Annotated in this window: 71 protein-coding genes and 7 tRNA genes (1 of these 78 only partly in view); 15 read left to right on the top strand and 63 right to left on the bottom strand. The window is 61.3% G+C overall.

Features of this window, described 5'->3' with window-relative positions; genetic code table 11:
- From lspA to QZ332_RS03940, 8 genes are all read left to right on the top strand, one after another.
- Positions 1 to 462, top strand: partial view of a signal peptidase II gene (gene lspA / locus QZ332_RS03975; protein ID WP_295762550.1) — the 3' portion only. The gene continues 48 nt to the left of window position 1, outside the view; the window shows 462 of its 510 coding nt (coding positions 49-510); the start codon falls outside the window, past its left edge; it ends in the stop codon at positions 460 to 462.
- Complete coding sequence (locus tag QZ332_RS03970; RefSeq protein WP_295762548.1) at positions 428 to 1345, top strand: RluA family pseudouridine synthase; 918 nt, start codon at positions 428 to 430, stop codon at positions 1343 to 1345. The genes lspA and QZ332_RS03970 overlap by 35 nt, the downstream gene beginning before the upstream one ends.
- 131 nt (positions 1346 to 1476) lie before the next feature.
- Positions 1477 to 1553 (top strand) — tRNA-Val (locus QZ332_RS03965).
- Positions 1554 to 1599: 46 nt separating this feature from the next.
- Positions 1600 to 1676 (top strand) — tRNA-Asp (locus QZ332_RS03960).
- 23 nt (positions 1677 to 1699) lie between these two features.
- A tRNA-Phe gene (locus QZ332_RS03955) sits at positions 1700 to 1775 on the top strand.
- 3 nt (positions 1776 to 1778) lie between these two features.
- Positions 1779 to 1854, top strand: a tRNA-Gly gene (locus QZ332_RS03950).
- A gap of 286 nt (positions 1855 to 2140) precedes the next feature.
- Positions 2141 to 2215: transfer RNA gene (locus tag QZ332_RS03945), tRNA-Cys, on the top strand.
- A gap of 65 nt (positions 2216 to 2280) precedes the next feature.
- The gene (locus QZ332_RS03940; protein WP_295762547.1) at positions 2281 to 3009 is read left to right on the top strand and encodes an AraC family transcriptional regulator; all 729 of its coding nucleotides are present in this window, start codon (positions 2281 to 2283) and stop codon (positions 3007 to 3009) included.
- Here QZ332_RS03940 and QZ332_RS03935 read toward each other — a convergent pair.
- Together QZ332_RS03935 and QZ332_RS03930 are read right to left on the bottom strand one after the other, a co-directional pair.
- Positions 3002 to 3397: a cupin domain-containing protein gene (locus QZ332_RS03935; protein WP_295762545.1), complete on the bottom strand. Its 396-nt coding sequence runs from the start codon at positions 3395 to 3397 to the stop codon at positions 3002 to 3004. The genes QZ332_RS03940 and QZ332_RS03935 overlap by 8 nt on opposite strands.
- Before the next feature lie 241 nt (positions 3398 to 3638).
- Positions 3639 to 4247, bottom strand: a complete 609-nt coding sequence (locus QZ332_RS03930) for an acetyltransferase (RefSeq protein WP_295762543.1) — start codon at positions 4245 to 4247, stop codon at positions 3639 to 3641.
- 191 nt (positions 4248 to 4438) lie between these two features.
- Between QZ332_RS03930 and QZ332_RS03925 the strand changes: the two genes are divergently transcribed.
- A complete protein-coding gene (locus QZ332_RS03925) occupies positions 4439 to 4789 on the top strand; it encodes a helix-turn-helix domain-containing protein (RefSeq protein WP_295762541.1) in 351 nt (116 codons plus the stop codon).
- 439 nt (positions 4790 to 5228) lie between these two features.
- Here QZ332_RS03925 and QZ332_RS03920 read toward each other — a convergent pair whose 3' ends face one another.
- The 21 genes from QZ332_RS03920 to QZ332_RS03820 form a co-directional block, all read right to left on the bottom strand.
- Entirely contained in the window at positions 5229 to 5450 is a 222-nt protein-coding gene (locus tag QZ332_RS03920; RefSeq protein WP_367116647.1) for a type II toxin-antitoxin system MqsA family antitoxin, read from the bottom strand.
- Between the two features lie 9 nt (positions 5451 to 5459).
- On the bottom strand, positions 5460 to 5771 hold the full coding sequence (locus tag QZ332_RS03915) for a DUF4258 domain-containing protein (protein WP_295762537.1): 312 nt from the start codon (positions 5769 to 5771) through the stop codon (positions 5460 to 5462).
- A 104-nt stretch (positions 5772 to 5875) separates the two neighbouring features.
- A complete protein-coding gene (gene xerC / locus QZ332_RS03910; protein WP_295762536.1) occupies positions 5876 to 7030 on the bottom strand; it encodes a tyrosine recombinase XerC in 1155 nt (384 codons plus the stop codon).
- A gap of 71 nt (positions 7031 to 7101) precedes the next feature.
- The gene (locus QZ332_RS03905; protein ID WP_295762533.1) at positions 7102 to 8058 is read right to left on the bottom strand and encodes a hypothetical protein; all 957 of its coding nucleotides are present in this window, start codon (positions 8056 to 8058) and stop codon (positions 7102 to 7104) included.
- A gap of 39 nt (positions 8059 to 8097) precedes the next feature.
- Positions 8098 to 8262, bottom strand: coding sequence for a helix-turn-helix domain-containing protein (locus QZ332_RS03900; RefSeq protein ID WP_295762573.1), 165 nt, complete (start codon positions 8260 to 8262; stop codon positions 8098 to 8100).
- A gap of 285 nt (positions 8263 to 8547) precedes the next feature.
- A complete protein-coding gene (locus QZ332_RS03895) occupies positions 8548 to 9351 on the bottom strand; it encodes a hypothetical protein (protein ID WP_295762531.1) in 804 nt (267 codons plus the stop codon).
- A gap of 303 nt (positions 9352 to 9654) precedes the next feature.
- A complete protein-coding gene (locus QZ332_RS03890) occupies positions 9655 to 10158 on the bottom strand; it encodes a hypothetical protein (protein ID WP_295762529.1) in 504 nt (167 codons plus the stop codon).
- Positions 10159 to 10479: 321 nt separating this feature from the next.
- Positions 10480 to 10710: a hypothetical protein gene (locus QZ332_RS03885; RefSeq protein WP_295762527.1), complete on the bottom strand. Its 231-nt coding sequence runs from the start codon at positions 10708 to 10710 to the stop codon at positions 10480 to 10482.
- 8 nt (positions 10711 to 10718) lie between these two features.
- A complete protein-coding gene (locus QZ332_RS03880) occupies positions 10719 to 10964 on the bottom strand; it encodes a hypothetical protein (RefSeq protein WP_295762525.1) in 246 nt (81 codons plus the stop codon).
- A 150-nt stretch (positions 10965 to 11114) separates the two neighbouring features.
- Positions 11115 to 13154: an S-layer homology domain-containing protein gene (locus QZ332_RS03875; protein ID WP_295762523.1), complete on the bottom strand. Its 2040-nt coding sequence runs from the start codon at positions 13152 to 13154 to the stop codon at positions 11115 to 11117.
- A gap of 988 nt (positions 13155 to 14142) precedes the next feature.
- Complete coding sequence (locus QZ332_RS03870; protein WP_295762521.1) at positions 14143 to 14718, bottom strand: recombinase family protein; 576 nt, start codon at positions 14716 to 14718, stop codon at positions 14143 to 14145.
- 298 nt (positions 14719 to 15016) lie between these two features.
- Positions 15017 to 15433, bottom strand: a complete 417-nt coding sequence (locus QZ332_RS03865) for a hypothetical protein (protein ID WP_295762519.1) — start codon at positions 15431 to 15433, stop codon at positions 15017 to 15019.
- Positions 15434 to 15673: 240 nt separating this feature from the next.
- Positions 15674 to 16387 carry a V-type ATP synthase subunit D gene (locus QZ332_RS03860; protein ID WP_295762517.1) on the bottom strand — a complete coding sequence of 238 codons (714 nt, stop codon included), beginning with the start codon at positions 16385 to 16387 and terminating at the stop codon, positions 15674 to 15676.
- A 13-nt stretch (positions 16388 to 16400) separates the two neighbouring features.
- Complete coding sequence (locus QZ332_RS03855) at positions 16401 to 17786, bottom strand: V-type ATP synthase subunit B (RefSeq protein ID WP_295762515.1); 1386 nt, start codon at positions 17784 to 17786, stop codon at positions 16401 to 16403.
- On the bottom strand, positions 17786 to 19558 hold the full coding sequence (locus tag QZ332_RS03850; RefSeq protein WP_295762513.1) for a V-type ATP synthase subunit A: 1773 nt from the start codon (positions 19556 to 19558) through the stop codon (positions 17786 to 17788). The genes QZ332_RS03855 and QZ332_RS03850 overlap by 1 nt, the downstream gene beginning before the upstream one ends.
- A 173-nt stretch (positions 19559 to 19731) precedes the next feature.
- Positions 19732 to 20049 carry a V-type ATP synthase subunit F gene (locus QZ332_RS03845; RefSeq protein ID WP_295762511.1) on the bottom strand — a complete coding sequence of 106 codons (318 nt, stop codon included), beginning with the start codon at positions 20047 to 20049 and terminating at the stop codon, positions 19732 to 19734.
- Positions 20050 to 20066: 17 nt separating this feature from the next.
- The gene (locus tag QZ332_RS03840; protein WP_295762509.1) at positions 20067 to 21071 is read right to left on the bottom strand and encodes a V-type ATPase subunit; all 1005 of its coding nucleotides are present in this window, start codon (positions 21069 to 21071) and stop codon (positions 20067 to 20069) included.
- Between the two features lie 15 nt (positions 21072 to 21086).
- Positions 21087 to 21671, bottom strand: a complete 585-nt coding sequence (locus tag QZ332_RS03835; RefSeq protein WP_295762507.1) for a V-type ATP synthase subunit E — start codon at positions 21669 to 21671, stop codon at positions 21087 to 21089.
- Between the two features lie 27 nt (positions 21672 to 21698).
- Positions 21699 to 22223 (bottom strand): V-type ATP synthase subunit K, encoded by a 525-nt coding sequence (locus QZ332_RS03830; RefSeq protein ID WP_295762505.1) that lies wholly within the window; start codon positions 22221 to 22223, stop codon positions 21699 to 21701.
- 23 nt (positions 22224 to 22246) lie between these two features.
- Positions 22247 to 24154 (bottom strand): V-type ATP synthase subunit I, encoded by a 1908-nt coding sequence (locus QZ332_RS03825; RefSeq protein WP_295762503.1) that lies wholly within the window; start codon positions 24152 to 24154, stop codon positions 22247 to 22249.
- A 16-nt stretch (positions 24155 to 24170) separates the two neighbouring features.
- Positions 24171 to 24485: a hypothetical protein gene (locus QZ332_RS03820; RefSeq protein ID WP_295762501.1), complete on the bottom strand. Its 315-nt coding sequence runs from the start codon at positions 24483 to 24485 to the stop codon at positions 24171 to 24173.
- A gap of 282 nt (positions 24486 to 24767) precedes the next feature.
- On the opposite strand from QZ332_RS03820, the gene QZ332_RS03815 reads away from it, so the two are divergent.
- Positions 24768 to 26258, top strand: coding sequence for an S-layer homology domain-containing protein (locus tag QZ332_RS03815; protein WP_295762499.1), 1491 nt, complete (start codon positions 24768 to 24770; stop codon positions 26256 to 26258).
- Positions 26259 to 26403: 145 nt separating this feature from the next.
- Here QZ332_RS03815 and QZ332_RS03810 read toward each other — a convergent pair whose 3' ends face one another.
- The 40 genes from QZ332_RS03810 to rpsJ all read right to left on the bottom strand — a co-directional run bounded on the left by QZ332_RS03810 (position 26404) and on the right by rpsJ (position 47801).
- Positions 26404 to 27228 carry a DUF3658 domain-containing protein gene (locus tag QZ332_RS03810; RefSeq protein WP_295762497.1) on the bottom strand — a complete coding sequence of 275 codons (825 nt, stop codon included), beginning with the start codon at positions 27226 to 27228 and terminating at the stop codon, positions 26404 to 26406.
- Between the two features lie 23 nt (positions 27229 to 27251).
- Positions 27252 to 27947: an LrgB family protein gene (locus tag QZ332_RS03805; RefSeq protein ID WP_295762495.1), complete on the bottom strand. Its 696-nt coding sequence runs from the start codon at positions 27945 to 27947 to the stop codon at positions 27252 to 27254.
- Positions 27940 to 28299 carry a CidA/LrgA family protein gene (locus QZ332_RS03800; protein WP_295762493.1) on the bottom strand — a complete coding sequence of 120 codons (360 nt, stop codon included), beginning with the start codon at positions 28297 to 28299 and terminating at the stop codon, positions 27940 to 27942. The genes QZ332_RS03805 and QZ332_RS03800 overlap by 8 nt, the downstream gene beginning before the upstream one ends.
- A gap of 268 nt (positions 28300 to 28567) precedes the next feature.
- Positions 28568 to 29185 carry a GDSL-type esterase/lipase family protein gene (locus QZ332_RS03795; RefSeq protein WP_295762491.1) on the bottom strand — a complete coding sequence of 206 codons (618 nt, stop codon included), beginning with the start codon at positions 29183 to 29185 and terminating at the stop codon, positions 28568 to 28570.
- 186 nt (positions 29186 to 29371) lie between these two features.
- Entirely contained in the window at positions 29372 to 29833 is a 462-nt protein-coding gene (locus QZ332_RS03790) for a low molecular weight protein-tyrosine-phosphatase (protein ID WP_295762489.1), read from the bottom strand.
- Positions 29834 to 30226: 393 nt separating this feature from the next.
- Positions 30227 to 30319 (bottom strand) — tRNA-Ser (locus QZ332_RS03785).
- Between the two features lie 25 nt (positions 30320 to 30344).
- Positions 30345 to 30432: transfer RNA gene (locus QZ332_RS03780), tRNA-Ser, on the bottom strand.
- 147 nt (positions 30433 to 30579) lie between these two features.
- Positions 30580 to 31290, bottom strand: coding sequence for a polysaccharide deacetylase family protein (locus QZ332_RS03775; protein ID WP_295762487.1), 711 nt, complete (start codon positions 31288 to 31290; stop codon positions 30580 to 30582).
- A 151-nt stretch (positions 31291 to 31441) separates the two neighbouring features.
- Complete coding sequence (rplQ, locus tag QZ332_RS03770) at positions 31442 to 31777, bottom strand: 50S ribosomal protein L17 (RefSeq protein ID WP_295762485.1); 336 nt, start codon at positions 31775 to 31777, stop codon at positions 31442 to 31444.
- A 74-nt stretch (positions 31778 to 31851) separates the two neighbouring features.
- Entirely contained in the window at positions 31852 to 32802 is a 951-nt protein-coding gene (locus QZ332_RS03765) for a DNA-directed RNA polymerase subunit alpha (RefSeq protein WP_295762483.1), read from the bottom strand.
- Positions 32803 to 32882: 80 nt separating this feature from the next.
- Complete coding sequence (rpsD, locus tag QZ332_RS03760; RefSeq protein ID WP_295762480.1) at positions 32883 to 33485, bottom strand: 30S ribosomal protein S4; 603 nt, start codon at positions 33483 to 33485, stop codon at positions 32883 to 32885.
- A gap of 24 nt (positions 33486 to 33509) precedes the next feature.
- Positions 33510 to 33914 carry a 30S ribosomal protein S11 gene (rpsK, locus tag QZ332_RS03755; protein WP_295753017.1) on the bottom strand — a complete coding sequence of 135 codons (405 nt, stop codon included), beginning with the start codon at positions 33912 to 33914 and terminating at the stop codon, positions 33510 to 33512.
- 15 nt (positions 33915 to 33929) lie between these two features.
- Positions 33930 to 34295 carry a 30S ribosomal protein S13 gene (gene rpsM, locus QZ332_RS03750; protein WP_295762478.1) on the bottom strand — a complete coding sequence of 122 codons (366 nt, stop codon included), beginning with the start codon at positions 34293 to 34295 and terminating at the stop codon, positions 33930 to 33932.
- A gap of 28 nt (positions 34296 to 34323) precedes the next feature.
- Entirely contained in the window at positions 34324 to 34437 is a 114-nt protein-coding gene (gene rpmJ / locus QZ332_RS03745) for a 50S ribosomal protein L36 (protein WP_014116882.1), read from the bottom strand.
- 30 nt (positions 34438 to 34467) lie between these two features.
- Positions 34468 to 34686, bottom strand: coding sequence for a translation initiation factor IF-1 (infA, locus tag QZ332_RS03740; protein ID WP_295734746.1), 219 nt, complete (start codon positions 34684 to 34686; stop codon positions 34468 to 34470).
- A 3-nt stretch (positions 34687 to 34689) separates the two neighbouring features.
- Complete coding sequence (locus QZ332_RS03735) at positions 34690 to 34974, bottom strand: KOW domain-containing RNA-binding protein (RefSeq protein WP_295762476.1); 285 nt, start codon at positions 34972 to 34974, stop codon at positions 34690 to 34692.
- 20 nt (positions 34975 to 34994) lie between these two features.
- Positions 34995 to 35747, bottom strand: coding sequence for a type I methionyl aminopeptidase (gene map, locus QZ332_RS03730; protein ID WP_295762474.1), 753 nt, complete (start codon positions 35745 to 35747; stop codon positions 34995 to 34997).
- Between the two features lie 4 nt (positions 35748 to 35751).
- On the bottom strand, positions 35752 to 36384 hold the full coding sequence (locus QZ332_RS03725; protein WP_295762472.1) for an adenylate kinase: 633 nt from the start codon (positions 36382 to 36384) through the stop codon (positions 35752 to 35754).
- Between the two features lie 72 nt (positions 36385 to 36456).
- Positions 36457 to 37833: a preprotein translocase subunit SecY gene (gene secY / locus QZ332_RS03720; RefSeq protein ID WP_295762470.1), complete on the bottom strand. Its 1377-nt coding sequence runs from the start codon at positions 37831 to 37833 to the stop codon at positions 36457 to 36459.
- A gap of 1 nt (position 37834) precedes the next feature.
- On the bottom strand, positions 37835 to 38275 hold the full coding sequence (gene rplO / locus QZ332_RS03715) for a 50S ribosomal protein L15 (protein WP_295762468.1): 441 nt from the start codon (positions 38273 to 38275) through the stop codon (positions 37835 to 37837).
- A gap of 14 nt (positions 38276 to 38289) precedes the next feature.
- Positions 38290 to 38472: a 50S ribosomal protein L30 gene (gene rpmD / locus QZ332_RS03710; protein WP_204790843.1), complete on the bottom strand. Its 183-nt coding sequence runs from the start codon at positions 38470 to 38472 to the stop codon at positions 38290 to 38292.
- 13 nt (positions 38473 to 38485) lie between these two features.
- Entirely contained in the window at positions 38486 to 38986 is a 501-nt protein-coding gene (gene rpsE, locus QZ332_RS03705; protein WP_295762466.1) for a 30S ribosomal protein S5, read from the bottom strand.
- A gap of 18 nt (positions 38987 to 39004) precedes the next feature.
- Positions 39005 to 39364 carry a 50S ribosomal protein L18 gene (gene rplR, locus QZ332_RS03700; protein WP_295762464.1) on the bottom strand — a complete coding sequence of 120 codons (360 nt, stop codon included), beginning with the start codon at positions 39362 to 39364 and terminating at the stop codon, positions 39005 to 39007.
- Positions 39365 to 39378: 14 nt separating this feature from the next.
- On the bottom strand, positions 39379 to 39924 hold the full coding sequence (rplF, locus tag QZ332_RS03695) for a 50S ribosomal protein L6 (RefSeq protein WP_295762463.1): 546 nt from the start codon (positions 39922 to 39924) through the stop codon (positions 39379 to 39381).
- A gap of 15 nt (positions 39925 to 39939) precedes the next feature.
- Entirely contained in the window at positions 39940 to 40338 is a 399-nt protein-coding gene (rpsH, locus tag QZ332_RS03690; RefSeq protein ID WP_295753040.1) for a 30S ribosomal protein S8, read from the bottom strand.
- 378 nt (positions 40339 to 40716) lie between these two features.
- Positions 40717 to 40902, bottom strand: a complete 186-nt coding sequence (locus QZ332_RS03685) for a type Z 30S ribosomal protein S14 (RefSeq protein ID WP_295753042.1) — start codon at positions 40900 to 40902, stop codon at positions 40717 to 40719.
- Positions 40903 to 40916: 14 nt separating this feature from the next.
- Positions 40917 to 41471 (bottom strand): 50S ribosomal protein L5, encoded by a 555-nt coding sequence (gene rplE / locus QZ332_RS03680; protein WP_295762461.1) that lies wholly within the window; start codon positions 41469 to 41471, stop codon positions 40917 to 40919.
- Between the two features lie 17 nt (positions 41472 to 41488).
- Complete coding sequence (gene rplX, locus QZ332_RS03675) at positions 41489 to 41842, bottom strand: 50S ribosomal protein L24 (RefSeq protein ID WP_295762459.1); 354 nt, start codon at positions 41840 to 41842, stop codon at positions 41489 to 41491.
- A gap of 13 nt (positions 41843 to 41855) precedes the next feature.
- The gene (rplN, locus tag QZ332_RS03670) at positions 41856 to 42224 is read right to left on the bottom strand and encodes a 50S ribosomal protein L14 (RefSeq protein WP_295762458.1); all 369 of its coding nucleotides are present in this window, start codon (positions 42222 to 42224) and stop codon (positions 41856 to 41858) included.
- Between the two features lie 15 nt (positions 42225 to 42239).
- Positions 42240 to 42503 (bottom strand): 30S ribosomal protein S17, encoded by a 264-nt coding sequence (gene rpsQ / locus QZ332_RS03665; RefSeq protein ID WP_295743362.1) that lies wholly within the window; start codon positions 42501 to 42503, stop codon positions 42240 to 42242.
- A 17-nt stretch (positions 42504 to 42520) separates the two neighbouring features.
- The gene (gene rpmC / locus QZ332_RS03660; protein ID WP_295753049.1) at positions 42521 to 42730 is read right to left on the bottom strand and encodes a 50S ribosomal protein L29; all 210 of its coding nucleotides are present in this window, start codon (positions 42728 to 42730) and stop codon (positions 42521 to 42523) included.
- Between the two features lies 1 nt (position 42731).
- The gene (rplP, locus tag QZ332_RS03655; RefSeq protein WP_295762455.1) at positions 42732 to 43154 is read right to left on the bottom strand and encodes a 50S ribosomal protein L16; all 423 of its coding nucleotides are present in this window, start codon (positions 43152 to 43154) and stop codon (positions 42732 to 42734) included.
- Positions 43154 to 44074 (bottom strand): 30S ribosomal protein S3, encoded by a 921-nt coding sequence (rpsC, locus tag QZ332_RS03650; RefSeq protein WP_295762453.1) that lies wholly within the window; start codon positions 44072 to 44074, stop codon positions 43154 to 43156. Before rpsC ends, rplP begins: the two co-directional genes overlap by 1 nt.
- A 21-nt stretch (positions 44075 to 44095) precedes the next feature.
- Positions 44096 to 44440: a 50S ribosomal protein L22 gene (gene rplV, locus QZ332_RS03645; protein ID WP_295734799.1), complete on the bottom strand. Its 345-nt coding sequence runs from the start codon at positions 44438 to 44440 to the stop codon at positions 44096 to 44098.
- A gap of 20 nt (positions 44441 to 44460) precedes the next feature.
- Positions 44461 to 44721: a 30S ribosomal protein S19 gene (gene rpsS / locus QZ332_RS03640; RefSeq protein WP_204790194.1), complete on the bottom strand. Its 261-nt coding sequence runs from the start codon at positions 44719 to 44721 to the stop codon at positions 44461 to 44463.
- Between the two features lie 16 nt (positions 44722 to 44737).
- Positions 44738 to 45574: a 50S ribosomal protein L2 gene (rplB, locus tag QZ332_RS03635; RefSeq protein WP_295762450.1), complete on the bottom strand. Its 837-nt coding sequence runs from the start codon at positions 45572 to 45574 to the stop codon at positions 44738 to 44740.
- 25 nt (positions 45575 to 45599) lie between these two features.
- Positions 45600 to 45896, bottom strand: a complete 297-nt coding sequence (gene rplW, locus QZ332_RS03630) for a 50S ribosomal protein L23 (protein ID WP_295762447.1) — start codon at positions 45894 to 45896, stop codon at positions 45600 to 45602.
- Positions 45896 to 46519, bottom strand: coding sequence for a 50S ribosomal protein L4 (gene rplD, locus QZ332_RS03625; RefSeq protein WP_295762444.1), 624 nt, complete (start codon positions 46517 to 46519; stop codon positions 45896 to 45898). The genes rplW and rplD overlap by 1 nt, the downstream gene beginning before the upstream one ends.
- A gap of 18 nt (positions 46520 to 46537) precedes the next feature.
- Positions 46538 to 47257, bottom strand: a complete 720-nt coding sequence (rplC, locus tag QZ332_RS03620; protein ID WP_295762442.1) for a 50S ribosomal protein L3 — start codon at positions 47255 to 47257, stop codon at positions 46538 to 46540.
- A 232-nt stretch (positions 47258 to 47489) separates the two neighbouring features.
- A complete protein-coding gene (gene rpsJ, locus QZ332_RS03615) occupies positions 47490 to 47801 on the bottom strand; it encodes a 30S ribosomal protein S10 (protein ID WP_295762439.1) in 312 nt (103 codons plus the stop codon).
- 562 nt (positions 47802 to 48363) lie between these two features.
- On the opposite strand from rpsJ, the gene rimP reads away from it, so the two are divergent.
- The 5 genes from rimP to QZ332_RS03590 all read left to right on the top strand — a co-directional run.
- Entirely contained in the window at positions 48364 to 48825 is a 462-nt protein-coding gene (gene rimP / locus QZ332_RS03610) for a ribosome maturation factor RimP (protein ID WP_295762436.1), read from the top strand.
- Positions 48826 to 49070: 245 nt separating this feature from the next.
- Complete coding sequence (nusA, locus tag QZ332_RS03605; RefSeq protein ID WP_295762432.1) at positions 49071 to 50348, top strand: transcription termination factor NusA; 1278 nt, start codon at positions 49071 to 49073, stop codon at positions 50346 to 50348.
- Positions 50349 to 50387: 39 nt separating this feature from the next.
- Positions 50388 to 50660, top strand: coding sequence for an RNase P modulator RnpM (locus tag QZ332_RS03600; protein ID WP_295762429.1), 273 nt, complete (start codon positions 50388 to 50390; stop codon positions 50658 to 50660).
- On the top strand, positions 50657 to 51415 hold the full coding sequence (locus QZ332_RS03595; RefSeq protein ID WP_295762427.1) for a 50S ribosomal protein L7: 759 nt from the start codon (positions 50657 to 50659) through the stop codon (positions 51413 to 51415). The genes QZ332_RS03600 and QZ332_RS03595 overlap by 4 nt, the downstream gene beginning before the upstream one ends.
- A gap of 142 nt (positions 51416 to 51557) precedes the next feature.
- The coding region (locus QZ332_RS03590) for a translation initiation factor IF-2 N-terminal domain-containing protein (protein WP_295762424.1) at positions 51558 to 52977 on the top strand (1420 nt) is incomplete at its 3' end.

The following is a 52977-nucleotide window of genomic DNA, read 5'->3' as shown; positions in this document are numbered from 1 at the left end:
CTGGACCAGTGGGTCAAGCGTTATATCTCCGCTACCCTCCCCCTGGGGGAGGCCCGCCCCCTCCTGCCGGGGCTCGTGGAACTGCGGACCGTCCACAACTACGGCGCGGCCTGGTCCAGCTTCTCCGGGATGCGCTGGCTGCTGGTCGCGGCCACCAGCCTCATCGTGCTGGCCATCCTGGCGGCGCTGGTCCGGCGGGTGGTCCGGCACCCCCTGGGGGTGCTGGCGGGCTGTCTGATCGTCTCCGGCGGGCTGGGGAACATCCTGGACCGGGTCCGCCTGGGCTATGTGGTGGATATGTTCAACTTCCAGTTCATGGACTACCCGGTCTTCAACGTCGCGGACATGTGCATCGTCTGCGGCTGTGTGCTGGGGCTGATCTATTACCAGTGGTTCTACGAAAAGTACGACAAGGAGGGGTCCTCCCATGGAAACGCTGACGCTCCGTCCCACGGCGGCTGACGCCGGGATCCGGGTGGACGCCTGGCTGGCCGGGCAGATCGGGGGGCTCACCCGCTCCGCCGTCCAGCGCCTGCTGGAGGAGGGCCGGGTGACGCTGGACGGGCGTCCCCCGGCGAAGAACTGCCGGCTCACCGGGGCGGAGGTCCTGACGGTCTCCCTGCCGGACCCGGAGCCCATCGACGCCCGGCCCCAAAACATCCCCCTGGACATCGTCTACGAGGACGCCGACGTCATCGTGGTGAACAAGCCCAAGGGCCTGGTGGTCCACCCCGCCCCCGGCCACCCGGACGGGACGCTGGTCAACGCCCTGCTCTACCACTGCGGCGGCTCCCTCTCCGGCGTGGGCGGGGCCCTGCGCCCCGGCATCGTCCACCGCATCGACCGGGACACCTCCGGCCTGATCGCCGCGGCTAAGAACGACTTCGCCCACCAGGCCCTGGCCGCCCAGCTCCAGGATCACACCCTGGCCCGGACCTATGAATGCATCGTCGTCGGGGCCCCCCGGGAGGACGCGGGGACCGTGGACGCGCCCATCGGGCGCCACCCGGCGGACCGCAAGAAGATGGCGGTCACCGCCAAAGGACGCCCCGCCGTCACCCATTGGGAGGTGCTGGAGCGCTTCCCGGGCGCCGCCCGCCTCCGCTGCCGCCTGGAGACCGGGCGGACCCATCAGATCCGGGTCCACATGGCCTATTTGGGCCACCCCATCCTGGGCGACACGGTCTACGGCGCGAAGAAGCCCGTCCCCGGGCTCCAGGGCCAGTGCCTCCACGCCGTGGGCCTGCGGTTCCTCCATCCCCGGACCGGGGAGGCCGTGGAGCTGGAGTGCCCCCTGCCGGAGGAGTTCCGGGCCCAGCTGGAGAAGCTGGCGAGGCGGGCCTGAGCCCGCTCCCCGGCCCGCGGGGCCCTGCCGTCCACGTTTTTAGAAAATCCGAGAAAATTTTGAAATACGTCTTGACAAAATGGGATCCCTTTCGTATAATGACTCTTGCCGTTTAACGTGAGCGACGACCCGGGAGCATAGCTCAGCTGGTTAGAGCATCTGCCTTACAAGCAGGGGGTCACTGGTTCGAGTCCAGTTGTTCCCACCAGCTCCTTCGGGTTCCCTCCCCCCAGTCCTTCCACGTTTTTGGAAACGGCCCGGTAGTTCAGTTGGTTAGAACGCTAGCCTGTCACGCTAGAGGTCGACGGTTCGAGCCCGTTCCGGGTCGCCACTTTCCTGCCCCTCGGGGCATCTGCCCAGATAGCTCAGTTGGTAGAGCAGTGGACTGAAAATCCACGTGTCGCTGGTTCGATTCCGGCTCTGGGCACCATCCGCGGGCATAGCTCATCTGGTAGAGCGCCACCTTGCCAAGGTGGAGGTAGCGAGTTCGAGCCTCGTTGCCCGCTCCAGCTCAGGAATTCCCCTTACCGCTCCGTTTCCGCTGCTTTGCGGCGAAAACTGCGCCGGACGGGGAATTCCTTCGCTTTCCTCCCGCGAACGCTGCGTTGGTCCGCGGGAGGAGAGGGACGCCCCTGCGGGGGAGACGAGGGAGCGCGCCGCCGCCTTCGCCCGCTCCTCGGAGGGGGATGTCCCGGAGGATGGTTTGGTGGGGGAGCTTTTCAAAAAACTTTGAAAAATTTTTTGAAAAAGTATGGACTTTTTCCGGGAGTTCGCATATAATAGGAATGTGGATACGGTGACATAGCCAAGTGGTAAGGCAAGGGTCTGCAAAACCCTGATTCCCCGGTTCAAATCCGGGTGTCACCTCCAGATAGGGAGACGGGCTTCACCCGTCTCCCTTTTTGTCCGCCGCGTCGTTTTTTGAGGAGGTGCGTATGATGTCCGGGGCCGGACCTGTCCGATACGTTTATGACGGCGGCGCCGGGATGGAGGCCATCGTCTGCCGGGATTCCCGGATCGCTTATCCCCTCCATACCCACGCTTCCGTCTTCACCGCCGGGCTGGTGCTGGCCGGTCCCGTCGTGCTCGTCTGCGGCGGGGCCTCCCGCGTCTGCGCGAGCGGCGAATGCTTCCAGATCCCGCCGCACCTGCCGCACAGCTTCCGCGGGGACGGTCCCTACTCCCTGCTGAGCCTGTGCGTCCCCGCGGACATGCTCCGCCTGGAGGCGGCGCAGGACGGCCTCCGGCGCTTGCTGGAGGCCGTCCCGGAGCCGGAGGCCCTGGCGGGCCTGCTGGCCTCCCTCCGCCGTCTGCCGCCTCCCGCGGCCCTCCCGCCGTCCGTCGCCGCGGCGGAGCGGCAGATCGCGCGCTCCCCGGAGCGGGGGATGCAGGTCAGAGAGATGGCCCAGGCCGCGTACATGAGCCAATACCATTTCATCCGGAGCTTCCGGCGTTCCCTCGGTCTGACGCCCCATCAGCTCCAGATCCAGCACCGCGTCCGCAAGGCCCAGCGCCTTTTGGACGGCCCCTGCGGCATCGCGGAAGCGGCCCTGGCCGCCGGCTTCTGCGACCAGAGCCACCTCACCCGGCACTTCAAGCGGCTGCTGGGGCTCACCCCCGCCGTTTACCGGGCCTCCCGCACGGTGCTGCCGCCGCTCAGATGAGCGCCGGGAAGAACTTGGCGAACAGGTACAGGCCCTCTCCGCCTGCCCGCACCTCGTGGGGCGCACCTTTGGGCATGACCGCGACGGCGCCCGGCTCATAGGGCAGCTCCGCCCCCTCGCAGACGCACACGCCTTTGCCGGCGATCACCTCGTGGGTCTCCGTCTGGGCCTCATGGATATGCTCCCCGATCGCTCTATCCGGCGCGATGCGCACCAGGTGGAAGCTGGCCTCCCCCGCCGTCTGCTCCGACGTGACGATGGCTTTCAGCTCCACGCCCTCGAAGGCGGGGTGTTTGGACCACGGGATATCCGCGAAGGGGATCTCCCCTCCGGCCAGGACCAGCCGGCCTCCCCTATCGAACCGCTCGAACGTGTTTTCCTTTTCCATCCCTCATGCTCCCGATCGTGTATTTGCAGGCGCCTGCATGAGGATATCCTACACCCTCCCGCGGGGGGCTGTATGGTACGAAATTGCGCTCTTCCTCCGGGGCCGTACCACCCCGCTCCCCGCCGAACAGGAGCTGCCCGCCGGGCAGCTCCTGTCCCGTCCTGCGCGCGCCTGTCCCGTGCCGCCCTGCCGGGGGGCTATCGCCGCGGTCCGTGCGGTCCCCGTCCGCCGCGGTCCAGGCTCACTTCACCCGGCGGGCCGGGACCCCCACATAGGTGCCGGGGACCTCGATGTCCTTCACGACCACGGCCCCCGCGCCGATCATGCAGTCCCGGCATATGCGGATCCCATTCTTCACCGCCGCCCCCACGCCGATCCAGGTCCGCCTCCCGACCTTCACGGCTCCGGCCAGCTCGGCTCCCACCGATACATGTACGAGATCCTCGATCTGATCGTCATGCTCGACGGTCGCATTGGAATTGATGATGCAGTGTCTCCCGATCTGCGCGCAGGGATTGATCACGGCATTCGCCATGACGACGCTCCCCTCCCCTATCGAGGTATGGATCGCGGATATCGACGCGGAGGGATGTATGGCAGTGTACCATCCCACGCCCTCCATAGAGCCGGCGATCCGTTCGCGCGCGCCCGGATCCCCGACCGCTATGACGAAACAGCAGTCCAGGAACTTGCCATACTCCGTGTCCCGTCCCAAAACAGGCCATCCCATGAAGTCGTTTATCCTGTCGTCTCCCGTGATGAAGCCGACCAGGTGGTCCCGCGCGCTCAGGACGATGTCCGCAACGACCTTTGCATGTCCTCCTGTGCCAACGATGATGACATCCTTCATCAAGAAGGTCCCTGCAGGAAACCCCGTATCCCGCGAGACCGCACCGCCTTTCCCTCATATTCGTCCTCCTGCTGTGTCCAGTATAGCACGCAGTTTCGTCATTGGCAATATTTTTATTATATGATAGGCAATAATATGTAGCGCCGCCTCCCTCTAAACTATCACTAACGGCAATAAAAAGGAGTAGCGCTATGGCAAAAGAACGCTCTTTGTTGGCAATGGAGATGGGCGCCCGGATCGCAGAGCGGCGGAAACAGCTCGGATGGACGCAGGAGCAGGCGGCGGAAGCCTCCGGCCTTTCCTGGCAATTTTTTGCCTGCGTCGAACGCGGGATCAAAAATATACGCGCGGAAAGCCTCCTGAACCTCTCCCGCGCGATGAACGTGAGCGCCGACTACATCCTGACCGGGAAGGAATCGAAAGTAGACTACGGTCACCTGCTCAAATATTTGGAGCCGCTCAGCGAGATGCAGCTGAACTGCCTGGAGGAGATCTTGAAGAACTACCTCCTGGCCTGCGGCCACCGGCCGCCCGAACGGTGAGACGGCAAAAAGATGGTACTGCCTGGGAAGATCCCAAGCAGTACCATCTTTCACTTTCAGGCCCATCGCTGGGGGCGTTGCGTTCGCGATGCGGCTCCCCTCAGACCTCTGCCGGAGCCTCGTCCGAACCTCCGAACGCCTTCACGGCCCTAGCGTCTGCTGCCTGCCGCTCCTCGATGGCCTCCTTGAGGATCATGTCCTTCACCTTTATGGGGCCACGCTATTAGGTAGTGCTAACATATCACATTTGGTCCCATCTGTCAACGCTTTTCAGCCCTCATTCTCCCAAGTAGTCCCAGCTTTTCACCCCTAATCCCAAGCTGGAAGAGGTAAAATTCCGGTAGCCCAAACAGGCTCTTTCCCCTCTGGCCCCTAGCTTTTCCCCATACTTAAAGCCCCGCTGTCCAACTCCAGAAGCGGCAAAAATCCGGTAAACCCCTCACGCCGCCTTTTGATAGTCAATCACGGAGATCTCCTGCATGAGCCTTTTAGCCGCTGATACCAGCCTTTCCAACCGCTCGGCAACTTCATCCGTGTAAAACTTTTCCCCACATTGCTCACATTCCTCACAAGGAACGTTTTTAATGACGATAATACAATTTTTATAGTTCACCACATGCGTTGTAACAGAATCTTTCACCGTGTCGCATTTGCAGAACATACACATAAGTCAACGCTCCTTTCTGGTTTTCAAGTCGGCCTCAAACTTTTCTATGCTGGGATAATAGGCCGTAATGACATAGGCGGTAACTCCATCCACTCCTATCACGGTATGAAGAACCTTGCCCTTTGTAGTATACCCGAAAATCAAACAGCTGGGAAAGGGGTAATCATTGGGGTAGTCCTCTATAATCTCCCCTTGAAGAACGCAGGAGAGTACGTCAGCCCTTGAAATATCACGCTCCTGCATCCGTTCCAAGCAGTGAGTAGACCACTTGACAGAACGCTTTTGAAACAGCGATTGAACTTTTTGAATGTCCATCTCTACCCCCTCCAGCCTATTATTATCATATCGCATACGGGTCAAAAATTCAAGCGCAATATTTAACCCGGTAGCCTCTTCCCAAGGCTACCGGGCTTCTTTCCTCACGCCAGCAGTTTGTCAATACCCGCTAGCTTGTCAATCTCCTTCTCTTTCGTATCCTCCAACAAGTGGACGTAAATATTATAGGTTGTCTTGACATTGGCGTGTCCCAACTGCTCACTGATCGCCTTAATATCAACCCCCGCCTCAAAACATCTTGTTGCGTAGGTGTGTCGTAGTGTGTGCATTGTCGCTCCTGCAATACCGCACTTGGCAAAAATCCTATAAAGCGAGTTCTGCAAGTTCCGATTATGTACCATGTTCCCCCGTGTATTCGGAAACACAAGGCCGCTCTCGCTCCATTCCTCCCCTGACTGCTCTACCCGCTTCATCATCTCCGCTTTATGCTCCTTCAGAACCCCAACTAAACCAGAGGTAATAATCACTTTTCGTTTGCTGGACTTCGTTTTACAGAAGTCCTGAACCACCTGCGGAGCTGAATGACTGGCGTAGTCATGACAGACGATCGCTTTTTTATTTACCCGGATTGTCCGCTTCTCCAAGTCTATATCCTCCCATGTCAAAGGGATACCCTCCCCCATCCGCAAGCCGGAATATAGATACATAAGGAGCATGGGCCGATAATATTCCCCCTCTAACTGCTCAATAAACCTTTGCTGTTCCTCTTTTGACAGCACCCGCATATCCTCTGTATCATTCTTGGGGAATGTCACCCCTTTACAGGGATTCCGAACCATCATGCCAAGCTCAACCGCCTTTTCAAGAGAACCATGTATGATATTATAATTTTTCACAAAGGTTGAACAACTGCCGCCTATTCTGTCAAGGCAACGCTGGATATGATAGGTGCTCAACTCCCGCAGTACAATATCCCCAATGTAGGGCTTGATATGGATTCTAAAATTATTGCGATAGCTCGTCAGCGTAGCCGGAGCCAGCTTCGGGGCCTTATGCTTTTCAATCCAGTTTTCCATCCAATCACCCATCTTGACCGCCGCCCTGCTCTGACTGACCCCCATTCCCTTCTCCGCTTGAAGCTGGCGCAGAATCTCCGCCGCTTCTGCCTGTGTAGCCGCATAGCGATAAATGTACTCTCGCTTGCCATTGTCCTTATACAGCCCGCTAGGAAAAGTTACCAACCATTTAGAATCCTTGCGCTTTCTGATACTGCCCTCTCCGTTTGCCCGCTTTGCCATACTCAATCGCTCCTTTCTAAAAGAGTGGGGCGGATTGTAACGCCAATCCGCCCCGGTGTCAATAGATGCCCTCACTTATTCTCTGTAAAGTATTCCAGCTTATAAATGCAGTACATCCACTCTGTGGAAGAATCTCCTTTACCCCAGTTGAAGCGTACATTTGTCTGGTAGCCCTTGCATGATTCAGTCAAATACAGGAATCCATATTCCTTTAGCTTTGGCAAAAGTGTGCCACGTTTCATTCCCAGTTCCTTTTCAACTATGGTGACTTCCTCATAATTCAGCGTGTAGTATGCCTTATGGATATTGGGCGACGCAAATGCCTGATCTTTAATCGTCTGTATGACCTGATGATAAAATTGCTCTGGTTCCAGTTCCTTTGGAGCAGTTTCATAAACAGGCAAACTTCCTCGAACCTTTAGCAATACATTCAGTACTTCGACAATATCAAGAGCTTCGTCAAGACCGTTGTATTTTCCCAGGTATTCCTCTGTCATCTTAAAGATAAACTTTGAAATTCTGTTTCTTAAGGATGCTTCAGGTACATCTTTAGCAATAAAGTTATACTTTTCGGCAAGCAACATACTTGATTGCTCTGCCCTCATTTTGGGTGAAAAACTCCCATCCGAATACTGTTCACAAAACTCGATATAGCGCACTTTATCAGAATCCACATAAATCCTTGCATAAACCTTGTTATCAAGGACATCTAGGATATTTGCCATGCCGACTGTCGGTTCAAATACCCCTAGCTTACGGACTTCTTCAAGTTCATCGGCCTCACCGGCCTCCGCACGTTCATCCTCTGGAACTTCAAGAGCCAGGTTGTCTAGAACCTTAGTTACACTTGGAACAGCTTCCGTGTCAGGCGCTATGACCGCACGTTCATTCTCTGGGATTTGATTCACCAGGTCAGTGGCTGGCAGTATCATTCCTGGTACACTTTTAGCCTGTGCCATAGCTTCATTAAGGGTAATGGCCTTTCCTTCGGCGCTCTGGACCGCATTGTTATTGTCTTCTCGATTCATGTTGATATTCTCCTTTAATTAATGTAGTTTGTTCATTCATTATGCAATCTCCATCTTCTGGTCGCTCGCAGTGCTTAACCATGACAAGAATTTGTCACGGCTAACCCTGTACTGCTTTCCTACCTTGAAGCTAGGAAAATCTCGACTGTGGACCACCTCATAGGCCTTGTTGCGTGAAATACACATCACTCTCGCAACGTCCATAGGTGTCAACACGAAAGGCAGACCGTTAGTGCGCTCCATAATAGCACCTCCCTTCTATTTAATTTTGTAGGTTCACGTCGGTGTGGGATTGGGTCTTGCTGTTCCCTCTTGACAATTTTAATGTAACATACATTTTTCCAAAAACAAGAAACATTACTTTATATAATGCTTATGCGAATTTTTGAATTTATAATGTAACTCTTTTATTTTAATTATGTAACTCTATGTTCAATATTTGTATTCTTGTTTTTATAAAAAATCCGTGCCTATTGGCACGGATTAGAGTTAGTTGTCTTTCTGTTTTTCTTTCCGATATACAATAATGCCATTGACCATGGTACGCTTGTTATTAAGTAATTTAAGAGTATCTTCCAGCAACTCAATACTGCAATCATCTGCTAAACTAAATGTTAAAGTCCTTAATGCCTGTTGGACACCTTTAAGCCGTAAATCCGATTCTTGCAACGGAGCTGGCTTGTCCTTCTCTAAAAAGTAGCATAAACGGAAAAAGTGATGAGTATTCCTATCGTACCTTGCGGCCTTCTTCATGTCTTTGTGTATTTTCTCTTGAAGAGCTCTTCCTTCTTTATCATCTACCTCTTTCCCCTCTATCTTTTCGTATCCTCTCCAAGCAAACAGTTTTTTCCATTCAATTGCTGATACCGCTTCTTCCATGCTGTCCTGAGTATGCCATGTAAATATATCTTCTCCTTGAAATATCTTTTTGCTAATACCTGTTAGCTGTTCCCATTTATCCAATTCACTGGCACTACACCGTATATGGCCTGTCTCAATGGCCCTTGAATATCGTTGCCGACTTATCCCAAAGCACTCATATATTCTGTTTGCGGCATTTCTCCCCCGAATAACTTGCCACATATGGCGCATAACATAGAAATTGATTTTCTTGTTAAGTCTACATTCCCTTTTGCGCTGTTCCTCTTTCTTCTTCTCCTCTTGCTCCTGTTTCTCTCTCTCCGTTTTCTCTTTCTCCTTTTCCTCTTTCTCCTGTTTCTTTTGCTCTGCCTTTTCTTCACGGGCTTTCTTTTCTTCTTCTGTAAGTACTGATTTTCCCCATTCCCTCGCCATCTCCAAACCCTCCATCGACCTATAAAATTAAACCTAGTATAATAGATTTTCGGCAAGATGGCAACAAAATGCTTTCGCAACATTTGCAACATTCGCAACAAACAGCCAGCTTGATAAAAAATCAAACTGGCTGTTGCTGTTGGAACTTTTAGAACTTCACTCGCTCCGAAGCTCCTCCAATAACTCCCGGAGAATCATCAACAATTCCCGGAACAATCCGATAAACTCATATGCCAAATATAGCAGAACCCCAAGCCCCAAACAGCTGAACCCCAGTACAAAGTCAATAGAAAGGGCGGTCATTTAGACCGCCCCCTCTCTGGCCCCCTTGGGGTCCTCTGTGGCCTCCTCCACGCTTACCCCCTCATGGATTACCACCCGGCCCTTCTCGTCCACTCTGGCCCCGCCCACACTAATCAGGGACAGCAATGCTTTCAGCCTGTCAGCGTCCACGACCTCCAGCTTGAACCGATTGCTCACCAGCTCATAGCGATCGCCAGCCTTGCCGCCTTTGAGAACCCGAACGACAGCGAAATACTTGCTCACGCCGCTGTCCTCGTCCTCCTTGATGGGGGTATACGTAGCCAGCCCGGTCTTGCTCAACAGGCCAGTCGTGAAAGTCTCATCCATCACAACTTCCCCGGCCTCGTTCACCACCACGCCATTAATCCGCTCCCCGCTGGCAATCTTGCCTTTGATTTGCTTGTCACTGTACCAAGTGAAGTCCCGGCTCTGGTTCAGATAAACCGCCCAGCCCTCACGCCGCTTCCCCAGCTTCTCCTCGAAGATAACAGTAGCCTTGCACATTTTTAAGTCCTCCTAAATTTTGATTTTTGAAAGTCCTTAACCCTTTCAACACAATCATACTAACGCCGGGTCACATGACAAACAAGACGTGAAAGTGCAAGGAAGTGACCTATAAAAACTAGGGGTGTTGCTGGGTCTGCACATTCAGGATAAACGATTCAAGTCACATCAATGACAAATTGCTATCCCCGTACTGTTTTCATTATTGTCATTCTATTTCTGAAAATTATCTTTTCTAAAAATTCAACTAGCTTCATTTCTGCTGAAATTCTGTTTTTCTACTTCCCCACCCATTCCATTATTTTTTTCTGGAAACCCCTCTTATCCCTCCATCCATCCCCAAATTTCCTTGAAATAATCTGTAATCAGAACCCCCAAAAATACTTGGGTGTTTATCCATAAAATCCCCAAATGATTTGGGTCGTTTGTCAAATAAACTATAAATTCAACTGCTTCAAATCTCTCAACCAGCTTAAAAAGAGTATAAAAAGAAATGCTTGTGACTTTTCTGCTCAATGTATAAAAAATGAGCCAGGTCAACACCTGGCTCAAAGATTCCATTAGGCATTCTTTTTTCTTCCCTTTTTAGGTGGGTTTAAATTCCATATGTCGGCAAGTGATTTTGCCTGTTTGCTGACAAAATCTTTAACTTTTTCCCTGCTACAAATCGGGATAATGTTTCTTTGCAACGGCGTTACACACTGACCGTTAAACCCGTGCCGTATTTGAAAATAGCAAGCGTATACTCTACCAGGGTTGCCGTATTCTTCCCGCACCCAAGCCTCTATACCATGTATTTTTACCATGTTGCCTTGTCCCTCCCTTCAAAATTAAACTACCCCCTTTTGTATTGCAAGTTTATTAACTAGCATACCTGCTTTTTATCATTGAATTATAAAAACAGAGCCAGCACATCAAATAAATTGATATGCTGGCCCTGTCCTTTTTATTAAGTTTTATTTTCCCATAGCCCTATGTAGGAATGTAACGATCTGGCCTCGGGTACAAGTAGCGTTAGGGCTAAATGTTGTATTACTCGTCCCCGCTGTAATTCCCTTTTCAACTGCCCATGCTACCGCCTGCGCATATGCGGCACTGGAGGGAACATCTGTGAAGCCCGATGAAGTGATTGAAGGAACAGAATTAGAACCCATAACCATGATATACTGATTCTCATTTTTATCTTTAAGTAGTTTCAACGCAATAGGGAAATAAGAATCAGCAAATTCACTAAAGGCATTTTCAACTGACCCAGAAGAAATAACCGTACCCATCTGACTATCCGGCTCCAATAATTCCCTGCTATTTTCAACAATGTATTCATAGGCAGAAACAGAAGCGGCACCCTTCAAAGTTAATTTACTTCCCGGACTAACCGTAACTATTGTAGCAGGTCCAACCATGTTTATTGTATCATATCCAACTTCAGCTTCGGTAAGTATTTTTGTAGTAACCGTTGCTTTTTCCAAAGTTGCGGCACTGAAATCAATACTGCATGACTTCCCATCAAACGTCACGCCTGAAATCGTTTGAGGCCCATAACCACCAGCAACATTCATACTGGGACTTCCCGCCAGCTTCCACAAGTATGTAACTACCATGCTCCGGGTACAAGGTGCATTCCCATTAAACTTATTACCTATTACAAGTCCCTTATTCGCCGCCCAGATTGCCGCCTTGTAAAAATAATCACTGCTGGAAATATCACTGAACGGGTTGCGGCCCGTAGGCTCTGGCGAACCGTTTGCACGCCAGAGGAATGTTAAAATCTGCGCCACGGTGCATGTGCTATCGGGTGAAAATGTCGTTGCACTTGTACCACTCGTTATCTTTTTATCTACCGCCCATTTTACTGAGTCCGCATAGTAAGCACCAGATTTAACGTCGGTAAACCCAGAAGTTGAAGGTTTTGCAGCAGTTTCATACTCAATAATATAGCTCTCATTATTGGTGTGTATTAAGACAGAGTGTGATCTAAGCTCGCCCTTGAACTCATCGCCATTTGATGAAAGGAAAGCCATGTAAAAATCGTCTCCGATAAAATCTGCCGTAGACGGATAATATGTGTATTTATTACGCCCATCTTTAGTCAAAGAATATTGAACATTCTCAACTTCTTCATCAGAAATCGAAATATTGATATTACTTCCAGACTTTAACGTTACCAATGTAACATTTATATTACTGTATGGTTCGATATACTCTTTTGTAGGGACAATCCAGTGCTTCCGATACTGCACGGTAGTTTTCTCAACCTTCGCTAAATCAAAAGAAATCTCAAAATATCCTTCCGGGTCAACAATTGAATACCTTCCATAAGTACCAGCGGCAGGGGCAGGATTTGATTTTGCCTTATCCGTCAAAGCTGTCTGTACCTGTTTTACAGCTTCAGCGGCCTTATCATCATGAAGCCATAAACCATTTCCACCCCCAAAATAGAAGCTGTCCTTTGTCCAAGTACTGTTAAATTCTTTCCACTTCGTGTCTACGGCTGTTTCATCATCAGTTCTAATTTTCTCGGTTCTGCCATCCGCATAATGTATGTTAATTATAAGCAAATCCTCTCCGCCAGACCATTCATAGCCTCTCTCATACCATTCAAAGCTATCACATATGACAATCTGGCCTGACTTACGAGCAAGAAAAATATTTGCTTCTGTCAACGTTCCGCCAGCACTAACTTCCTCATCTACGGTCTGTACTGCTTTCCCGTTTCGTATAGTCCAAACGTTAATATTAGCTAAACCATCTGTATAGCGAACAGTGATTAACTCGGGTATACCGTTTGCGTCCATGTCCTCTAATGCCGCATATTCCACACCAGAGCCGCCAGAACTAGAGACTATTCCATGTTTACTAATTTCAGCGGTCAAGACGTCATAATATAGTTTTTTCGTTGTTGTGTCCAGTCCTGATGTGTCTGCCGCTATTGCTGGGGTAACTAACCCTAAACATAATGCCAGGGCTAACGCCAGTGAAAGTATTCGTTTTTTCATCTTCCTGTCTCCTTTTGGGCCTCTCGGCCTTCCCATTCTTAACAGGTTCCGCATGAACCGCCCTGACTGGCTGTCAGGGACAGCCCATGCTTTCCCTGCCAAGAACAACAAAAGCAATGCGACGGATTTGTGTAAACCCATCACATTGCCTGATTTTTCATCAAAGCAAACACAGCTATTTTTCCTGCCCTATTGCTAAATCTGATTCGGACAGGTATAATAATGCTGGGTGCAGAGTAACTCTGCTGTGCTGGATGCCGATTCATCCGTACAGCCTGGGGGCGAGTTCGCACCTCGCCCCCAGGTGCCTGCAATCGTTATTCTTGTATCTTCTATTCTACCGCTTCCAAGTATATCCGTCAATAGTTAGTAGAAAGAAGTTCATCAAAAGAACTTCAGAAACTTTCCATATATCCCCTTTCCTTTGGCTGGGTGGTAGTGGGTACACTTTCAGCCCTTATATCAGGCATCCCAATTTAATGGAATCCGCAGATTATAGAATGGGTCAAGTGCGAACAAATTTCCTTTGTACTCGGCCCATTCAATATATGTGTCCCTTCTAATACCTTGTATCGGCAAAACCCCCTCTGTAATGAAATTTTTACAATGTTTTACTTTTCAATAATTCTCCATGTACCCCCGAAGAAATTGCTATCTGCTTCGCTTTTTATCATATATTGTATTATTTTCCCTTGATAATGTATTACTTTTTTCTAGTTTTAAATGATTATATCCCCTTCTGCCAATATCCTTTCAAAACTCCCAGCAGATCGTTAAAGCCAATGCTTACCACTACATAAAATTTTTTCAACTTACCAAAACCACAATTTTTCACACCTACTGCATACCTCAAAAAATCTCCTCTGCTGTCCCTTTTTTTGCGAAAGCAGAGGGGGACTTTTTTGCCCTTTTTAATTATTCAGCGCAGAACCGCAATTTAATTAAATTGCTGGCGGTGTACTGTACCCCTCTCCCCTCCCCTACTGCTTCAAATATCTATTATTTGATTATCTTCCTCATACTCCCTTGCTTTCCGATACCACGTTGACCGGGAAAGTCCCAACTGCTTCGCCGCCGCTGTCGCTGACAGCTTCCCGCCTTTCACTTCCAGATAGGCACTCTCGAAAATGTCAACTGCTTTCTTGGGTCTGCCCTTCATCCTCCCCTCTGCCTTGGCGATGGCGATTCCCTCGGCCTGACGGTCAAGGATTGTGTCTCTCTCAAACTCCACCAATCCCGCAAAGATAGTCAATATCAACTTTCCTGCTGGCCCATTGGTGTCAATGGATTCTTTCTTGCTGACAAACTGCACTTTCTTTTCTTTCAGAGCATCCACAAGGTCAAGTAAGTCTCTTGTGTTCCTTGCAAATCGTGAAAAGCTCTCTACGATTACCGTATCTCCTTCACGAACAAAATCCATCATCCTTTGCAGTTCCGGGCGTTCCGTGCTTTTCCCGCTCATTTTGTCAGTATAAACTTTTTCAACATCTAACTGTCTCATAAGTTCATCCTGTCTAGCGGTGTTTTGCTCCTTTGTGCTGATACGCACATATCCTACTTTCATTTGCTTTTGCTCCTTTTCAACTAGATTTATAAATGAAACTGAACACCAAAACGTCTCGAAAGTGTTGCGCCCGAAAAGGTATACCATTCAGAGCGTCCCAAACTTCCCCTCCCCTCCCCCTCTGGAAGTGTCCCGAAAGCTCCATTTCTGTTTTTGGGGCGCCTTTTCGGTGCGTTCCATTTATATTGAAATCTTCATTTCAGAGCAATAAAGCACGTCCTAAAAAAAGTTGAAACATTTGAAACAGACGCACAAAAAAGAGGTACTGCCTAGGACTTCTCCCAGGCAGTACCTCTTTTTATTTAACATCAAGTACCAAGTCACCGCAATATGTACGGTGTTGGTCGTGGTCGGCAGGTGTTACCGCCTCCAACATTTCAGGCCGATTGTCAAATTTACTTCCCCGATGATGGGCGTATTGGCCCTTTTGTAATCCAGGGCACAACTCACGGTGCAAATATATCGTTTTGCCGTTCCTGCAAGTCGTGACGTATTGATTTGTTCCGCTCCAATACTCCCCCTTAATCCTTTGATAGTCCTTCATGCTTAACACAGTGAAAAATGTTTCTCCCTTTTCAACGTACTGCATGAGTACGATACCCGGGAAATTTTCACTTGTGTATGCCGGATTCCTCCCGGCGTTGGGAATTTCCGTCATGTACTTCAAAAGCGCCAATGTAATTATCAGTCTCGTAAATCTTAGTTCCATCTTCATTGTTAATGCCTCCCAAATTCATAGTGTGATCTAAATTTAAGGCAAAATCTTAAATTTAAATCTAATTTCCCTTCTTAACACAGCTTATTGGTAGGCACTAACACTGACACCCCATCCGTATCCAGATTTTCAACCCTGCCGACAAAAAAAGAGGTACTGCCCAGGACTTCTCCCAGGCAGTACCATCTTTCACTTTTTAGGCCTATCGTAGAAGCGGTACTCTTACGGTACGGCTCCCCTTTAAACCTCTGTCGGAGCTTCGCCTGAATCCCCGAAAGCCCTTACGGCCCTAGCGTCTGCCGCCTGCCGTTCCTCAATGGCTTCCTTCAAAATCATATCCTTCACCTTCATCAAGCGGATGGTGGTCGCGCGGTCGTTCTCATCCAGCTTCATGTTGATATACCGGATCGCCTCCTGGGTATCGGGGATCATGACATACTCCAGGGCGTTGACGCGCCGCCGGGTCTTCTCGATCTCCTCCGCCATCAGCTGGGCGGACTTCTCGATCTCCGCCAGCTTCAGCATCTTGCGGAACACCTTCCCCAGGGCGTCCACCGCCGTGTCCAGCTCGCCGGACGTGGCCGCGAAGCCGTAGGGATAGATGTCGGAATCCGACCGGGTCTGGGTCTGGAAGTCGTACACCGGCACGTTGACGGACATGATGTTCTGGAAGGTCATGGTCAGCTCCACGCTCTGCTTGGGGTAGACCAGGGCCTGCTCCAGGGCCTCGGAGCTCATCAGCGCGGAGGCCACGGTGAAGGAGGCGTGGACCGTCATCAGCTCCTCCTCCACCTCCGCCCGGAGGGCCCGGACCTCCCGGACCGTCTCCAGGAACTGCTTCATCAGCTCATCCCGCTTGTCTTTCAGCAGCTTGTGGCCCCGCTGAGCGGTGCGCAGCTTGCCCTTGAGGCGGGTGAGCTCCATCCGGGTGGGGCTTACCGTGATATTCGCCATGGCTCACCCCTCCTTACTGCTCGTCTTTCTTCGGCCAGTATCTCTCGATCAGCTCCGGTTTGATCCGTTTCAGCTCCGCCTTGGGCAGGATGCTCAGCAGCTCCCAGCCCAGATCCAGCGTCTCCTGGATGGAGCGGTTCTCCTCATAGCCCTGGTTCACGTAACGCCGCTCGAACTCGTCGGCGAACTTGGCGTACAGCAGGTCCGTGGGGGTCAGCGCCGCCTCGCCCAGGATGGACATCAGCTCCTTGTTGTCCTTACCGGTGGAGTACGCCGCGAAGAGCTGGTTCATGGTGTCGGCGTGGTCCTCCCGGGTCTTGCCCTTGCCCACGCCCTTATCCTTCAGACGGGACAGGCTGGGCAGCACGTCCACGGGGGGATGGATGCCCTGGCGGTACAGCGCGCGGGAGAGGATGATCTGCCCCTCGGTGATATAGCCGGTCAGGTCGGGGATGGGGTGGGTCTTGTCGTCCTCGGGCATGGTCAGGATGGGGATCAGGGTGATGGAGCCCTTCTTGCCCAGCTGGCGGCCGGCACGCTCGTACAGCGTCGCGAGGTTCGTGTACAGATAGCCGGGGAAGCCGCGGCGGCCCGGGACCTCCTTCTTGGCGGCGGAGACCTCACGGAGGGCCTCGGCGTAGTTGGTGATATCGGTCATGATGACCAGGACGTGCATGTCTTTCTCGAAGGCCAGGTACTCCGCGGCGGTCAGCGCCATGCGGGGCGTGGCGATACGTTCGACGGCGGGGTCGTTGGCCAGGTTGGAGAACAGCACGGTACGGTCGATCGCGCCGGTGCGCTTGAACTCGTTGACGAAGAACTCCGACTCCTCGAAGGTGATGCCGATGGCGGCGAAGACCACGGCGAAGTTGGCGCTCTCGTCGCCCAGCACCTTGGCCTGCCGGGCGATCTGCGCCGCCAGGTTGGCGTGGGGCAGGCCGGAGCCGGAGAAGATGGGCAGCTTCTGCCCGCGGACCAGGGTGTTCAGGCCGTCGATGGTGGAAACGCCGGTCTGGATGAACTCGTTGGGGTAGTCCCGGGCGGCGGGGTTCATGGGCAGGCCGTCGATGTCCCGGTACTCCTCCGGCAGGATGTCGGGGCCGCCGTCGATGGGACGGCCCATGCCGTTGAAGACGCGGCCCAGCATGTCGCCGGACACGCCCAGCTGGAGGGGATGGCCCAGGAAGCGGACCTTGGCGTCGGCCATGTTGATGCCGGCGGCGGACTCGAAGAGCTGGACCACGGCGGTGTCGCCGTTGACCTCCAGCACCTGGCCCCGGCGGGTGGAGCCGTCATGCAGCTCGACCTCGACCAGTTCGTTGTAGGTGACGTCCTCCACCATCCGGACCATCATCAGCGGGCTGACGATCTCCTCTACGGTCTTGTATTCTCGGATCATCAGTTGTCACCTCCCTGGGCGGCGATCTCGGCGATCTCCCGCTCCATCTCAGTCTGGAACTCCTCATAAGCCTTGACGTACTCGTCGGCGGGGACGCTCTTGGCGCGGCCGATCTTCTCCCGGACGGGGATGTCGAACAGCTTCATCACGTCCGCCCCCTTGGCGATGGCGTCCCGGCACAGGACCTCGTAGTGGAGGATCAGCGCCAGGAGCTTGCCCTGGCGGTCATAGCTGGAATAGCCGTCGATGTCCGTGAAGGCGTTTTGCTGGAGGAAGTCCTCCCGGACCATCCGGGCGACCTCCAGGGTGAGCTGATCGGCGGGGGACAGGGCGTCCTTACCGACCAGCTGGACGATCTCGTTCAGGCTGGCCTCCTGCTGGAGGATGCTCATGGCCTTGCCCCGGTCCTTCATGAACGCCTCGCCGAAGTTCTCGTCGAACCAGGGCTTCAGGGTATCCAGGTACAAAGAGTAGGAGTTCAGCCAGTTGATGGCGGGGAAGTGGCGCTTATAGGCCAGGGACGCGTCCAGGGCCCAGAAGACCTTGACGATCCGCATGGTGGCCTGGGACACGGGCTCGCTGAGGTCGCCGCCCGGGGGGGAGACCGCGCCCACGGCGGTCAGGGAGCCCCGGCGCTCGTCGGAGCCGATGCACTCCACGCTGCCCGCGCGCTCGTAGAACTGGGCCAGGCGGGAGCTGAGGTAGGCGGGGTAGCCCTCCTCGCCGGGCATCTCCTCCAGACGGCCGGACATCTCGCGGAGGGCCTCGGCCCAGCGGGAGGTGGAGTCGGCGATGACGGCCACGTCGTAGCCCATGTCACGGAAATACTCGGCGATGGTGATGCCGGTGTAGACGGACGCCTCGCGGGCCGCCACGGGCATATCGGAGGTGTTGGCGATCAGCACCGTGCGCTTCATCAGCGACTCGCCGGTGCGGGGATCCTTCAGCTCGGGGAACTCCCGGAGGACGTCGGTCATCTCGTTGCCGCGCTCGCCGCAGCCGATATAGATCACGATGTCCACGTCGGACCACTTCGCCAGCTGGTGCTGGACCACGGTCTTGCCGGAGCCGAAGGGGCCGGGGACGGCGGCGGTGCCGCCCTTGGCGATGGGGAACATGGTGTCGATGATCCGCTGGCCGGAGCACAGGGGACGCTCGGGGGAATACTTCTTCTCATAGGGCCGGCCGATACGGACGGGCCACTTCTGCAGCATGGTCAGGGGGACGTCTTTGCCGTCCTCCGTGGTCAGCACCGCCACGGTGTCCTCCACCGTGTAGCTGCCGCTCTGGATGCTCTTGATGGTGCCCTTCAGGCTGGGGGGCACCATGATCTTGTGGAGCACCACCGAGGTCTCGGGCACCGTGCCGATCACGTCGCCGCCGATGACCTTGTCGCCGGCTTTGACCGTGGCGGTGAAGTCCCACTTCTTCTCGTGGTCCAGGGCGGAGACTTCCACGCCGCGGGTGATGTTGTTGCCGTGGACCTTCTCCATGATCTTCTCCAGGGGACGCTGGATGCCGTCATAGATGCCCTCGATCATGCCGGGGCCAAGCTCCACGCTCATGGGCGCGCCGGTGGTCTCCACCACGGCGCCGGGGCCCAGGCCGGAGGTCTCCTCGTAGACCTGGATGGAGGCGGCGTCGCCCTTCATGGTCAGGATCTCGCCGATCAGGCGCTGGGGTCCGACGCGGACCACGTCGGACATGTTGGCGTCCGACAAGCCCGTGGCGACGACCAGCGGCCCGGATACTTTCACTACTTTGCCGCTCAAATTTATGCAACCTTCTTTCTCGCCGTCGCAAGTTCCGCTGGGCCCCGCCCCCGGCCCTGCCGGGGACCGCGCCCGCTCCCTCGCTCCTCCTCTCCCCGCCGGCCCGGTCCGTCAGGCTCCGGCAGGGGGCTGTCCGCCCCCGCAGCGGGGATCGGAGATACGACGTAAAAATTTTACAAAATGTCTGCGCCGACCGCGCGCTCGATCGCTCTTTGGATGTTGTTCTTCCCGATGCCAAGGGAGCCCTGGCGCCCGGGTATCAGGATGATGGCGGGCCGGAGCTCGTCCTTATAACGGGCCAGCACGTCCTCCATCCCCTGGGCCAGCTGCTCGGTGAGGTAGATCACGGCGCAGTCTCCCTTCGCCAGCTCCCGGACCTTCTCCCTGGCCTCCGCCACGTCGGTGACGGGGTAGGTATCCAGTCCCAGGGCCCGGAAGCCCATGACGGACTCCCAATCGCCGATGGCGGCGATCTGATAGGTCATAGCCATATTGTCACCTCACCGCCTTACACATAGCTGCTGCGCAGACGGGAACGGATCACGTCCGCGCTCAGGCCGGCGCCCCGGCCCATCAGCAGGATGCGGATGTTCGTATACTCCGTCTCCCGCGCCGCCAGATACCCCAGCAGCGGGGCCTCGCCGAAGGGCACGAACTGCGCCCCGGCCAGATAGTCGCCCACCGCGTCGTCGCACAGCTTCTCGAAGGCCGTCAGCGCTCCGCCCCGGAGGGCCTCCGCCCCGGCTTCCGCCGCCGCCTGGAGGGCGGTGGGGCCGTAAAGCTCCGCAAGGCCGCTGCCGCCGGCGTTCCCGGCGGCGGCCACGGCGTCCGTACCGATGTCGCCGCCCTCCAGCAGGACGGTCTTCAGGAAGTCCGCGCTCTTGCCCATCCGCAGCGTCCGGATCAGGGAGCGGAGGTTCGCCGCGTCGATCTGCATCTTGACGTAGCCCGCCAGGAAGGCGCTCCCCGTCTCCTCCGCCAGGGCCATCATCTCCTGATAGCACCAGCGGTCCAGCACGATGTCGCTGAGCTGGGGATCGCGGGTGCTGTCCAGCACCCCCTTGGCCTCCGCCGCCGCGGCGGCGAGGCCCTCCGGCAGCTCGTCCAGCCTCCCGGTCTGCACGGCCTCCTTCAGCGCCGCCGCCGGGACGCGGCCCATATCCATCAGCATGGAGTCGGGGCTGGTGTCCATGGCCGCGGCTTTCAGGACGGCCTTGATGTTGTGGTAGTCATACTTCAGCTTGAAAACGTCGATATACCTGGGGTCCGGCGCACCGTCGGCCAGGTCGGTGAGCGTGGCCTCCCGCGCCGCCGACAGGGCGGCGTCGATGGTCTCGGGGCTGCGGGCGTCCAGCTCGGGATACCCACACTCCTGGAGGACCTTGACGGCTTCCTCCTGGCTGCGGGCCTCCAGCACCTGTTCCATCCGTTCCCGTGTCAGGAGCCCGGTCTCCATGGCCTTGATGCGGGCGGAGATCGCCAGGTAATCGGTGTCTTTGATTTTTTTAGCCAAGACACTCCCTCCTTGTCATGAGAACAGCTTCTTCACCACTTCTCCCGCAGTCTCCGCCTTCTGGAGACGGATCAGGGTATCGAACGCGCAGTTGACCTCCACGTTCTCGGAGCGGAGGATGAAGCCGCCCTGGATGGGACGGGTCTCGCCGGAGAGGGTCAGGCCCTTCTTGCCGTCCTTGTTGGCTTTGTCCACGGCGGCCTTGCCCACCTTGAGGCGGTCCTCCTCGGAGAAGATGACCTCCTCCTTGCCGGTGGAGGACGCCTGGACCAGCAGCCCCGCCAGCACGGCGGTGTACTCCGCCTGCGGCAGGGAGCACAGCTTCCGCAGGGCCAGATCGTAGGCCTGCTCCACCATCTCCTGCTTCGCGGCCAGGGCGGCCTTCCGGGCCTCCATCTGGGCCGTGCCCGCAAGGCGCTCCTCCCGCTCGGCGGCGGCTTTCTTGTTCTTCGCATCCAGGTCCGCCGCCTCGGCGTCGGCCTGGGCCTTGTACTTGGCGGCGATCTTCTCCGCCTCGGCCCGGGCCTCGCCCAGCACCCGGTCGATCTCGGCCTGGGCGTCGGCTTGGATGCGCTGGGTGATCTTTTCAATCCCGTTCATGGTCGAATCCCCTTTCTTCGGGGCTCATCAAGAAATATTGATGATCATCAGCATGGAAGCCAGCAGAGACAGGATGGCGTAGAACTCCACGGTGATGCAGAGCACCATGCCCTTGGACCAGTCGTCGGGCTTCTTGGCCAGGATGTTGATGGAACCGGCGGCCACGCGGCCCTGGGCGATGGCGGAGAACAGGCCGCCCAGCGCCATGGGCAGGCACGCGACGAGGTACTGCATCCCCTGGGCCACGGTCATCTGGGGCAGCTCGCCGCCCAGCAGGCCCATGGAGAAGATGGCGAAGAACCAGACCACCAGGCCGTACAGGCCCTGGGTGCCGGGGATGACCTGGAGGATCATGACCTTACCGAACTTGCTGGGGTCCTGGCACAAAAGGCCGGTGCCCGCCTCGCCGGCGATGCCGGTGCCCTTGGCGGAGCCGATGCCGGGCAGCACCGCCGCCAGGCCCGCGCCCAGCAGCGCCAGGGCCAGGCCGCCGATGGTGCCCAGGAAGCCGATCGCCTGCTGCATCTCGATCAATTGAGTCATTTCTTCCATTGTAGTGTTCCTCCTAAAATAAATTACTTCGTGATGTCCACGTATTTGGTCTCCATGGCCAGGGGCCGGAAGGGCTTGCCGCCGTCCTCATAGAACTTGCCGAAGTACTCCAGGCACTGCAGCCGGAGGTCGTGGACGTAGCAGCCCAACAGGTTCAGCGCGAAATTCAGCGCGTTGCCCGCCAGGGAGATCACCAGGAAAATGACGATGTTGCCGGGGATCGCGCCCAATGTATTGAACACCTGGGCGATGACGCTGCCCGCCAGCATCAGCGCCATGAGACGGGCGTAAGACAGGATGTCGCCGAAGTAGCCCGTGACATGGTTGTAAAGGGAGCCGAAGATGCCCATGATCTTGCCGAAGCCCTGGCCGGTGACCAGGGGGCCGATGACGATCAGGGCCAGGCCCGCGTAAAGCACCAGGTCCGTCACGCCCAGGGCCATCAGGCCGATGCCCGCGAAGACGATCCACCACGTGACCTCTTCGAAAACGGCGTCCAGCACCTGCCCGGCCCGGAGCTTGCGGATGAAGCTGACGGCCATGCCGGTGACGATCTGCACCAGCCCCAGGGCCATGGCCCCCACGAGGATCATCAGCGTGTCGTTCAGCGGGGTGAAGAGGGCCGGCAGGGCGAAGTCCCCTCCGGTGGTGAGCTTCACCACCTGGGTCAAAAAGTCTCCGAAGAAGCCGCCCGTCAGCGCGCCCCAGAAGAAGGTGGACACGCCGCACAGCTGCAGAAGGCCCATCATGTGGCCCATGGTGCCCTTGGGGCGGTACTTCTTCGCCACGATGGTCCCCGCCAGGAACATCAGGATGCCGTAGCCCATGTCCGCCATCATGATGCCGTAAAACAGGATGAAGAACGGCGCCATCAGGGGGTTGGGGTCCACGTTGTTGTAGGCGGGGAGGGAGTACATCTCCGTCACCATGTTCAGCGGCTTGGTGAACCAGTTGTTCTTCAGCTTGACCGGCACGTCGGGGACATCCTCGTCCGTGGGGTCGCTGGCCTCCCAGGCGCAGCCCATGCTCTCCAGCAGGGACTGGACCTCGCCCAGGCTCTCCGCCGGGGCCCAGCCCTCGAAGAAGACGATGGTCCCGTCGGTGAGGAGGCGCTCGGTGTTCTGGTCCTCCGCCGCCTCGGCGCTGAGCCGGTCGGCGTAGAGCCGGAGGGCGTCCCGCTTGCCGGCCAGGGCGGCGATGGCGGCCTCGGCCTCCTGCCGCCGCTTTTGGCCCGCGGCGATCGCCGCGTCGATGTCGGCGACGTTCTTCGCCGCCGTGCCCGTGACGCCCTGGAAGGCCGTCACGCTGAAGCCATGGGGCCGCAGGACCTCCAGGGCCTCTTCCTCCGCCGCCCGGTGGGCGATCAGGAGGCAGCAGCGCTGCTGCTTGTCCGCGCTGACCTCATAGAGCTCCGCCGCCGTCCCCGCCAGCTCACTGCGGATGGCGGCGGTGTCCGCCGCGCCGGGGAGGACCCCCAGCCGGAAGACGGCGTTGGCCGTCCCGCTGAGCTCCAGGGGCATGTCCAGGGGGACCCAGGGCATCAGCCCGGCCTTCCGGCTCTGGAGGCGCCCCTCCTCCCCCTGCAGGCGGGAGATGTCCTGGATGCGGCCGTCGATCTGCCTGCTGACGGCCCGGGCCTCCTCCAGCGTCCCGGCGGAGAGGAACTCCTCCTGGGACACCGGGCGGCGCTGGATGAACAGCCCGTCCTTGGTCCCGCCGTAGCGTTTCAGGGCGTCCAGGGCGGCGCCGGCCTCGCCCTGCTCGTTCTTGGTCTCCGCCAGTGTGGAGGTCTCCCGCCGCAGCAGGTCTGCCCAGGCGGGGTCCGCCAGTCTGCCGGCGGGCTCGCTGATCTCCACACAGCCCAGGCGCAGCAGCTCCCGCAGGAGCGCGTCCCGGCTGTCGGCCATGGCCATGACGCGGAGCTTCTTCATTTTTACAATGGCCATCTCAGTTGCTCACAACCCTTCCGACAATAAACTCCGCGGCGGCATCCAGACGCTCACGCGCAGCGTCCCGCAGGGCGGCGGCGTCCTCCTCCGCGGCCCGGGCGGTCTCGGCGGCCCGCTCCGCGGCCCGCTCCTCCGCCTGGCGCAGGAGCTCACGGCCGGCTTCCGCCGCCTCGGTCCTCCGCCTCTGCAAGAGCGCCTGACCTTCCTTCTCGGCGTCCGCGACGATCTGCTTCGCCTCCGCCTCGGCGGCCGTCCGGCGTTCCCGGGCCTCGTCCTCCACCTGCGTCACCTTTTCGATCGCTTCCAGGGACATTCGTTCTCACCTTCTCTCCATGTGCCATCCAGCCCGGCGGTGACTACCCTCCGGACCGCATAGTCATTCTTTTATCAGTATAGGCCAAGCAGTCCTGTTTTGCAAGGGAATTTTTGTTAAAGCCCTGAAAAGGAACGCGTCCGCGCCCCAAACCGCCGCCTCCGGGACGGGATCTGCGCCGCCGGGACGCTTTTTCTCCGGCGCGGAACTTGTCAAGATCGGTCGAAGGTGCTATAATACCTCCCAAAATCCGTGAATCGTTCAATGGGAAGTGGATCTTCGATGTTTGCTTTGAAGGAATGGTCCTTGGCGGCCCTTTTGGCGCTCTGCCTTTGTTCGACGCCGGTCCGGGCGCTGGAGGCGGAGGAGCCCTCCCAGGCGGGGCGGGTGGTGCTCCAGGCGCTGGGACAGATGGGCTTCACAGAGGGGGACGATGAGTACACGCCCTTCGGCGTGCGCTACGGCTACCCGAACGGCTATTGGTGCGACATGTTCGTCTCCTGGTGCGCCGATGAGGCCGGGATCCCCAAGGAGGCGTTCCCCCGTTCCGTCAACTGCGCCCGGCACTGCCGGGCGTTCACGGGCCTGGGCCGATACTACGCCAGCGCCTCCAGAGGGGGCACGTATCTCCCGCAGCAGGGGGACCTGGTCCTCTTCCACAACGACTCCGGCAGGATCCATCATGTGGGCCTGGTGCTGTACGTGGAGGACGAGACCCTCTTCACGATCGAGGGCAACGCTCTGACGACCCGCTGGGACTACCCCGCCGCCCAGGTCTCCGAGGCCCGGGCGCCGGAGGAGGAGCCCAACGACTACGTGACCGTGAACCGCTACCCCATAGCGGACCGGCGGCTCCACGGCTACGCCGTGCCCGCCTACTCCAGCCGGGAGCCGCTGGCGCTGGAGGGCTTCGTGGACCTGGGGCGCTATGCCTGCGCCAGGGAGCAGATCGACGCCGTGGCGGCCTCCGGCCTGATGGCGGGCACCAGCAGCCACACCTTCTCCCCCAGGGCGGGGATGGCCCGCGGGGAGTTTTTGCAGACCGTGCTGGACCTGTACGGCTTCGCCGGGTGGACGGAGGACACCGTCCCCTTCAGCGACGTGCCCCCGGGGCACGCGTATCACAGCGCCGTCATGACCGCCCGCTCCGCCGGCCTCCTGCCCCAGACGGAGGAGGACGCCTTCCACCCGGACCGCTGGATCTCCGGGGAGGAGGCCCAGGCCATCCTCTCCGCCCTGCTGCAGCGCATGGGGCTGGAGGACCGGACCTTCGTCTTCACGCCGGGGGACCTCTCCCAGATCCTCACGCCCTATACTACGCGGGGGGACATCGCCCAGGCGCTGTACCAGCTCCGGGAGGACGCGCCCCTGACGACGGAGGACTTCGACAGCCTGCTGGCCCTGGGCGGCGCTCCCCTGGGCCGGTCCGCCCGGACGCTGGACGGGATCTGCTACGTCCCGCTGTCCTTCCTGCAAGAGCATTTCCCGGAGCTGACCGTCCCGGACCCGCCTGCCGGACCGGCTCCGGCGGACGAACCTCCCGGCGCGGACGGAGAGGCCCGGCCGTCCGCGCCCTCCGGTGAAGACGAAGAGGACGGGATGGCTGGCGAAGGCGAAGAGGACGGGACCCCCGGCGCCGTCCGCCGGGCGCTGACCCTGGAGGCTCAGGGCAATTCCCTCCAGGCGCAGGGCTTCCTCTGGAACGGCACATTGTACATCCCGGTGAAGGAAGCGGCCGCCCTGCTGCACGTGCGGCCAGGGGCCCCCGCTTGAACCGGACGGGGCGCGGTCCCTGACGCGGCAAGGCGGGCGGCGGCCCCCCTCACGGATGCGGGCATCCGGCCTGCGGGTCCTAAAAAAGCGCGGCATGGCCGATCGGCCATGCCGTGTTTTTTGATGGCGGTCCGTCTCCGGCCCTCTACCTGGACGGCGGGCATTTGCGCAGGATCCGCCGGTAAGGCGCTTCCTCCGCCGCCGCCCGAGTGACGGCCTCCAGCTCCCCGGCCCGGATCATGGCCTCCACGCGGCAGGCAGCCAGGCCGTCGCCGATGCCCAGCCGGTGACGGCCCAGCACCTGGCCGATGAGCACGGCTTCGCGGAACTCCTCCGGCATCCGGGCCAGCTCCCGGCGGATGAAGCCGTCGTAGAACTCCTCCGGCACGCTGCTCAGCCGCCCGTTCACGACGGCCCGGAGCGGGGCGTCCTCCTCCTGGAGCTCCCGCCACCGGTGGGCGGCGGCGCGGATGGATGCCGGGGACGCGGGCCGTTCCAGAGGGAGGAACGCCTGCCAGCTCTCCGGGCGGACATCGCCCCAGCCGGTGTGCTCTTCCACGACGCCGTCCTCCCGCTGTTCGTACCGGGGCAGCTTGACGGCGCCGACAGGGCCGCGACGGTCCCCCAGGCCGTCCAGCCGGGAGAGCAGCCAGAGGAAGGCGCACGCCTCGTCCGGCTCGTCGCTGTACCAGATCCGGACCGCTTCGCCCTCCGCCGAGCGGGCGAGGATGGCCTCCAGAGAGACGGCGGCATCCTCCATCAGCCGATCCACCCGCCCCGGGGCCTCGGCCTCCGGCTCGGAAGCGCGGCACAGCTCCAGGAGGGCGGCGCGGCGCAAAGCGCCGGGGACGTCCTCCGAGATGCTGCCCACGCTCAGGCCCAGGCTGAGGCTGTATATGTCCTCGAGGCGGGAGAAGCGGGCGCACCGCATGCCCCCGCGGGCGCTGCTGCTGAATACGACATCGAACATGAAACGGCCTCCTCAAACGAACGTCAAGGCAGAAGGTCCACGGCCAGCGGGCACAGCAGGGCGGTCATGATGCCCGCCACGGCGATGGACAGGCTGCTCATGGCCCCCTCCACCGGGCCGATCTCCAGGGCCCTGGCGGTGCCGATGGCATGGGAGGCGGTGCCGATGCCCACGCCCTTCGCCACGGGGTCCTCGATCCGGAACAGCCTGCACACCGCCTGGGCGCTGAGGTTCCCGAAGATGCCCGTCAGGATGATGACGGCGGTGGTCAGCGTCGGGATGCCGCCCAGCTCCCCGGAGACGTCCGCGCCGATGGCGGTGGTGACGGATTTGGGCAGCAGGCTGACCGCGGCGGCCCGGTCCATCCGGAAGGCCCAGGCCAGGATCAGGATGGCCCCCACGCTGACCACCGCTCCGGCGGCGATGCCGGAGAGGATGGCGGCGGCGTTCTCCCGCAGGGCCTCCCACTGCTCGTAGAGAGGGACCGCCAGGCTGACCGTGGCGGGGAGGAGCAGATAGCTCACCGGGGCGGCGCTGGCCTGATAGTCCGGGTAGGGGATCTGCAGGAGGCGGAGGAAGAGGATGACGAACAGGCTCCCCAGCAGCAGGGGGTTGCACCACGCCTGCCGGGCCTTCTTTTGGAGGAAGCTCCCCAGGGCGAAGGCCCCCAGCGTCAGCAGCACGCCCCAGACGGCCCCTCCCGTCAGCAGCTCACTCATGCCGCGCCCCCTTCCGGCGGATGACCGCCTGGGTGACCCATCCGGCGGCGGCCATGACCAGCACCGTCACCAGGGCCACGGCGAGCACGGCGGGGAGCCAGATTTGGGCCAGCAGCGCCTCCAGCTCCATGATCCCGGCGGCGCCGGGGACGAAGAGCAGGGGGAAGACGGCGATCAGGAACCTGGCCGTCTCCTTCACCTGCTCCAGCTCCACCAGGCCCGTCCTCAGGGCCGCCAGCAGCAGGGCCAGCCCGTAGATGCTGGCGGGGATGGGGAGGGGAAGGAGGCTGTGGAGGACCTCCCCCAGGAAGCAGAAGGCCAGGATGCGGAGGAATTGGGATATGTATCTCATAAAAGCACCTCGGATCGAAAAACTCCGGCGGGACAGGCCGGTGGTCCGGTCCCTATTATATCGGACCGGGGCGCGGTTGTAAAGGGAGACCTATCCCGCGGCGGCGGAGCATCGCATCCGGGGAGACGCCGCGCCATCGAGATGAAGTCCGGTCCCAAAAGGCGGAGGGCATCCGTTTGGATGCCCTCCGCCTCCTCTCTCCTACCCGCGGAAGGCGGCGCGTCATGGCGCGCCGCCGCATGGGGCCCTCTCACGGCCCGGCCCTCCATCAGCGGCGGACATCCGCGCGGTCCGTCCCGGGAGGGACGAGGCCCTCTAAGACCTTCCCCATCCCCTCCGCGAAGGCCCGATGCCCTCCCTCAGAAAAGTGGACGCCGTCGAAGCTGAGCTCCACGTCCCACAGGCCCGCGTCCGCGAAGGGGATGCCCAGCCGCCGGGCCAGCGCCTCATAGCAGCCCGCCAGCCGCCGCGACTCCTCCCGCGTCCCAGGGTCGTCCACCCAGGTCCCCGGTCCCATGGGCGGCGGAGCGGTCAGCAGGACCTTGCAGGATGCGGGCGCTCCCTCCAGCAGCGCGGTCAAGGCCCGCTCCATCTGCTCCGCACAGGCTTCGGCGCTGGGGACGGGCCGCTGGAGCAGGTCGTTGCTCCCCAGCATGACCACGACCGTCCCCGCCTCCGCACGGTGCACCGCCTGGACCAGCGCGTCGATATCTCGACGCCGCCACGGGATGCAGCGGCCGTTCTCCCCCTCGTTGATGAGGTCCCAGCCCGCCTCCCCCAGCAGGGCCGTCCAGCGGACGGACGCCGGGTAACGCCCGCCCAGATAGGACCTTGGGTCGTATCCGTATGTGTTGGAATCGCCGAAGCACACGATCCGATGGCCCACCGCTGTCACCGCCTCACTCGATCTCGGTCCCCCGCCCGATGCCGGCGCGGGGCGGGAGGCCCCTCCCCGGCCCCGCCGGGGGCGGGGGTCCGTTGTCCGTCCCTCCCCCGGGCGGACGGCGGAGCAGATCACGCGGCATCCGCCCCTTTGGCGGGACGCCGCCGCTCCACCCCCGCCGGCCGGGCGTTAGATGCGTCCCTCTCTCACCGCCTGCAGCAGTCCCTGGCATCCGGCCAGCACATCCTGCCAGGTGGTCTCGAAGTCGCCCGTGTACCAGGGGTCGGCCACATCGCCCGGGCGGTCGGTGAACTCCATCAGCAGATGGATCTTGCCGTCACGATCGCCGCCGCAGATGCGGCGCATATCCCGCAGGTTGGCTCCGTCCATCCCGATCAGGAGGTCGTATCGATCGAGGTCTTCGCTTTTCAGCCGGCGGGCCGTTTTGCCGGCACAGCCGATGCCATGCTCGGCCAGCTTGCGCCGGGCGGGCGGGTAGACCGGTTCACCGATCTCCTCGGCGCTGGTGGCGGCGGAGGCGATCTGGAACCGGTCCTCCAGCCCCGCCTTTTTCACCAGATCTTTCATCACGAACTCCGCCATCGGGCTCCTGCAAATATTCCCGTGGCACACAAAAAGGATATCGATCATCTGCTGCACACTCCATATCGTCGATCTTGCTCCAGTATAGCATACTCCCCCCGCGAAGTCGAGGGCGATCTCGAGATGCGTACCGGCAGCGGCGTCCCCGCTCCTGCCCGCTACTCGGATGGGCCGCGCAGCCCTGACCGCGGTCCATGGCGTCGGTCAAACAGCCTGATGGGAAAATAAGGGGGGAGCAGAGGAGGCCCTGGGACCATTGCGGTCCCGGGGCCTCCTCGGCAATAAGCGGTCAAGACCGATCTTCCCGGGAACTCTCTCCGCATCCCCGTCCCCTCCGCCGTGAGCCCGGCCAAGCAGGTCCCGGCAGGACGCGAAGAGATCCCCACCCGAGCGCAGTTCCCGGCGGAGCCGGGAACGGAGCGGCGGTGGGGATCTCTGAATTGGCGCGGAAGGAGGGATTTGAACCCTCGCGCCGGTTTTATCCAGCCTACTCCCTTAGCAGGGGAGCCCCTTCGGCCACTTGGGTACTTCCGCAGATCCTGATGCACTTTTGAAAAAATGGCGGAGAGAGTGGGATTCGAACCCACGGGCACTTGCGCGCCGCCGGTTTTCAAGACCGGTTCCTTCAACCACTCGGACATCTCTCCATCTCGAAGTCGCCATTTCTTGAACACGCATGATATTATAGCATGCTCCTCCCTTCTTGTCAACAAATATTCGCCAATTAAAACCGGGGTCATGCCCCCTTTCCAAAATGGACAGGCCCCTCCCTGGCATCCGCCAAAGAGCAGGCCCTATCCGCATCCGGTCCGGTACATCGCCCCCGCCTCCGGCGTCACGCCGTTGAGCCGCAGCAGTTCCTCCACCGTCACGAACCAATATCCCTCCGCCTGGAGGCGGTCCACCACCTTCAGCGCCGCGTCCACCGATGTAGGATAGATATCATGCAGCAGGATGATGCTGTTCGGCTCCACGGCCTCCATGATCTCCTGTACTACCTTCCCCGTGTTCCGGCTCTCCCAGTCCCGGGGATCCACGGACCACTTCACCAGGGGCACGCCGAAGCTGGCCTCCGTCCCGGTGTTCACCTGCCCATAGGGCGGCCGCAGCCAGTACTCTCCCCCGCCCAGCAGCGTCTCCAGGGCCGCTTCCGTCCGCTCCACCTCCTGGGCCGCCTCGTCCAGCGCCGCTCCATCCAGCCGCTGGTGGCTCCAGGTATGGTTCCCGATCTGGTGCCCCTCCTCTGCCATCCGGGCGACCAGGTCGGCATTGTCCTCGATCTGCTGGCCGATGAGGAAAAAGGTCGCCGTGGCCCCCCGCTCCTGCAGGCCGTCCAGCAAACGGCCCGTGGTCTCCCGCCGGGGACCGTCGTCGAAGGTCAGCGCCACATACTTCTCCCCCTCCGGGATCTCCGCCCCGCCCTCCGCGGGCACCGCCCCGCCGCCGCCGAGGCCCAGCACCGCCGCCAGCACGACCGCCGCCAGGATCGGACCGATCTTCTTCATCGCGCATCCCTCCCCTCATCTTTTCGGGTCTAGTATGCGCAGGCGTTTCGGTTTCCCCCTTGGAAATGCTTTCTTTTCGACCGGGCGATATAAAAGCCCTTTGTCATGAGCCTAGGTCCTCATGACAAAGGGCTTTTATCCTTGGGTCAGGTCACACCAGCTCGATCACCGCGGTCTCCGCGGCGTCGCCCCGGCGGACGCCGGTGCGGATGATGCGGGTGTAGCCGCCGTTGCGCTCCGTATAGTTGGGCGCGATCTCCTTGAAGAGCTTCTTGCAGACGTCCTCCCGGGTGATGAAGCTCATGGCCTGCCGGTAAGCGGCCAGGTCGCTCTTCTTGCCCAGAGTGATCATCTTCTCAGCCAGGGGCTTGATCTCCTTGGCACGGGTGACGGTGGTCTCCATCTTGCCGTGATCCAGGAAATCCGTGACCTGCTGACGCAGCATAGCCCTGCGCTGGTCAGAGGTCTTGCCAAGCTTTCGAGGCATTTCGGTTTCCTCCTTACTCGTTTTCTCTCAAACGGTCCTTCACCGTATTTACCGCCCGTGGGCGGCGCAAAAGGTCAGTTGTTCTCCTCGTCGGCCAGGTGCAGCCCCATCATCGCCAGCTTGTTGATGACCTCCTCCAGGGACTTGCGTCCCAGGTTGCGGACCTTCATCATCTCGTCCTCGGTCTTGGAGATCAGATCCTCCACCGTGTTGATGTTGGCCCGCTTGAGGCAGTTGAAGCTCCGGACGCTGAGGTCCAGCTCTTCGATGGTCATCTCCAGCACCTTGTCCCGCTGGGCTTCCGCCTTCTCCACCACAGTGGGGCGGCTGCCGACGTTCTCACTCAGGTCGGTGAACAGCGTGAAATGGTCGCAGAGGATCTTGGCTCCCAGAGAGACCGCATCCCGAGCAGAGATGGTCCCATCCGTCCAGACCTCCAGCGTCAGCTTGTCGAAGTCGCTGGAGGCGCCCACGCGGGTGGGCTCCACGGTATAATTCACCTTATACACCGGCGTGTAGATGGAATCTACTCCAATGGTGCCGATCACATTCTGCTGGGGCTTATTGCGGTCGGCGGGGACGTAGCCCCGGCCATGGGACAGGGTGATCTCCATGTTCAGAGCCGCCCCGTTGTCCAGTGTCGCGATGTGCAGATCCGGGTTCAGGACCTCCACCTCGCCGTCGGCCTTGATGTCGCCGGCGGTGACCACGCAGGGGCCCACCGCCTCGATGTAGACCGTCTTCACCGAGTCGCTGTGGAGCTTCGTCAGGAGGCCCTTGATGTTCAGGACGATCTCCGTCACATCCTCCTTCACGCCCGGGATGGTGGAAAACTCGTGCTGGACGCCGGCGATCTTGATGGTAGTCGGCGCGGTGCCGGGCAGCGAGGAGAGCATGATCCGCCGCAGGGCGTTGCCCAGCGTCGTGCCGTAGCCCCGCTCCAAGGGTTCCACCACGTATTTGCCATAGGTCACATCACCCGGCGCTTCGGTACATTCGATCTGGGGCTTTTCGATTTCAATCACGCAGTACCCTCCTTCATCTTCTCATCGCGGCGGCGGGGGACGCCGCCTCTTCATATGCCATTATCGAGGGTATCCTCCGCTTACTTGGAGTACAGCTCAACGATCAGGTGCTCCTCCACGGGGATATCGATATCCTCACGGGCGGGAAGGCGGGTCACGGTGCCCTTCAGCGTGTTCTTCTCCCGTTCCAGCCAGGCGGGCAGGAGGAAGATGGGTGCGTCCTGTCCGGTGAGGCGCTTGAAGACCTCGGAGGAGCGGCTGTTCTCCGCCACTTCGATGACGTCGCCGGCCTTCACCTGATAGGAGGGGATGTCGACCTTTTTGCCGTTGACAGTGAAATGGGCGTGGTTCACCAGCTGGCGGGCCTGGCGGCGGGTCATGGCGAAGCCCATGCGGTACACGACATTGTCCAGACGGCGCTCCACATTGATCAGCAGGTTGTCGCCGGTCTTGCCGGGGGCGGCGGCGGCGGCCTCATAATAGCTGTGGAACTGCTTTTCCAGGATGCCGTAGATGAACTTGACCTTCTGCTTCTCGTTCAGCTGGATGCCATACTCGCTCTTCTTCTTCCGCATCTGGCCGCCGGGGTTCCGGTTGGTCTCCTTCTTGGCATAGCCCATGACGGCGGGAGAGATGCCCAAAGCCTTGCAGCGCTTGGCGATCGGCTGCATATTCCTTGCCATATTGCTTCTTACCTCCTCTTTCGATCAGACGCGGCGGCGCTTCGGCGGACGGCAGCCGTTGTGGGGGATGGGGGTGACGTCCTTGATCATGGTCACCTCCAGGCCCACGGCCTGCAGCGCCCGGATGGCGGCCTCGCGGCCCTGGCCGGGGCCCTTGACGAACACTTCCACGGTCTTCAGTCCGTGCTCCATCGCGGCGCGGGCGGCGGTCTCCGCCGCGGTCTGGGCCGCGAAGGGGGTGGACTTCTTGCTGCCCCGGAACCCGAGGCCGCCGGAGGAGGCCCAGGAGATGGCGTTGCCCTGGGAGTCGGTGACGGTCACCATGGTGTTGTTGAAGGAAGAACGGATATGGACCTGACCACGCTCGATGTTCTTCCGCTCGCGGCGGCGGCGGATGACTTTCTTGCCGCCGGATTTCTGTGCTGCCATATTGTTTCTCCCTCCTTACTTCTTCTTGTTGGCGATGGTCTTCTTGGGACCCTTACGGGTGCGGGCGTTGGTCTTGCTGCGCTGGCCGCGGACGGGCAGTCCCTTGCGGTGGCGCATCCCGCGGTAGCAGCCGATCTCGCTCAGACGCTTGATGTCCAGCGCGGTCTGGCGGCGGAGATCGCCCTCGACGGTGTAGTCGTCGATGGCGTCACGGAGCTTCTGCTCGTCGGCGTCGCTGAGGTCCTTCACCCGGGTGTCGGGGTCCACGCCGGACTTCGCCAGGATGTCCTTCGCGCTCTTGCGGCCAATGCCGTAGATATAGGTGAGGCCGATCTCGATACGTTTATCCTTCGGCAGGTCAATACCGGCAATACGTGCCATACTTTCAAAGCACCTCCACTTTCAAATGTCAGCCCTGTCTCTGCTTGTGCTTGGGGTTCTCGCAAATGACCATGACGCGGCCTTTGCGGCGGATGACCTTGCACTTTTCGCACATGGGCTTCACAGACGGTCTAACTTTCATAGGTCCAAACCATTCCTTTCAGCTTCTCGTTCACTTGCTGCGCCAGGTGATCCGTCCTCGGGTCAGATCGTACGGGGACATCTCCACCGTGACCTTGTCGCCGGGGAGGATCCGGATGAAATTCATCCTGAGTTTCCCGGAAATATGCGCTAGGATCATGTGTCCATTCCCAATGTCAACCTGGAACGTCGTGTTGGGCAGGGCCTCCACCACAACACCTTCCACTTCGATCATATCGGATTTTGCCAAGCGTTATCCCTCCTGGTCCGGCCGGATCGCCTCGCGGAAGCCCGCGAGGGTCCTGCGAAGCTCACTGTTGGTGATCTTCTCCCCGCTCTTGATCTTTTCGGCGAGGCGGGTCTCATCCGCCGACACAAAGAGCACATGCCTGCGCTTCTTGCGCTTCGGGGACTCCACCTTTCTCGATTTTCCGTCCGCCAGCAGGAGGAACTCCCCTTCCGCAGCCAGGACGACGAAGAGCTTGCCCTTGTCGCGCCCCGCGTTGGAGCGGACGATGTTCGATCTCGCGATATCCATGCGTTCTCTCTCACCTGTTGTCAAATGGCGGGGGCCGTTAGGATCTCCGGCTCGCCATCCGTGATCAGGATCGTGTTTTCATAGTGGGCCGCCCACTTCCCGTCCGCGGTCTTCACCGTCCAGCCGTCGCTCAGCTGTGTGATGGCGGCGGCGCCTGCGTTGACCATGGGCTCGATGGCCAGGGTCATCCCCCGCAGCAGGCGGGGCCCATGGCCGGGTCGGCCGAAATTTGGGATCTCCGGCGATTCGTGCATCTTGGCTCCCACGCCGTGGCCCACGTATTCCCGGACCACGGAATAACCGTGCGACTCCACATATGCCTGGACCGCCGCGGAGATGTCCTGAAGACGCTGTCCCTCCCGGGCGAAGCGGATCCCCTCGAAGAAGCTCTGCCTGGTCACGTCGATCAGGTCCTGGGCCTCCGGAGAGATCTTCCCACAGGGGAAGGTGGCCGCGCAGTCTCCATGGAACCCCCCGATGTACGCGCCCACATCGATGCTGACGATATCGCCCTCATGCAGGACCCGTTTGCCGGGGATGCCGTGGATGATCTCGTCGTTGACGCTGATGCAGACGCTGGCGGGGAAGCCATTGTAATGGAGGAAGGACGGGACCGCCCCCTGTTTGCGGATGAACCGCTCCACCGCGTTGTCGATCTCTTGGGTCGTTACGCCGGGCTTTACCATTTCCCCTGCCAAGGCACGGGCAGCCGCGGTGATCTTTCCGCTCCGGCGCATCAATTCGATCTCATGGGGGGATCTGAGGGTGATCATCCCGTCATCTCCCCAAAACGCGGAGGATCGCCTGGGAATTGGCTTCCACAGTCGGCTGGTTCTCCACCGTCTTCAGCAGGCCCCGCTCGGCGTAGAACGCCTTGAGGGGCTCCGTCTCCTTATGATAGACCTCGAGGCGGGACTTGACCGTCTCGGGGGCATCATCCTTGCGCTGGATCAGTTTCCCGCCGCACTTGTCGCACACACCCTCGGCCTTCGGGGGCACGGCCACCACATGGTAGCTCGCGCCGCAGTCCGGGCAGACCCGGCGGCCGCTCATGCGCTCCATGATGGTCTCGTCGCTGACCTCCAGGGAGACCACGGCGTCGAAGACGATCCCGGCCTTCTCGATGGCCTCGGCCTGGGCGATCGTGCGGGGCACGCCGTCCAGGATATAGCCCTTCGCGCAGTCCGGCTCCGCCAGCCGCTCCGAGATGATGCCGATGATGACCTCATCGGGCACCAGCTGTCCCGCGTCCATGAAGGCTTTCGCCTTCAGGCCGGTGGGGGTGCCGTTCTTCACGGCGGCACGGAGGATGTTGCCGGTGGAGATGGTGGGGATATCCAGCTTCTCACACAGGATGTCGGCCTGTGTACCCTTGCCGGCGCCCGGAGCGCCCAACAGGATCAATTTCATCTCTAAAAACCTCCTGTATCCTGGGCGCGGGCGGGGCCGCGGGGCCCCACCCAGCGCCGTCGTTCGTTCCTCTTATTCCAGGAAGCCCTTGTACTGACGCATCAGCATCTGGGATTCCAGGGCCTTGACCGTCTCCAGCGCCACGCCCACCACGATGATGACGGAGGTGCCGCCGATGGCCACGGAGTTGTTGCCCAGGATCTTGCCGACGATCAGCGGGCAGATGGCCACGATGCCAAGGTAGATGGCGCCGAACAGGGTGATCTTGTTCAGCACCTTGCGGATGAAGTCCACCGTGGGCTTGCCGGGACGGAAGCCGGGGATGAAGCCGCCCTGCTTCTTCATGTTGTTGGCGATCTCCACGGGGTTGAACTGGATGCTGGAATAGAAATAGGCGAAGCCGATGATCAGGATGAAATAGACCACCATATAGACCACGGACTTCGTGTCGATGGCGTCATAGATGCTCCGGGACATGGTGCCCTCGGCGGGGATGCCCACGAAGCTCCAGATCGTGATCGGCAAAGAGGCGATGCTCTGGGCGAAGATGACGGGCAGGACGCCGGCCATGCTCACCTTCATGGGCAGGTTGCTGCTCTGGCCGCCGTACATCTTCCGGCCCACCTGGCGCTTGGCGTACTGCACGGGGATGCGGCGCTCCGCGTCGTTGATGAACACGATGAAGGCGATCAGGGCCAGGCCGCCCACCAGCAGCAGGACCACCGCCCAGGGGGCCATGGCGCTGTCCAGGACCTGCTGGGCCTGGTCGGCGGTATAGCCGGACTGGGTCAGGGACTCCAGCGTCATGGTGCCGCTGTTGACGGCGGACCACCGGCTGACGCCCTGGATCATGTTGGAGACCATGGTGGGGACGCGGGAGACGATGCCCGCGAAGAGGATGATGGAGATGCCGTTGCCCACGCCGAACTCGGTGACCTGCTCGCCCATCCACATCACGAAGGAGGAACCGGCGATGAAGGACACGATGATGACCAGAGCGGGCCAGATGCCGTCGGCCCCGGCGGCCAGGATGCCGTACCGCTTCATCATGAAGTAGTAGCCCACGGCCTGGAGGACGGCGATCGCCACGGTGGTGTAGCGGGTGATGGACTGGATCTTCTTCCGGCCCTCCTCGCCGCCGTCCTTCGCCAGCCGCTCCAGATAGGGGATGGCGACGGTGAGCAGCTGGATGATGATGGAGCTGTTGATATAAGGCTGGATGCTCAGGGCGAAGACCGTCGCCGTGGCGAAGGCGCCGCCGCTCATCACGTTGTAGAGCCCTAAGATCGTGGCGCCCATGCCGTTGAGCTGGGCCTCCAGCAGATCCGTGTTGATATAGGGGACGGTGATGGCATTGCCGATACGGAAGATCAGCAGGATCAGCAACGTGAAGACGATCTTCTTTTTCAGCTCGGGGATGGCCCAGGCTTTGCGAATCGTTTGGATCACGTTATTTCACCTCCGCCTTTCCGCCGGCTGCCTCGATGGCCTCCTTGGCAGACGCGGAGAAGGCGTTAGCCTTGACAGTGACCTTTTTCTTCAGCTGCCCGTTGCCCAGGACCTTGAAGCCGTACTCGCACTTGGAAAGCACGCCCTTGTCCAGCAGAGCCTCGGCCGTGACGGTATCGCCGTCGCTGAACACGTTCAGGGCGCTGAGGTTGATGACCTCCAGGGGCTTTGCGAAGATGTTGTTGAAGCCGCGCTTGGGGACCCGGCGGGCCAGGGGCATCTGGCCGCCCTCGAACCCGACGCGGACCTTACCGCCGGAGCGGGCCTTCTGGCCCTTGTGGCCCCGGCCGCCGGTCTTGCCGTTGCCGGAACCGGCGCCCCGGCCCTTGCGGTAAGCCTCACGGACGGACCCTGCGGCGGGAGACAGTTCGCTTAATTTCATGATGTGGTGCCTCCTTACTTCTCTTCAGTGACCTGCAGCAGATAGCCGATCTTCGCCACTTTCCCGCGGGTGGGATCGTTGTCGGGCTGCACCGTGACGTCACCGATCTTGCGCAGACCCAGGGAATGCGCGGTGGCGACCTGCTTCTCCAGGCGGCCGTTCAGGCTCTTGACGAGCTCAATCCTTAAGTTTGCCATGTTTTGCGCCTCCTTAACCCACGATGTCTTCGACGCTCTTCCCGCGGATACGGGCGACCTCCTCGGGGCCACGCATGTTCTTCAGGCCCTGGAAGGCGGCGGCGACGACGTTGTTGGGGTTGTTGGACCGGAGGCTCTTGGCACGGATGTCCTTGATGCCCGCGGCCTCCACGACGGCACGGACCGCGCCGCCGGCGATGACGCCGGTACCGGGGGCGGCGGGCTTCATCAGCACGCGGCCCGCGCCGGCCTCACCGATGGTCTCGTGGGGCAGGGTGGTGCCCGCCAGAGTAACGGTGATCATGTTCTTCTTGGCGGCCTCGATGCCCTTGCGGATGGCCTCGGGGACCTCGGCGGCCTTGCCCAGGCCGTAGCCGACCTTGCCCTTGCCGTCGCCCACGACGACCAGGGCGGAGAACTTCATGACCCGGCCGCCCTTCACGGTCTTGGAAACGCGGTTCAGGTACACGACCTTCTCGATATACTCGCTCTGCTCTCTCTCGAATCTAGGCATTTGAACGTTCCTCCCTCCTTAGAACTGCAGGCCGCCCTCGCGGGCGCCCTCGGCCAGAGCCTTCACGCGGCCGTGATACAGGTAGCCGCCGCGGTCGAACACCACGGTCTCGATACCCTTGGCCTTGGCCCGCTCGGCGACGAGCCTGCCCACGGCGGCGGCGGCGGCGATGTTGCCGCCGTAGCCCTGGATGTCCTTATCCAGGGAGGAAGCGGAGACCAGGGTCTTGCCGGAGACATCGTCGATGACCTGGGCATAGATGTTGGCCTCGCTGCGGAACACGTTCAGACGCGGCATCTCAGGGGTGCCGGAGATCTTGGAGCGCACTCTCTTGTGGCGCTTGATGCGCTGGGCGTTGGTATTCGGTCTTTTGATCATTTCGACACACCTCCTTACTTCTTGGCGCCGGTCTTACCGACCTTGCGGCGGATGGTCTCGGTGGCGTACTTGATGCCCTTGCCCTTATAAGGCTCGGGAGGACGCTTCTCGCGGACTTCGGCGGCGAACTGGCCGACGGCCTCTTTGTCGCAGCCGCGGATGATGATTTTATTGGGAGCGGGGACCTCGATGGTGATGCCCTCGGTCTCAGAAACGATCACCTGGTGGGAATAGCCCAGGTTCATGACCAGGTTATTGCCCTCCTTGGCGACACGGTAGCCCACGCCGTTGACTTCCAGCTCCTTGGCGTAGCCGTCGGTGACGCCGACGACCATGTTGTGCAGGAGCGTGCGGGTCAGGCCGTGGAGGCTGCGGTGCAGCTTATCCTCGGAAGGGCGCTTCACGGTGATCGTAGTGCCTTCCTGTTCAATGATCATCTCCGGGCGCAGCGCGCGGGTGAGCTCGCCCTTGGGTCCCTTCACAGTGACCACATTACCCTCGGCGATGCTGACGGTGACGCCGGCGGGGACGGTAATGGGCATCCTGCCGATTCTAGACATTGTTCAATACCCTCCTTACCAGACGAACGCCAGGACTTCGCCGCCGACATGGAGCTCGCGGGCCTTCTTGTCGGTCATGACGCCCTTGGACGTGGAGATGATAGCGATACCCAGGCCGCGGAGCACGCGGGGCAGCTCGTCGGCGCCCACGTAGACCCGGAGGCCCGGCTTGGAGACGCGGCGCAGGCCGGTGATGACCTTTTCCTTGCCGGCGTTGTACTTCAGGGTGATATGGATCTTGCCCTGTGTGCCGTCGTCCACGACCTGGAAGTTCTTGATATAGCCCTCGTCCAGCAGGATCTGAGCGATGCTCTTCTTCATGTTGGAAGCGGGGACGTCCACGGTGTCGTGCTTGGCGCTGACGGCGTTGCGGATGCGGGTGAGCATATCCGCGACTGGATCTGTGATATGCATGGTGATGGTTCCTCCTATTTTAGAGTTGCGGTCTTGGGCCGCTTCAGCAGCGAGGTATCATGACCAATTGGAGCCAGGCCCCGATTGGCCATGACCTTTCGCCGTCTGTCTCTGCTTTTTCTCGAGAGGAAAAGCAGCAAAAAGAGCTTTATCACGCTCCGGGGCCCGGCACTCGTCCAGGCCGGAGCGGCGATAACAGGATTTCACCGTCCCAAACTCCCGTCCCCCGTCCCTCGTCCCCCGCAGGGGAGGGGGCTGCTCAAGGGGGAGCCTGCTCCCCCTTGAAGGGAGGCGGAGCAAGGGAGCGTGCGCAGTTCTCGCCAGAGGCCGCAGGCCGGCGGCGGGAACGGAGCTAAGCGGACTTTGCGACGCCTCGGCTCAGAAGGAGGCCTTGCGGACGCCGGGGATCTCGCCCTTGTACGCCAGCTCCCGGAAGCAGATACGGCACACGCCGTAGTCCCGGAGATAGGCGTGGGGACGGCCGCAGAGCTTGCAGCGGTTGTACTTCCGGCTGGAATACTTCGCGGGGCGCTGCTGCTTCAAGATCATGGATTTCTTAGCCATAGTCCTCTCCCTCCTTAGCGGGCGAAGGGCGCGCCGACCTGGGTGAGCAGGGCGCGGGCCTCTTCGTCGGTGTGCGCGGTGGTGCAGATGACCACGTCCATGCCCCGGATCTTGTCGATCTTGTCATACTCGATCTCGGGGAAGATCAGCTGCTCCCGGATGCCCAGGGCGTAGTTGCCCCGGCCGTCGAACGCGTTGGGGCTGATGCCCTGGAAGTCGCGGACGCGGGGCAGGGCCACGTTGAACAGGCGGTCCAGGAACTCCCACATCTTCTCGCCGCGGAGGGTGACCTTCGCGCCGATGGGCATGTTCTCACGGAGCTTGAAGTTGGCGATGTTCTTCCGGGAACGGGTGATGATGGGCTTCTGCCCGGTGATCTGGGCCAGGTCCCGGACCACGTTGTCCAGGATCTTGGCGTTCTCCTTGGCCTCGCCGCAGCCCACGTTCACGACCACCTTGTCGATCTTGGGGATCTGCATGACGCTCTTATAGCCGAACTGCTTCATCAGGGCGGGAGCGACCTCGGCCGTGTACTTCGCCTTGAGGTTGGGCACCTTCTTGTCAGCCATGTTCCACTCTTCCTCCCTTACAGCTCGGCGCCGCACTTCTTGCAGATGCGGACGCTGACGTTCTTCTCTTTGCCGGCCACGGTCCTCTTCTCCACTTTGTGGGCGACCCGGGTGGGCTTGCCGCACTTGGGGCAGACGACCTGGACCTTGCAGGCGGCGATGGCGGCTTCCCGCTTCACGATGCCGCCCTCCTCGCCCTGACGGCGGGGCTTGATGTGGCAGGTCACCAGGTTCATGCCCTCGACCACCACTTTGTCCTCCTTCGGCAGGGTGGCAATGACCTTGCCCTGGTGGGTGCTCAGGTCCTTGTCCTTACCGCCGTCGCCGGAGAGCCGGACGACCGTGTCGCCCTTTTTGATATTCATAGACATGTCTTCGCCCTCCTCAAATCACTTCGGGGGCCAGGGACAGGATCTTCATGTAGTCCTTGTCGCGCAGCTCCCGGGCCACAGGCCCAAAGATACGGGTGCCTCTGGGGTTCTTGTCGTCCTTGATGAGGACGGCGGCGTTGTCGTCGAAGCGGACGTAGGTGCCGTCGCCCCGGCGGATGCCCTTGGCGGAGCGGACGATGACGGCCTTGACCACCTCGCCCTTCTTCACGGTGCCGCCGGGGGCGGACTTGCGGACGGAGGCCACGATCACGTCGCCGATGTTGCCGTACTTGCGCTTGGAACCGCCCAGGACGCGGATGCACTTGATCTCCTTGGCGCCGGTATTGTCGGCGACCTTCAGAAAGGTTTCCTGCTGGATCATAACTCGACGCCTCCTTTACTTCGCTTTCTCGATGATCTCGACCACGCGCCAGCGCTTGTCCTTGGACAGGGGGCGGGTCTCCATCACTTTCACCTTGTCGCCGATGCCGCAGGCGTTCTGCTCGTCATGGGCCTTCAGCTTATAGGTGCGGCCGACGATCTTCTTGTACAGGGGGTGGGCCACCCGGTCCTCGATGGCGACCACGACGGTCTTGTCCATCTTGTCGGAGACCACCTTGCCGACCCGGGTCTTGCGGGAGGAAGTTCTCTTCTCGTCCATGTTTCCTTACCTCCTTCTCACTGCTTGCCGGAAGCGGAGAGCTCCCGGAGCACGGTCTTGACTCGGGCAATGTCATGCTTGGTCTCCCGGATCTTCACGGGATTGTCCAGCTGGTTGGTGGCGTGCTGCATGCGAAGGAAGAACAGGTCCTTCTTCAGGCCCGTCAGCTTCTCGTTCAGCTGCTCGGGCGTCATCTTGCGGATATCGCGGATCTCACTTGCCTTCATCTTACTCACCTGCTTCCTCGGCGCGGGCGATGACCTTGGTCTTGATGGGCAGCTTGTGGCTGGCAAGACGCAGGGCCTCGCGGGCAACTTCTTCAGACACGCCGGCGATCTCGAACATGACACGGCCGGGCTTCACGACGGCGACCCAGAACTCGGGGGAGCCCTTGCCGGAGCCCATGCGGGTCTCGGCGGGCTTCTTGGTCACGGGCTTGTCGGGGAAAATCTTGATCCAGACCTGGCCGCCGCGCTTGGTGTAGCGGGTCATGGCGATACGGGCCGCCTCGATCTGGTTGCTGGTGATCCAGGCGGGCTCGGCAGCCACGAGGCCATACTCGCCGTAGGCCAGGGTGTTGCCGCGGGTGGCCTTGCCGGTCATGCGGCCCCGGTGCACCCGGCGGTACTTGACTCTTTTCGGCATCAGCATCAGTTGCTTCCTCCTTCCTTGGGCGCCGCGGGAGCGGCAGGCGCGGCAGGCGCCGCGGGAGCGGGACGGGCAGGGGCGCGGTTGAACCCGCCCTGGGGACGGGGGCCGCCGGCGCGGTTGAAGCCGCCGCCCTGGCCGGGCCGTCCGCCGCCGGGGCCGCGGTTGAACCCGCCGCCCTGACGATCCCGGTTGAAGCCGCCGCGGCGGTCGCCGTCACGGCGGGGACGACGCTCCCGGCGCTCCTGATAAGGCTTGGAGGTGTCCATGGTGCGGGGAGTGGTGCGCAGGGTCTGGCTCAGCACCTCGCCCTTGTAGATCCACACCTTCACGCCGATGCGGCCGAAGGTGGTGGCGGCCTCCGCGAATCCGTACTCGATGTCGGCGCGGATGGTCTGCAGGGGGATGGTCCCCTCGTGATAGTGCTCGACGCCCGCGATCTCGCGTCCGCCCAGGCGGCCGGAGCAGCAGGTCTTGATGCCCTTGGCCCCGGCGCGCATGGCGCGGGCCATGGCGTTCTTCATGGCGCGGCGGTGGGAGATGCGCTTCTCCAGCTGCGCCGCGATGTTCTCCGCCACCAGCTGGGCGTTCATGTCGGGGTTGCGGACCTCGACGATGTTCAGGCGGACCTTCTTGCCCACCAGCTTCTCCACGGCCAGGCGGTACTGCTCGATCTGCTCGCCGCCCTTGCCGATGACCATGCCGGGCCGGGCGCAGTGCAGGAACACCGTCACCACATCGCCGCTGCGCTCGATCTCGATCTTGGGCACGCCGGCGCCGTAGAGGGCCTTTTTCAGGTACTTGCGGATCTTCTGGTCTTCCACGATCAGGTCGCCGACCTTCTCGTCACTGGCATACCAGCGGGAATCCCAGTCTTTGATGACGCCCACGCGCAGGCCGTGGGGATTGACTTTCTGTCCCATAAAACGGTTCTCCTCCCTCTCTTATGCCTTTTCCGCCACAGCCAGGGTGACGTGAGAAGTGCGCTTGTTGATACGGTAGGCGCGGCCCTGGGCCCGGGGCATCATCCGCTTGAGGATGGGGCCGGGGGTGGCGTACACCTCGGACACCACCAGCTTCGCGGGGTCCATGCCGAAGTTGTTCTCGGCGTTGGCAACGGCGCTCTTCAGCAGCTTCTGCAGGGGTTCGGAGGCAGCTTTGGGGGTCTGCATCAGGATGGCCATGGCGCTGCCCGCGTCCTTCCCGCGGATCAGGTCGCAGACGATCTGGACCTTCCGGGGGGCGATGCGGACGTAGCGCAGATAGGCCTTCGCAACTTTATTTTCCATGTTCTGCATCCTCCTTCAACTCAGTCCTTCCGGTGGCCGCGGAAGGTGCGGGTGGGCGCGAACTCGCCCAGCTTGTGGCCCACCATGTCCTCCTGGACATACACGGGCACGTGCTTGCGGCCATCATGGACGGCGATGGTGTGTCCCACGAAGGAGGGGAAGATGGTGGAGCTGCGGCTCCAGGTCTTCAGGACCTTCTTCTCGTTCTTCGCGTTCATTTCCTCGACCCGCTTCAGAAGCTCCGGGGCGACATACGGGCCTTTTTTGATGGATCTGCTCATATTTCATCTGCCTCCCTTACTTCTCGTTGCGGCGCTTGACGATGAACTTGCTGGTGGGGTTCTTCTTCTTCCGGGTCTTGTAGCCCAGGGCCGGCTTGCCCCAGGGGGTCACGGGCCCGGGACGGCCGACGGGCGCGCGGCCCTCGCCGCCGCCGTGGGGGTGGTCGTTGGGGTTCATGACCGAGCCGCGGACGGTGGGACGCCAGCCCATGTGGCGCTTGCGGCCCGCCTTGCCGATGTTGATGTTGGCGTGGTCGATGTTGCCCACCTGCCCGACGGTGGCCATGCAGTTGACCCGCACGATGCGGACCTCGCCGGAGGGCATGCGGATCTGGGCGTCCTGGCCCTCCTTGGCCATCAGCTGGGCGGCGGTGCCGGCGGAGCGCACCAGCTGGGCGCCGTTGCCGGGATGCAGCTCGATGTTGTGGATCATGGTGCCCACGGGGATGTTGGCCAGGGGGAGGGCGTTGCCCTCCTTGATGTCGGCGCCCGCGCCGGACTCCACCTTGTCGCCCGCCTTCAGGCCCACGGGGGCCAGGATATAGCGGCGCTCGCCGTCCTCGTATTCGAGGAGCGCGATGTTGGCGGAGCGGTTGGGGTCGTACTCCAGGCGGAGCACAGTGGCGAACATGTCGTGTTTGTCCCGCTTGAAGTCGATCACGCGGTACTTGCGCTTGTTGCCGCCGCCGCGGTGGCGGACGGTGATGCGGCCATAGCTGTTCCGGCCGGCGCTCTTCTTCAGGGTCTCGGTGAGCTTGGGCTCGGGCTTGGCCTTCTTGTCGATGCCGTCGAATCCGGACACCGTCATCTGACGACGGGAGGGAGTCGTCGGCTTAAAGGTTTTGATAGACATCTGTCTTTACTCTCCTTCCGTTTGATCAGACCATGCCTTCGAAGAACTCGATGGTCTTGGAATCGGGGGCCAGCTGGACGTAAGCCTTCTTCCAGGTCTTCGTCATGCCGGGACGGCCGGCGCCCATGCGCTTCTCCTTGCCGGGCACCGTCAGGGTGTTGACCGCGGCGACCTTCACGCCGAAGATCTCCTCGACGGCCTTCTTGATCTCGATCTTGCCGGCATCCTTGGCCACCTCGAAGACGTACTTCTTGTCGGCGGCTCCGGCCATGGACCGCTCCGTGATGATGGGGCGGATGATGATGTCATATGCGGTAGCCATTACGCGTACACCTCCTCGATCTTGGCGAGGGCGTCCCGATCCACCACCAGGTACTGGGCGTTCACGAGGTCGTAAACGTTCAGATGCGTCGCGGGGGTGGTCAGCACGCCGGGAAGGTTCCGGGCGCTCTTGACGATCGTCTCGTCCACGGCGGGGGTGACCACCACGGCCTTGCCGTCGACCTTGACCGCGTCCAGGAACTTGCGGAAATCGGCGGTCTTGATCGCATCCTGCTTGATGGAGTCGATGACCACCAGCTGGCCGTCGGCGGCCTTGGCGGAGAGGACGGACTTCAGCGCCAGGCGGCGGACCTTCTTGTTCAGCACATAGCGGTAGCTCCGGGGCTTCGGCGCGAAGACGATGCCGCCGTGGGTCCACTGGGGGGCCCGGGTGCTGCCCTGGCGGGCGTGGCCGGTGCCCTTCTGGCGCCAGGGCTTCCGGCCGCCGCCGGAGACCTCGGCCCGGGTCAGGGCGCTCTGGGTGCCCTGGCGGCAGTTGGCGAGGTGGTTCTTCACGACCTCATGGACGGCGGACTCATTGGGCTCGATGCCGAAGACCGCGTCGCTGAGTTCCACAGTGCCGACTTCCGCGCCGGCCATGTTCAAAACTTTCACAGTAGACATTTATTCAGCACCCCTTTCTCACTTGCTTCTGGCGGAGGCCTTCTGCGGGTTGCGGCCGGAAGCCTTCTGCGGGTTCTTGCTGATGTCCGCACCGGCCTGCTTGACCTTGTGGACCTTGACGGTGGACTTGATGGTCACGAGCCCGCCCTTGGGGCCGGGCACCGCGCCGCAGACGACCAGCATGTTCAGCTCGGGGTCGACCTTGACGACGGAGAGGTTCTGGACGGTGACCTGGTCCACGCCCATGTGGCCCGCGCCGTCGCGGCCCTTGGCGATGTGGCCCGGGGTCGTGCCCGCGCCCAGGGAGCCCTGGTGCCGGTGGACGGGGCCGCCGCCGTGGGTGTTGCGCTTCACGGCCGCGCCGTGGCGCTTCACGACGCCCTCGAAACCGTGGCCCTTGCTGGTGCCGGTGACGTCGACGAAGTCCCCGGCGGCAAAGGTGTCGGCCTTGAGGATGTCGCCCACGTTCAGCTCGGCGGCGTTCTCCAGGTCGAACTCCTTCAGGTGCCGCTTGGGGGCGACGCCGGCCTTGTTCAGGTGGCCCAGCTCCGGCTTGGTCAGCTTGCGCTCGGCCACGTCCTCGAAGCCCAGCTGCACGGCTGCATAGCCGTCCTTCTCAGCCGTCTTCTTCTGCACGACCACGCAGGGGCCCGCCTCGATGACCGTGACGGGAATCACATGGCCGTTCTCGTCAAAAATCTGGGACATGCCCACTTTTTTGCCGATGATCGCTTTCATGTATGTTCCTCCTTAATAAAGGTTATTGGTTGACCGGCCCCGGCCCTCGGGCCGTCCCGGCCAACTTGACCCGTCTGCCTCGTTCAGCGGCAGACTGCGGTACAACATCGTCAACGCAGGGTCCGCCAGGCCCTGTCCCCGCCCGCGGCGAGGGCCGTGCCCGCTCTCCTGCGCCCCCTCTCCCCTCTGCGGGCGCTTGGCTGCTCCGCGTCAGGATGGGCGGGGGAGTGCCTCACAGCTTGATCTCGATCTCCACGCCGGCGGGGAGCTCCAGGGCCATCAGGGCCTCCACGGTCTTGGGGGAGGACTTGGTGATGTCGATGAGGCGCTTGTGGGTGCGGCGCTCGAACTGCTCCCGGCTGTCCTTGTGCTTGTGGACGGAGCGCAGGATGGTGACGATCTCCTTCTTGGTGGGCAGGGGGATGGGACCGGAGACTTCGGCGCCGGTGCGCTTGGCGGTCTCCACGATCTTCTCCGCGCTCTGGTCGATCACCTGGTGATCGTAGGCTTTCAGGCGGATGCGGATCTTTTCTTTCTGTGCCATGTTCAGGTTCCTCCTAATTTCGTACGGTTTTAGATGTGACCCCGGTTCCGTACGGCGAGAGAAATTTTTCTGTCCGCGCTGCCGTGCGTATCATTCCGGCTCATGAAAAAGACCGGCGCAAAGCAGGCCAGTCCCGTCATGGCGCGGCGATCTACGCGCGCGTACAGACCTTTCTCAGCCGCCCGATTATCGGACATACTCCCCGGAAGTTACCTCTTTCGAGCAATCTCCCGGTTCATCGCGGTCGCGCGGCGTCCGGAAGCCCTTCCGCCGCATGCCCATACATCATAATGGAAAACAAGCCCTATGTCAAGAGAAATTTTGCCGGGGGACCGCTTTTTTTCAAGGTCCCCCCGCCCTCCGCCCCGCCGCTCCGGCGCGGACCGGGCCCGGCGCCCCAAGACGCCAAAAATTTGCGAAAAAGCTTGCGCTTTCTCATGAGCTGTGGTATATTGCATATATTAGAGTAAGATGGAAGTATAAGGTACGGAGTGGGCCGGCGGTCCGCTCTTTCTTATTGGCCCTTCCCCCTCCCTCAAATCTTCTGGAGGATCACACGCTCATGAAAAAGATCACCGAACTCACCGCCGAGCTGGCGGCCCCCGCCATCGCCGAGGCGGGCTGCACCCTCTGGGACGTGGAATACGTCAAGGAGGGCGGCGCCTGGTACCTCCGCGTCCTGCTGGACAAAGAGGGCGGCGTGGACATCCTGGACTGCGAGGCCGTGTCCCACAAGCTCTCGGACCTGCTGGACGAGGCCGACCCCATCGAGGGGAGCTACACCCTGGAGGTGGGCTCCGCCGGGGCGGAGCGGGCGCTGAAGCGGCCCGGCGACTTCGCCCGCTTCATGGGCAGCCCCGTGCTGGTCAAGCTCTACCGCAGCCTGGACGGGCAGAAGGAGATCCCCGGCGTCCTCGCCGCCTACGACCCGGAGACCGGGGCCGTCACCGTGGAGGACGGAGGGGGCGCGCGCACCTTCGAGAAGAAGGACGTGGCCCTGGTCCGCCTGCGGGTGGAGTTTTGAACGATAGGGGCCCTCACGGCGCCGCGCGCATCCTCCCCAGGGGATGCCGTCCCCGCACCGCGCCCCCTTCGAGCAGGGCCGCGGCCTCCCCGGCTGTCCGGGCCGGATCGGGGCGCTCCCGTCCGTCCGGTCCCGCGGCATCCGCTCCGCCCGGCATCGCCCGCGGGGCGCGGGGAGACCGCCGATCGATCGATATCGAATGAATATTTGAATATGTATCCGAGTGATAAGGAGGCTCGCCAAAGATGAGAGGCAAGAAACAGAAGGAACCCGCCGGCATGAACCCCGGTGAGATCTTCGCCGCCCTGGAACTGCTGGAACAGGAACGCGGCATCCCCAAGGAGGCCATGCTGGAGAAGGTCGTCAAGGCCATCACCACCGCCTACCAGCGGGACCACAAAGACGTGGAGGAAGAGAACATCGTCGTCGTGGCGGACGAGGAGCATAAGGAACTGCGCATGTTCATCCGCAAGACCGTGGTGGACGAAGAGGACTACGTGGACCCCTTCAACGAGATGTCCCTGGCGGAGGCCCACGCCATCTCCGCCCGGTATCAGGTCGGCGACGTGGTGAGCATCCCCGTGGACAAGATGGAGTTCGGCCGCATCGCCGCGGGCAACGGCAAGCAGGTCATCATCCAGGGCCTCCGGGAGGCCGAGCGGGGCAAGGTCTACGACGAGTTCAATTCCAAGCAGCACGAGATCCTCACCGGCGTGGTCACCCGCATCGACCCCCGGAACGGCGGGGCCTCCCTGCGCATCGGCACCGGCGCGGAGTCCACTGAGGCGCTGCTGCTGGCGGGGGAGCAGGTCCCCGGCGAGCCCCTGGAGGAGGGGATGCACATCAAGGTCTACGTGGTGGACGTGCGCCATTCCACGAGAGGGCCCCAGGTGCTGATCTCCCGGACCCATCCGGGCCTCGTGAAGCGCCTGTTCGAGCTGGAGGTCCCCGAGATCTTCGACGGCTCCGTGGAGGTGAAGTCCATCGCCCGGGAGGCCGGGAGCCGCACCAAGATGGCCGTCTGGTCCCAGGAGGAGGGCGTGGATCCCATCGGCGCCTGCGTGGGCCCCAGGGGCCAGCGGGTCGCCGCCATCGTCGACGAGCTCCGGGGCGAGAAGATCGACATCATCAAGTGGAGCGAGGACCCCGCCGCGTTCATCGCCGCCGCCCTGGCCCCCGCCGATGTGGTGGACGTGTGGATGGCGGACGAGGGCAAGGCCTGCCGCGTCGTCGTCCCCGACGACCAGCTCTCCCTGGCCATCGGCAAGGAGGGCCAGAACGCCCGCCTCGCCGCCCGGCTGACGGGATATAAGATCGACATCAAGCCCCAGAGCTACCAGCCCGAGGAGGACGAGGATCCCTTCGGCCGGCCGGCCCCCGAGGCCGGTCCCGCCGGAGAGGCGGCTGAGGAGGCGGCTGAAGAGGCCGTCGAAGAGCCTGCCGAGGAGGCGGCCGGGGCCGCCGAAGAGCCCGCGGGAGAGACCGCGGACGCCCCGGCGGAGCCGGAGCTCCCCGAGGCATGAGACAGCGGCGGGAGCCGTTTTGAGAGCGAGGTGTCCCAAATGCCCAAAGTCAAGAAGATCCCCCAGCGCCAGTGCGTGGGCTGCCGGGAGATGCGGGATAAGAAGATCCTGCTGCGGGTGGTCCGCTCCCCGGAGGGGGACGTGAGCCTGGATTTCAGCGGCAAGAAGCCCGGACGGGGCGCTTACGTCTGCCGGGACGTGGCCTGCCTGAAAAAGGCCCGGAAGTCCCGGGCCCTGGAACGGGCCTTCGAGGCTCCCATCCCTCCGGAGGTCTACGACGCCATGGAGGCGGAGCTGGGAGGCGCGGTATGAACAGCAACATCCTCTCCCTCCTGGGGCTGGCGCTCCGGGGCGGGAGGCTGGCCGTGGGCGAGGAGCCCGCGGCCCTGGCGGCCAAGTCCGGACAGGCGCGGCTGCTGCTGGCGGCCTCCGACGCGGCGGGGAACACCCTCCGCCGGGCGGAGCACCTGGCCCAGGAGGGCCACTGCCTCTGGCTGGTCCTCCCCTTCTCCAAGGCGGAGCTGGGCGGGGCCCTGGGCCGGGGGAGCGCCGCCATCGCGGCCCTGACGGACCTGGGGCTGGCCGCCGCCGTGACGGAGCGGCTGGCCGCGCAGGACCCGGCGCGCTACGCCGAGGCCGCCGCCCGGATGGATCTGAAGCGCCGCCGGGCCAAGGAGCGCCGGTCGGCCCCCCGCCGGGACCCCCCGAAGAAGGACGCGCCCCCCAAGCCGGGAGACCGCCGTCCCCCCAGGCCCCGCCGGGAGGGCGGGCCCCAGGGACGGGGACATCCCCCCGCTCCGGGAGACGGGCGCGGCCCGGACCGCCGCCCGGGAGGCCGGGGGCGGCAGGACCGTCCCCGGGACGCAGAGCGGGACCGCCGTCCCCCCGGGAAGGGCCGTCCATACGGCGGCAGGCCCGGAGAGGACCGTCCCCACGGCGGCAAGCCCGCGCGTCCCCGCAAGGGCGGGCCCTCCGGAGGGGGCCGCCCCCCTCGGCAGAGCGGACGGCCCGGGCCCAAGCCCCGCTCCGGCGGAGGCGGCAGGGGCCCCGGCGGCGGGAGGCATTGAGGTGCCCCCGCGGACGACCGGGCCCCGCCAGCCCTCTTTATACTATAAAAATTTCTCCGCTCCCGAGTCCGTCTGAAAGCCGGCGGGCCCCCGCCGGTTTTCAAACGGGCTTACGGAGAGGAACAGAACGAGGTGTATTCTATTGGCTATCGAAAAATACAGAGTCCATGAAGTGGCGAAGGACTTCGGCCTCCCCACCAAGACCATCACCGAGATCCTGACCAAGTACGGCTCGGCTCCGAAGAACCACATGCAGGTCCTGACGGACCGGGAGCTCTCCATCCTCTTCGACCGGCTGACCCAGGACCATCCCGTCTCCGACATCCAGGTCATCTTCCGCGAGACCTATCAGGAGGCGAAGCCCGCCCCGGCCGAGGAGAAGAAGCCCGCGGCCCAGCCGCCGGCCCCCGCACAGAAGGCGGCCCCCGCCCAAAAGGCCGCTCCTCAAAAAGCGGCGCAGGGCGCCCCGGGCAGGCCCGCCCAGCCGGGCCAGCGCCCCGCCCAGCCCCAGGGCCAGCAGCGGCCCGCCGGACAGCCCCAGGCCCGCCCCGGACAGCCGGGACAGGGCGCCGGGCAGAGCGCCCAGCCCGTCCAGAAGCCCGCCAGCCGGGTCCCCCAGAAGAAGATCGTGGACACCCGGAAGGGCGGCGACGTGAACCTGGCCAAGTACGACGAGCGCCTGGAGACCCTGGGCGGACAACAGGGCGAACGGATGCAGCGCCAGCAGCGCAGCGGCCGGGAGAAGGTCCGCTCCAACCAGCAGCGCCGGGGCGGCCCCTCCTTCTCCAGCAAGCGCCGCCAGGACGAGGCGGAGAAGATGCGCCGCCTCCAGCTGGAGATCGCCAAGAAGGCCCCCGTCAAGGTCTCCATCCCCGATGAGATCAGCGTGGGCGAACTGGCCAGCCGGATGAAGAAGACCGGCGCGGAAGTGGTCAAGATGCTGATGAAGAACGGCATCATGGCCTCCCTGCCCCAGATGATCGACTTCGACACCGCCTCCTTCATCGCCGAGGAGATGGGCTGCAAGGTGGAGAAGGAAGTCGTCGTCACCATCGAGGAGCGTCTGATCGACGTCTCCGAGGACAAGGCGGAGGACCTGGTCCCCCGCGCCCCCGTCGTCGTGGTCATGGGCCACGTCGACCACGGCAAGACCTCCCTGCTGGACACCATCCGGAACACCTCCGTGGCCTCCGGCGAGGCGGGCGGCATCACCCAGCACATCGGCGCCTACCAGGTCCAGGTCAACGGCAAGCCCATCACCTTCCTGGACACCCCGGGCCACGAGGCGTTCACCTCCATGCGCGCCCGGGGCGCCATGGTCACGGACATCGCCATCCTGATGGTGGCGGCGGACGACGGCATCATGCCCCAGACCATCGAATCCATCAGCCACGCCAAGGCGGCGAACATCCCCATCGTGGTGGCGATCAACAAGATCGACAAGGAGAACGCCAACCCCGACCGGGTCATGCAGCAGCTGACCGAGCACGGCCTGGTCCCCGAGGACTGGGGCGGCGAGACCATCTGCTGCAAGGTCTCCGCCAAGAAGAACATCGGCATCG

The organism is uncultured Oscillibacter sp. (genome assembly GCF_910584465.1).
Taxonomy (GTDB): domain Bacteria; phylum Bacillota; class Clostridia; order Oscillospirales; family Oscillospiraceae; genus Oscillibacter.
This window is presented reverse-complemented; position numbering and strand designations above follow the sequence as displayed.

Bases quoted from the DNA above. Each gene is read 5' to 3' on its own strand.
- rpsE (WP_295762466.1), bottom strand. From the start codon at position 38,986: ATGCCTAGATTCGAGAGAGAGCAGAGCGAGTATATCGAGAAGGTCGTG.
- QZ332_RS03775 (WP_295762487.1), bottom strand. From the start codon at position 31,290: ATGAAGAAGATCGGTCCGATCCTGGCGGCGGTCGTGCTGGCGGCGGTG.
- rpsQ (WP_295743362.1), bottom strand. From the start codon at position 42,503: ATGGACGAGAAGAGAACTTCCTCCCGCAAGACCCGGGTCGGCAAGGTG.
- rpsC (WP_295762453.1), bottom strand. From the start codon at position 44,074: ATGGGACAGAAAGTCAATCCCCACGGCCTGCGCGTGGGCGTCATCAAA.
- QZ332_RS03835 (WP_295762507.1), bottom strand. From the start codon at position 21,671: ATGAACGGGATTGAAAAGATCACCCAGCGCATCCAAGCCGACGCCCAG.
- rplB (WP_295762450.1), bottom strand. From the start codon at position 45,574: ATGTCTATCAAAACCTTTAAGCCGACGACTCCCTCCCGTCGTCAGATG.
- QZ332_RS03970 (WP_295762548.1), top strand. From the start codon at position 428: ATGGAAACGCTGACGCTCCGTCCCACGGCGGCTGACGCCGGGATCCGG.
- QZ332_RS03725 (WP_295762472.1), bottom strand. From the start codon at position 36,384: ATGAAATTGATCCTGTTGGGCGCTCCGGGCGCCGGCAAGGGTACACAG.
- rpmJ (WP_014116882.1), bottom strand. From the start codon at position 34,437: ATGAAAGTTAGACCGTCTGTGAAGCCCATGTGCGAAAAGTGCAAGGTC.
- QZ332_RS03820 (WP_295762501.1), bottom strand. From the start codon at position 24,485: ATGTCCCTGGAAGCGATCGAAAAGGTGACGCAGGTGGAGGACGAGGCC.
- rplD (WP_295762444.1), bottom strand. From the start codon at position 46,519: ATGTCTACTGTGAAAGTTTTGAACATGGCCGGCGCGGAAGTCGGCACT.
- rplX (WP_295762459.1), bottom strand. From the start codon at position 41,842: ATGTCTATGAATATCAAAAAGGGCGACACGGTCGTCCGGCTCTCCGGC.
- rplC (WP_295762442.1), bottom strand. From the start codon at position 47,257: ATGAAAGCGATCATCGGCAAAAAAGTGGGCATGTCCCAGATTTTTGAC.
- QZ332_RS03860 (WP_295762517.1), bottom strand. From the start codon at position 16,387: ATGGCGAATATCACGGTAAGCCCCACCCGGATGGAGCTCACCCGCCTC.
- rpmC (WP_295753049.1), bottom strand. From the start codon at position 42,730: ATGAAGGCAAGTGAGATCCGCGATATCCGCAAGATGACGCCCGAGCAG.
- rplV (WP_295734799.1), bottom strand. From the start codon at position 44,440: ATGGAAAATAAAGTTGCGAAGGCCTATCTGCGCTACGTCCGCATCGCC.
- QZ332_RS03805 (WP_295762495.1), bottom strand. From the start codon at position 27,947: ATGAGTGAGCTGCTGACGGGAGGGGCCGTCTGGGGCGTGCTGCTGACG.
- QZ332_RS03845 (WP_295762511.1), bottom strand. From the start codon at position 20,049: ATGGCTATGACCTATCAGATCGCCGCCATCGGCGATTGGGAGTCCGTC.
- rpsK (WP_295753017.1), bottom strand. From the start codon at position 33,914: ATGGCAGCACAGAAATCCGGCGGCAAGAAAGTCATCCGCCGCCGCCGC.
- rplO (WP_295762468.1), bottom strand. From the start codon at position 38,275: ATGAAATTAAGCGAACTGTCTCCCGCCGCAGGGTCCGTCCGTGAGGCT.
- QZ332_RS03930 (WP_295762543.1), bottom strand. From the start codon at position 4,247: ATGAAGGATGTCATCATCGTTGGCACAGGAGGACATGCAAAGGTCGTT.
- QZ332_RS03800 (WP_295762493.1), bottom strand. From the start codon at position 28,299: ATGAGATACATATCCCAATTCCTCCGCATCCTGGCCTTCTGCTTCCTG.
- QZ332_RS03600 (WP_295762429.1), top strand. From the start codon at position 50,388: ATGCCCAAAGTCAAGAAGATCCCCCAGCGCCAGTGCGTGGGCTGCCGG.
- QZ332_RS03900 (WP_295762573.1), bottom strand. From the start codon at position 8,262: ATGGACGTTGCGAGAGTGATGTGTATTTCACGCAACAAGGCCTATGAG.
- QZ332_RS03890 (WP_295762529.1), bottom strand. From the start codon at position 10,158: ATGTGCAAGGCTACTGTTATCTTCGAGGAGAAGCTGGGGAAGCGGCGT.
- rpsS (WP_204790194.1), bottom strand. From the start codon at position 44,721: ATGAGCAGATCCATCAAAAAAGGCCCGTATGTCGCCCCGGAGCTTCTG.
- rplE (WP_295762461.1), bottom strand. From the start codon at position 41,471: ATGGCTGACAAGAAGGTGCCCAACCTCAAGGCGAAGTACACGGCCGAG.
- QZ332_RS03935 (WP_295762545.1), bottom strand. From the start codon at position 3,397: ATGGAAAAGGAAAACACGTTCGAGCGGTTCGATAGGGGAGGCCGGCTG.
- QZ332_RS03905 (WP_295762533.1), bottom strand. From the start codon at position 8,058: ATGAATCGAGAAGACAATAACAATGCGGTCCAGAGCGCCGAAGGAAAG.
- rplQ (WP_295762485.1), bottom strand. From the start codon at position 31,777: ATGCCTCGAAAGCTTGGCAAGACCTCTGACCAGCGCAGGGCTATGCTG.
- rplN (WP_295762458.1), bottom strand. From the start codon at position 42,224: ATGATCCAGCAGGAAACCTTTCTGAAGGTCGCCGACAATACCGGCGCC.
- xerC (WP_295762536.1), bottom strand. From the start codon at position 7,030: ATGGCAAAGCGGGCAAACGGAGAGGGCAGTATCAGAAAGCGCAAGGAT.
- QZ332_RS03940 (WP_295762547.1), top strand. From the start codon at position 2,281: ATGATGTCCGGGGCCGGACCTGTCCGATACGTTTATGACGGCGGCGCC.
- rpsH (WP_295753040.1), bottom strand. From the start codon at position 40,338: ATGCATATCACAGATCCAGTCGCGGATATGCTCACCCGCATCCGCAAC.
- QZ332_RS03810 (WP_295762497.1), bottom strand. From the start codon at position 27,228: ATGTTCGATGTCGTATTCAGCAGCAGCGCCCGCGGGGGCATGCGGTGC.
- QZ332_RS03685 (WP_295753042.1), bottom strand. From the start codon at position 40,902: ATGGCTAAGAAATCCATGATCTTGAAGCAGCAGCGCCCCGCGAAGTAT.
- rpsJ (WP_295762439.1), bottom strand. From the start codon at position 47,801: ATGGCACAGAAAGAAAAGATCCGCATCCGCCTGAAAGCCTACGATCAC.
- rpmD (WP_204790843.1), bottom strand. From the start codon at position 38,472: ATGGCAAACTTAAGGATTGAGCTCGTCAAGAGCCTGAACGGCCGCCTG.
- QZ332_RS03915 (WP_295762537.1), bottom strand. From the start codon at position 5,771: ATGGACATTCAAAAAGTTCAATCGCTGTTTCAAAAGCGTTCTGTCAAG.
- rplP (WP_295762455.1), bottom strand. From the start codon at position 43,154: ATGCTGATGCCGAAAAGAGTCAAGTACCGCCGGGTGCACCGGGGCCGC.
- rpsD (WP_295762480.1), bottom strand. From the start codon at position 33,485: ATGGCAAGGAATATGCAGCCGATCGCCAAGCGCTGCAAGGCTTTGGGC.
- rplW (WP_295762447.1), bottom strand. From the start codon at position 45,896: ATGGCTACCGCATATGACATCATCATCCGCCCCATCATCACGGAGCGG.
- QZ332_RS03825 (WP_295762503.1), bottom strand. From the start codon at position 24,154: ATGAAGAAGCTCCGCGTCATGGCCATGGCCGACAGCCGGGACGCGCTC.
- QZ332_RS03925 (WP_295762541.1), top strand. From the start codon at position 4,439: ATGGCAAAAGAACGCTCTTTGTTGGCAATGGAGATGGGCGCCCGGATC.
- QZ332_RS03875 (WP_295762523.1), bottom strand. From the start codon at position 13,154: ATGAAAAAACGAATACTTTCACTGGCGTTAGCCCTGGCATTATGTTTA.
- QZ332_RS03735 (WP_295762476.1), bottom strand. From the start codon at position 34,974: ATGGATATCGCGAGATCGAACATCGTCCGCTCCAACGCGGGGCGCGAC.
- QZ332_RS03815 (WP_295762499.1), top strand. From the start codon at position 24,768: ATGTTTGCTTTGAAGGAATGGTCCTTGGCGGCCCTTTTGGCGCTCTGC.
- QZ332_RS03595 (WP_295762427.1), top strand. From the start codon at position 50,657: ATGAACAGCAACATCCTCTCCCTCCTGGGGCTGGCGCTCCGGGGCGGG.
- QZ332_RS03790 (WP_295762489.1), bottom strand. From the start codon at position 29,833: ATGATCGATATCCTTTTTGTGTGCCACGGGAATATTTGCAGGAGCCCG.
- rimP (WP_295762436.1), top strand. From the start codon at position 48,364: ATGAAAAAGATCACCGAACTCACCGCCGAGCTGGCGGCCCCCGCCATC.
- QZ332_RS03880 (WP_295762525.1), bottom strand. From the start codon at position 10,964: ATGGTAAAAATACATGGTATAGAGGCTTGGGTGCGGGAAGAATACGGC.
- rpsM (WP_295762478.1), bottom strand. From the start codon at position 34,295: ATGGCACGTATTGCCGGTATTGACCTGCCGAAGGATAAACGTATCGAG.
- QZ332_RS03855 (WP_295762515.1), bottom strand. From the start codon at position 17,786: ATGATCCGAGAATACAAGACCGTAGAGGAGATCGTCAGCCCGCTGATG.
- map (WP_295762474.1), bottom strand. From the start codon at position 35,747: ATGATCACCCTCAGATCCCCCCATGAGATCGAATTGATGCGCCGGAGC.
- QZ332_RS03870 (WP_295762521.1), bottom strand. From the start codon at position 14,718: ATGAAAGTAGGATATGTGCGTATCAGCACAAAGGAGCAAAACACCGCT.
- rplF (WP_295762463.1), bottom strand. From the start codon at position 39,924: ATGTCTAGAATCGGCAGGATGCCCATTACCGTCCCCGCCGGCGTCACC.
- QZ332_RS03865 (WP_295762519.1), bottom strand. From the start codon at position 15,433: ATGAAGATGGAACTAAGATTTACGAGACTGATAATTACATTGGCGCTT.
- QZ332_RS03895 (WP_295762531.1), bottom strand. From the start codon at position 9,351: ATGGCGAGGGAATGGGGAAAATCAGTACTTACAGAAGAAGAAAAGAAA.
- QZ332_RS03920 (WP_367116647.1), bottom strand. From the start codon at position 5,450: ATGTTCTGCAAATGCGACACGGTGAAAGATTCTGTTACAACGCATGTG.
- QZ332_RS03830 (WP_295762505.1), bottom strand. From the start codon at position 22,223: ATGGAAGAAATGACTCAATTGATCGAGATGCAGCAGGCGATCGGCTTC.
- nusA (WP_295762432.1), top strand. From the start codon at position 49,071: ATGAGAGGCAAGAAACAGAAGGAACCCGCCGGCATGAACCCCGGTGAG.
- rplR (WP_295762464.1), bottom strand. From the start codon at position 39,364: ATGATCAAAAGACCGAATACCAACGCCCAGCGCATCAAGCGCCACAAG.